Origin of the sequence: Microcoleus sp. B3-D7 (assembly GCF_036705305.1) — a bacterium.
GTDB lineage: Bacteria > Cyanobacteriota > Cyanobacteriia > Cyanobacteriales > Microcoleaceae > Microcoleus.
Genome location: NZ_JAUBUE010000055.1, coordinates 1 through 41,339 on the forward strand (window position 1 = coordinate 1; position 41,339 = coordinate 41,339).

Here is a 41,339-nt window from a genome sequence, read left to right on the forward strand (position 1 = left end):
GTGAAAGTCGCACGCCCAGATCTAACTGAGAGGGGCGGGGAATAATATCCCCCCTCGACTCAACCAGTAAGGGCGATGCAAGTATATTTGCATGGGGAAATTCAGGGAGTGAGGGAATCAGGTGACGTAGCCGATGAGAGGAAACTTGACGTAAAGTAGACAGTATAAAAATGTAAATAAAAGTTAAGTTTCAATCACTACTATGCTCTTATTAAGAGCTAAAGGCTATCCAGTAGATAATTACAAACTAAATCACTTACAACTAAAAAAAATGTAGCTGATTTTGATGGACAAAGCTATAATAACTCCTAGGTAGCTAAAAGGTTATAAATTCCCGCACTTCTTGGTGCTTGACAAAAACCACGGCTACCACTCAAACTTAGCCCTCATAATTTTCTCTAGGATTTCGTTCGACAATCACTTTGTCGGGCGAGCGTTGAGTTTTTTCAACGCTCGACAGCCCATAACTAAATAAAATAATACCCTTTGCCAGGAGTTCACCCGAACTCCTTTTTTTGTGTTTATTTTAATGTCGAATTCAATTGAAAGTTTGTTCACCCAATCAGAAAGGAGTTTTCACATGGCTAAACCCAAACATAAAAGCATGAGGAATCAGCCAGAGATGTATGACGAAATCAAAAAACCCTTCACCTTTAGCCTTACACAAACAGCCGTCAAAGAGCTGGAGCTTCTTGCCAAAATACACGGCATTTCTCGCTCAGAAATTGTTGAGCAATTTGCGAGAGGACAGATCCAGTTGCAAACTCAACCACCTACCCAAACTAATCATTAGTCAGAAACCCAAACTTTTTGACAATCCAGCCCTTTTTTAGCCTCACTGATTGCACTATGAATCTTTGGATTGCCCGAACCCCACTACTGTATTTTGGCTATCGAATACAAAAGCTTAAAAGCGCTCGCTTACAAAGGTTAGCTACTAAACAAGAGCTAACTTTTGCTAGTTTTAACCAGCCAATTGGTTGGAGTGTGGCGTTGACTTTATACCTTGCTAAGCATAGCAAAGCATTAGCTCTTACGCATAACATAAGTTTTTGGGAGGTTATAAATAGCCAAAAACTTATTTATAAGCTAAGCGGGCTTTCAAGAATAAGAACCTTGCTGTATAACGTTTACAGCCGACCGCCACCTATAGTAAAAACTACAGTAAAGTTGTGATTTACTGTAGTTTTTACTATTATTTGAATGAGAGCCAATTTCTGAAAGGCTCTTTTCAAAGCTTCGCAGCCCTTCCACAAGACCTAAACTTGTCCCGTCTTCCTCTACCAGCATTTATAAAAATGAAAAAAAACCTCTCTTTGACCGATATTCTCGGTCTTTATGCTAGTTACATTCAGAGCAAGCACCCGCAAAAGAAAGCGCAAGAAATTATTTCTCAAACTGAAACGGCTATCAACCGTTACACTTTGCCAGGATGGGGCTTGGAGCCTTTCAAAGGCCGCAAGGCCACGCGAGTTGAAATAGACAAAGCCACGGCCTTTAAACAAGGTATAAACGTTGAGCAGTTCTCAACTGCGAGGGAAGCTCAAGAAAAAGCATTTGAATTGCTGCAACCCTCGGATAGTAGTAAGGAGGTTTATAGCTGTCGGCTCAATGAACTTCTTTCTTGGTCTAGCCAGGAGGGGTGGTGGCCGGGCAATACCTTACCTGAGAAACCTGTTGATTGCTGCGGGGGGCGTCGCCGTCGGGGCTATGGAATTATGGCGAAAACGCTACTGACGAGCCGCTCTGCTTTGCCGCCTTATGGTTTGCAGCCAGAGCAAGTGTCAGAGAAGTTAAAAGCTAAAATTGAACATTTCTACAAGTTTCGTACCTCAGCTCACTGGCCGGGTAGGTTAGATGAACCGGTGAAAACAAAAGCCTGTCGCAACCAAATTGGCCTGCTCTTTCACTTGCTCGGCTGGTTCTTTTACTACCGAGGAGTGCCGTTGGAGGAGCTGTCTTTAGATACTTTAATTCCGCCGGTTGAACTCAAGGCCGCTTCTAAGGAAGCGGAGGCTGCAATGGCTGCTAAGGTGGGGAAGTATGTAGATTGTTGGGTCTGCGAATTTTGCAACTTTTTGATCGAGAAAAGAGGTGCTAAAAGCCCCCACACTCGCAAGAATTACCTGTGTGCGCTGCTGGCGGTGGCGAAGTTTCAGTATCACCTTGAAATCACTTCTAGCGATTACAGCGAAGTGCCGGCTGTGAAGGTGTTGCGCGGACGGCTGTCACTGGCAAATAAGGAGTTGAAGAATCACATCCCAGTGGCGGATGTGGATAAGAAGTGGCTGGATTTGCCCTACGTTTGGGAACTAATTGTCGAACCGCTGCGCTTGGAGTGCCAACCGAAGTTGGCGTGTGGCTCCCCGAGGTCTTTGGAGGCGACTGTTTCTAGCTTCCAGCGCTACGTCCTCTGGGGGTTTTTGACCTATAGTCCCCCCCGGCGACAGCAGGAGTTGAGGGAGTTAAAAATGGCTCTTGAGTGTCCGGTGAAGCGGCCTGTGGATGTACCTGCTGACGGTTTGTACCAGCCTCTGCCTACGGGTCGCAACCGCGACCGGAATTGCGGTTATCTGTACAGGACACCGGACGGTCGCTGGCTCAAGGATGTAACGTCAGAGTCTTATAAAACTGGTAAGACTTACGGACACCAAGAATTGGAGATTCCTAACGTACAGTTCCCTGACGGTCGATGTTTCTACGACTACTTGGAAACATGGCTCTATGGCTATTATAAAATGCCGGACGGAAGTTGGCGTTCCTGCGGGGCAACTTTCAATCCAGGCGAGCAGAAGGTTGGGCGTTTGTGGGCGGGTCGCTTGCAGTTTGACGCCGTTGGTGAATTCGTTTTTGTGCGACATAATGGGGAGCCTTTTTGTGAGGATAATATGGCTAGCTTCATCAGCACGGCTGCTCATGGTCTAACGGGCCAGCGACTGACTCCTCACTTGCTGCGGGACATCTTTGCGACTCATTTTTTGGATAACGGAGCGTCTGACTCGGACATTGCTTCTCTGGCTTATGGCATGGGCCACAGCCCGCAGGTTCTTCGGGCGATTTACGACCGCCGCCGCCCTGAGCAAAAGCACAGACCGATTCAGTTAGCGGTTATGGAGTTAGTCCAAAAGTCTTTGCATCCCGATTCAACTTCTGACTAGCGAACTGTATTTCGCTTTCCCCTGCATAAGTGTGCAGGGGTTTTTTTTACTGTTTTTCTGACTTTAATTACAACCTGACTTACGCACGTCAGCTCACACACGTCTGTTGAGTTCTGGCACTTGGAGCATCATATTGCCCATTAAAAAGGTAGTGTGGTTATTCGCTTGGTTGCGGGTGCGATCTGCGCTTGATGCAATGTGTATCCTGTTGTAGTCGCTTCCTGTGTTATCGCTTGGTCGCACTTTGTACCAAGGAGTCCGGAGAGTAACGTTTGGACGGAAGTTATCTTGGCGATCTGCTGCTGCAATTTAAGAGCGATTCAGTTGCTACTACGAAACCCAGTGGGCAGTGTGAGTTTTGCTGTTGGGGGAAAGCACGTACTGTGGCTTCACTATTAACATTAAATAGTTGTCGATGCTGGCAACACTGGGAGCTGCATTGCTTGGATTGCCCAGGAGTAAGTTGCGGTTATTAATGGCGCTCACTGATGGGTTTTCTGATGCTTGGTTTGGCTTGCTGCACCCTTGGTTTCTTAAGAACAATTTGAGGAAGCCGAGACGGCGCTGAGGGCGCAGTTGGATTGCAGTCGCTAATAATCCCTACCAATACTCTTGGCGATCGTCCCCCCTTGCCACAATTTCCTCACTATCAGTCGCTCCCATTCTCATCGCTCATGCCAAGCTTATCAGCAGCCTGACAATCCAATGAATGCAGCACGCGCTCCACAGCGCAGAATTCTGTACTTTGAGCTGTCAGATGTTTGAATGTTTCAACATTCAAACATCTAAATGTTTATAAGCTGTTGTCGGGATTGAACTGTTGGAGGTATTGAGCCACCGACTTTTCCTGAGCAGACCGCAATCTCTGGTTGAAACATTCAAACATCTAAATGTTTAGAGGCTGTCGTCGGGATTGAACTGTTGGAGGTATTGAGCCACCGACTTTTCCACTAGCTCGCTCATTTCCTGACCTGATTGCGCTGCTGCGGATTTAAGTTGGCGGTGCAGAAGTTTTGGCAGGTAAACCGTAGTACGAACAAAGTTGGGGTCTTTGCTTTTGGATAGCGCCACACTGGGTGAAAGGTCAGGTTCACCGGGCTTGAGTTTCTTGGCTTTTAACAAATCATCAAAGCGGCTCATGGAAGTATCTCCTTGCCGACAGCGGCATAACAACCCCAAGCAGCTTTTGCGTAGGCATCTTTGACAGCACTTACGGGAACCCCGGTCAGGGCTGCTTTCTGAAATACTGCCAACCGCCTGACCTCAGCTTTAAATATCGGCAACTGAGCTTTCTCGATCGTTCTGCGAGACTCAATCCCGACTTTGCTAGGAGCGGGCGGGATGAGGGTGAGCAAAATGCGGTAATTCGATTTTAGGGAATGCAGAGCTTCCACCATTTGCAGCATCGCGGTGAGAGCCATCGCATCGGGAGAACTCGGCAAAATCAGCAAGTCACAACCTTCTGCTACAGTTTTGAGTTCGTCGGGGTCGGGTCTAGCCGGCGTGTCTATCACGATGTGCTCGTAATCTCTGGCAAAGCGAACTCCTTGTTTTTCATCTACCACTTTGAAGGGGAGGGAACCCCGCGCAGCCCAATCCAAAGCACTGCGGTTGAGGTCGCCGTCTACCAAAAGTGTAGGTGCTTTGGTTTGCAGGTAAGCTGCCAAGTGCAGTGCTGTAGTTGTCTTTCCGACTCCGCCCTTGAATGAGGCGATTGTCACGATCATAGGTATACCGATACGTTGATTAACTCAACTTTACCTCTTAATCATCTAAATGTCCAAACATTTGAATGCTTGAATGTTTTAAATGATGCCGTATCTTGCCAGTTATAGGGCGGGTTGGCTCGGCTAATTAACGATAATAACGTAGCGCTCGGTTGCAGGTGATTGGAGGAGGTGGATTTTCCCAAAAATCAAGCAGTTGCTGCACTGCGAGAGTCTGCCCCTATCCGCTCTCTCGCAGGTGTGATACTGTCGCGGGTCGCATCACCTGCGGTTGATTTAATCATCTAAACGTCTAGATGTCTGAATGCATAATTCAATATTTATGCAACTGGTACCTGGCGATTGCCTCTCAGTTCCTCAGCGTTCGCCAACTCATTAGTACGCTACATATAGCATAACTGTGTAAGCCCTGTGGCTGTTGAGATTGAAGAAGACGGAGTGCCCTAAGCAACGCTTCGCCCGATGTGCTTAGGGCGCTTCAAATCTGTGCCATACCGCCATCAACAAACAGCTCGATGCCGTTGACAAAACTGCTGTCGTCACAGGGGAGAAAGACAACGGCTTTGGCAATCTCATCGAGCGTTCCTACTCTTCCCAGGGGGATAACGCTGCTTGGCTATCAATGTTACGCACAGCCAGAGTAACTTCAGCCCCAGTCAAAGCCAGTGCGCGTACCGTCTCTATTCCAATGCCTGATTCTGCTCTAGTAACTATCACTCGCTTGCCAGAAAGAGCGATTCCTTCTACTACCTCGGCCGCGGTGGAATGCCGTCCAAAGGGTGTTGCGATTGGTGTCATTTCCACCGCATTATTGCTTCGTTTTCAAAATGTTAGCGATCGCCTTGAACTTCAATAGTTTGTCAATTCTTTTTACTTACAGGAATGCGTTGCCACAGATCGGTAAGCTCAATGGTATCGAAGAATGCCACTACCTTGACAATACGCCCATTTTTCATAGTCATATACCAGGAATAGGTGTTGGTATAGGGTTTGCCGTCTTTGGCTGTAGCTGTTCCATCCCATAAGGCAATTACCGTGTCACCCTCGGCATAAATACCTCGGACACTGGGTATTATTCTGACGCTCAATCGCTCGTTAATGGGTACTATCGCTTCCTCCAAAAACTGCTGGCGGCTGGTGTAGGTTTTGGAAATTGGACTTCTGCCTGTAATCGTCCATTCCACATCATCAGCCAGCAGATCGAAGAAACTACCAGTGTTATTTGCCCATTTGGCAAAGCCTTCGCGTACTATTTCTTTATTCTGACTCTCATTAGATTGCACAATCTGGCGAATCTCTGCTTGCTTTGGCTCGGCTTTAGCACTGGACACAGGTGCTGCGGTGGCTATCATCAAACCAAAGCCAATTAATCCAAAGCTAATTAGTAATTTATGGTGGGGGGTGATGGTGTCTTTTTTCATAAATCCTCTTTCTGGATTAAGTTTGTGTAGAAAACGCTATTTTGTTTTTGTTATTGAATCGAAACGTCAGACAGCCCGAATTATCAGTATTTCTGCAATCAAAAACACAAGAGATATGCCTGCCTTTTCATGGCTGAGTCTTCCACTTCTTATCTGAAATCGGTAGACTCAGCTAGAGTTCGCCATTTCGCCGTTTCTTGCTCAACGTAAGCGTTCTTCTCGGCTATTGTCTGAAGTGTATCTGTGCCTAGAGGTAACCGCAGAGGTGGTTCGTCTGCGTTGACAATCTCCAAGATGGCTGGGGCGAGCTTAGTAGGATCTCCTGGCTGTTGGTAGTTAAGTTCAGTCGCTACGTCACGGATTTTCCCGACCGTCTGGGCATAATCAGGGATTTGCACTGCACTCGGACGTAGCGAACTGTTATCGAGAAAACCAGTGCGGAAGTATCCCGGCTCAACCACCGTCACGTGAATCCCCAACGGGGCTAACTCACCATGCAGAGCTTCGGTAATGCCTTCGACGGCAAACTTGGTTGAGCCATATATGCCCCATCCTGGGGAGGAGCGATAGCCACCGATCGACGACATATTAATGATGTGTCCTGATCGGTGCTGACGCATACTGGGTAGCACAGCACGGGTGACATTCAGCAGCCCAAAGACATTGGTGCGATAAACGCTCTCAACCTCTTCGGCACTGCACTCTTCCACAGATCCTAGCAAACCAAATCCCGCATTATTGACCAACACATCAATTTGTCCAAATTTTTCTAGACTTGTGGCGATCGCTGCTTTTACCTGAGCCTCATCGGTGACATCCATGCTCATTACTAATACGTCTTTATTGGTGCCAAACTGTTGCAAATCAGGCTGATTGCGGGCGGTAGCAATTAATCTGTCACCTGCTGCCAAAACTGCTTTCCCAATCTCGGCACCCAAGCCCCGTGAAGCACCAGTAATGAGCCATGTTCTCTGAGCCATCATCTATCTCCTGAAAATTTTTAGGGTTAGTAGCAAAGCTTCGATCTGCAATATCATCGTATCCAGCAAACTTGAATTTTGTAACTGATTTGCTATTGGTGTTTGTAGGAATTCAATATAGGAAATTGACTTGAACTTGTCGTCCACTCAAGGTTGATATTTTTACTCAATAGTATGATTAATGAATTAGCCAATCTAAAGATGGTAGGGTGATTCCAACTTAAGTTGGAATCTACATTCATCCGAAGGCACAACTTAGTTACAAAACAGGTGCTTCAGGTTTATTTCAAATATTTCTTGAACCATCTCAAGGCAGTTGTACTTGCGATCTTGAAGCCGTCTCCCTGGAAGGCATCAAAGTGCCCGCCTTTCAAGATTGTGAGAGACTTCGGCTCCATCGCCCGCGCATAGACAGCGACGGCTAAGTCGGCAGGGGCAAGAAAGTCTTTCTCGCCAACAATCAGGCATAGCGGGGTGGGAAAGATTGCCTCTATGTGAGGAATCGGTTCGTAATAAAGACAGTGTTCAACCGATTCAAAGGTGAGTCGATTCTCCCATCTTCCTTCGCTAGCACTCTGAGCCGATTCCACCCAATCGAAAGCGTCGGGTGTCGGTAGCAAGCTGGGTTTACCGGGTGGAGCAACTAACGGGAAGTAGCCCACTTCTCCGGTTTGATACCGTTTTACTCGGTCTTGTGAAAGTAGTTTTGTGAGTTCTTCGAGTTCAAGTGGGGAGGTTTGGCGACGGGAGTTAAGAAACCCACTCACTGTAGGCATTTGTGCCACGATCGCTTTCACACGCCGATCGAATGCGGCTAAATGCAGCGCGTGACCCCCGCTATAAGAAAAGCCCCAAACACCTATGCGCTCAGGGTCAACTTCGCTTTGTAGTTGAGTCCAAGTAATGGCATTGCGGTAGTCTTCCTGCTGCTCGGTAGGGATAATTTGCCCACGAGGTTCTCCCTCACTACCACCAAGGTAGCGATAATCGAACAGCGTGACGACGAACCCAGCTTGAACGAATAACTCAGCGAACTGAGGTAGCCCCATCTCTTTGGTCAAACCAATTCCATGAGCCATAACAATTGTGGGATAGCGATCGCCAGGTGCGATTTTATCCGGAGTATAAAAGGTGACAGAACACTTTAGACCTTTACTTTCAAAGCTGGTTTTTCTTTGCATAGTTGCTGTGAGAGTTAGTAAATTTGTTGGAGATTGTTGTTATATTTTGAAGCGAGTTCCTTATATGCTTCGTTATGGGAGCATCCCGGTTTTGTAAAAGTAGTATCAAGAGAGGATAATAGGTAGAGCGTCAACAGAAGCGTGAACTGGATTCGTAGGAGGAGTGGCTATGACCCCTGAACAGAAGGAGCGTTTAAAAGCTTGTGCTGCTGAGATTGCCGAGATTATGTACACAAATACTCCGGTCTCAGAATTATCAAGTCTGGAAACAATCGAAAAGCATATTCGAGAGCAATGGCTAGAATTAGTCGGGCCGGAGGTTGGTTTTTTTTTATCAAACAGGCAACAGGAACAGAATCAGGACGGTCTCGCACAGTAAAAAGTTGCATTGGTAAGCTAATAATTACTGAAAAACAAGCCGAAAAATTGGGAGTCAAAAAATCTACTCGTTTAGCTCCATTATTGGAAAAGTGCTGCCTGCGTCAGGTGGCTAATCTCTCTTATGAGAAAGCTGAGAGTGAAATAGAAGCCCAGACGGGAGTGCATATAGGCCACACTTGTTTACACCGATTAGTGGAAAAGCAAGAATGGGCGCCCATAATAGCTGCTTGGGAGGTAAAGGAAACCAGTGTGGATGGGGGGAAAGTCCGTCTCAGAAAAGAAAAGGGAGAGGGCAGTCACTGGCTTGACTACAAGGCTGTGCGACTGCACGACAGTTATTACGGGGCATTTTTTCTTGACAACCAAGCGTTAGTTAATTATGTGAACAGTCAGCCTTTATCAGAGCTACTAACCTGTTTAGGAGATGGTCATGATGGCATTTGGAATATTATTGTCCAGTTGAATCCTGACGGGACGCGGCGGGAAATTTTAGATTGGTATCACTTAGTTGAAAATCTATGTAAGGTCGGTGGCTCGTTGAAGCGTCTGGCGCAGGGTAAGGAGTTTCTGTGGCAAGGACGAGTCGAGGAAACCATCAATTTATTTAAGTCTTGCCGTCAAAAACAAGCCCAGAACTTTTGTGCTTATTTGGAGAAGCATCGCCGACGGATTGTTAACTACGAGCAATTGTCAACACAAAAGGTTTGCTCCATCGGCTCGGGAGCTGTAGAGTCAGCAGTAAAACAAATTGATAGAAGGTTAAAAATTTCAGGAGCGCAGTGGTTGATGAAAAATGTTAATTAAATGCTTAAGCTCCGGTGTGCCTACCTTAACGGATCAATATCCGTTTGATGCTCAAAAGTGCAAAACCGGGATGCTCCCTTCGTTATTGCCCGATATATCTACTTTTAGGGCGCTTCAAATCCGTGCCATATCGCTCGCCATCGACATAAACTGTTGCCATCCTTACGATCGCGCTCTGCGGCTGTTTGAGCAAATTCCTGGGCAAGTTGATGACCGATATAGAGAACATTGAGCGGTTGTATTTTTTCAAGACATTGCATCATGTTTAGTTCTCCTTCAGCAATTTATTGTTATTGCTGTCTCATGGGTGAGGTAAATTATTTGCAGTAGTAATGGCTGTTATTAACGGATCGAAATTCCAGTGATCGCTATACCGAATCCCATTAATAAACAAAGCTGGGGTAGCCGTTATTCCGCTGCGGACGCCACTTTCGATATCTTGATTGATGCGCTCAAGATGTATATGCTTAAACATATCGTGCAGAAATTGGGAGATATCGAGTCCTAGATCGTTGGCATACTCTACTAAATAACCATCTGCTAACTGTTGTTGATGGAGGAACAAAATATCATGTATTTGCCAAAACTGACCTTGGACAGCAGCAGCTTCAGCAGCTTCAGCAGCACGTAGAGCTTGAGAATGAATTTGGATCTGCGGAAAATGACGAAAAATAAAGCACAAATAATCCTCTCCCAACGCAATACTTAGTTGTTGCCCAATGACTTTCAGTAACCGATAAACATCCGCACTTTCTTGACATTGATAATCTCCATACATCACCAGTATCACGGCGGCTCTTAACATACCCTGGTGATGATCCTGGGGTGAAGGTGGGACAAATAATAAGCGGTGTTTAGGGTCATTGTTCACTGAAACCTCCGAGGGGAAGTATGTTTACCGCAAGTGATACTTACAGTGGGCTAAGCCTACATTAGGCATCTCTAAAAATTAAATATGCGTTATTTGAAACCCTTGTATATACGTTGTATACATCATTGCAATGCCTCCCTACAATCTTTACCATTACTATGCACTACCACCCAATTTCTAGACTGCCGTAAAGATGTCTGTTGGTACACCCATCGAAATTTAGAGTTCTCCCTCAGTGGATGCAGGTGCCAGTTGCGACTTAACCATCAATTAACTTCGCTTCGATTTAGTGAGTAGTAACTAGCTAGCGCTCACTTTCCTTGAGATCTGCATTCTTTACGAAGCTAAAGCCCTTTCAATACGGCGGTCGGGGATAAGCCACATGATTGCAACTAGGACATATAGCAGACAAGCCAGTTCTGGGTTTACAAAGGAAAGCAGAATTGCTAGGGCATAAATCATCACTGATATCTTGCCTTTAAAGTCTCGACCTAGCGCAACTGCAAGAGCGGAATCTTGACCGTGGCAAGCAATGAGGGTGCGGGTAAGAATGTAGTAAGCGATCGCCGAAAACAACAGCACTGTGCCATAAAAGGCAACTGGCAAGGTGGCGAAGAGGTTCTCGCCGGCCCATGCCGTGACGAAGGGAATGAGCGACAACCAGAACAGCAGATGCAGATTTGCCCACAAGACGCTACCACTGACATGCCGAGATGCTTGTAATAAATGGTGGTGATTGGTCCAATAGATGCCGAGATAAATAAAACTCAGCACATAGCTCAAGAACACCAGGATGAGGGGACGCAGGGCAGTTAAGTTGGCTTCATGGGGCGCTCTCAATTCCAATACCATAATGGTGATAATAATAGCGATCACACCATCGCTAAATGTTTCTAACCTCCCTTTACCCATCTGTATACAGGCTCCTTTTTGCTTAGTTCAAAGATTATTTTGCTGCTGACAGCTTACGAGTAGAATCGCTCGTAATCATCAGACCTGTTGCTTTATAAGCTGGAAAAAGCTATGAAACCTAACCGTAGCAAGGCTTTCGGACTTTTTTAAATCGATGGCTGTAATCCTTGCACCGTGGGATTTCCAGCGATTTTTTCCGTTATAAAGCAACATATCTATTAACGATCAAGCTCACCTGCCTGAACCCTCGACGAGCCACGAACTCTGAAAAACCTATCGGCTGGGTCGGAGGCAGCGCTTGGTTCGGATTGCCTTGACTGCTTAAACGCCAACACTACTTCGATATCCTGCCCTGCGAGCACATGCGTTCGCAGGGCAGCAGAGCCGGTCAGTATTTGATAACGGCTCGACCGATGATGTTACCCGTCCGCAGGAGGTCGATGTTTTCGTTGATGTCGTCGAAGCGAATAGTCTTGACGGCATGCCGGATCTTGCCCTGCTGCGCCAGTGAAATCACCTCGCTGAGGTCGTTGTAGTTGCCCCAGAAAGAGCCGTGGTAGGTGTGCTCGCGACCGACAAAAGGAAAGAGCGGCAGGCTGATCTTGTCTCCGACGAGTCCCACGGACGAGTAATGACCGGAAATGGAAAGCAGCTCGAATCCCAACCGGATCATTTCTTCGACCCCAGCGCAATCAATAACTGCATCGACCTCACCTTGACCTGTGGCTTTGCTCAACTCCTTGCGAACGTCATCGAGCGACTTGCCCTTCGTACTGATGGCATGATCGGCCCCGAAGTCCTTGGCTACGGCAAGTTTCTCTTCATTGCGGGCGAAGGCAACCACCGTCGCGCCGCCACCGAGCAACTTTGCGTACTGAACAGCGTAGCAACCGAGTCCGCCGATTCCAAAAACTGCCAGGATACGGTTCGGTCCGAGAGCACCAGCGTCGCGCAATTTCTTGATGCCGCGGTATGGCGTTAGTCCGGCGTCGGTGAGCGGAGCGAGTTCCTCGGCTTTCAGTCCGAAGCGCTTGTCCACCTTGATGATGTACCTGGGGGGGACGGGTACGTATTCTGCATAACCGCCGTACGGACCGAACCCAGGCCAATTTCTATGTGCACAGATTTGGGTATTGCCCTGCTGGCAGTGCCGGCACGTCCCGTCGCCCCAACCGCCCACAATGACCACTTGGTCGCCTTCCTGAAGTCCGGACGACTTGGACACCCTACTTCCAACATTCTGCACCTCACCCGCGATTTCGTGGCCGGGTGTCGTGGGAAAGGTTAGCTCAGCGTACTGCCGAAAGTACCCGTCCACCAGTTGCACGTCGGTTCGGCACATGCCTGCAGCCGTGACTTTGAGTAGCACCTCATCGGCCCCGAAGTCTGGGATCGGGACATCTTCGAGGACAAGGGGTTGCTTGTAACCGTGCATTCGTGCTGCTCGCATGGTGTGTCTCCTTACTTGTTTGTCGGAGGAACGATATATTGGGTGTGTCGCAAAAATCCTTTAATAACAAACCAACTTGATCGTTTGCGTTCTTTTAAGCACTCACTCCAGAGATTGCTTCGATAAATCTGGCTTGAGAGACATTTTTTTCCTTGTTAGATGTCTTGCACTTGCCGTTTTCGCATCATATTCATTGCTTCGATTCCACTCAAGATTCGTTTCGCACTACTGAATGTTTTGAATCTCGTCATTGGCTTCACAATTCGCTTGAACGCTCGATGATCCTGCTCAATCACGTTATTCAAATATTTGCTTTGTTGTAATTCAGTGCACATCCAGTAGCAGCGTTGGAAGATGGAGCTTAAACGGAGAGGGGTTCTCCAACAATCCAAGTGTCATGCTGAGATGAAAGCTCAGTCCAACCAGCAGGCGGCGTTTGACCTATTTGGGGGAAGAATTCCTCAATATCGCCGGGTATAAAGAGGAAAAGCATCCGAGCCTCTCCGGGTCCAAGATTCACCCATCCATGTACGCTGTTACGGGGTACAACAACTGATGTTCCAGGTCCAACCTCAAACTCTTCACCCGCGCAGTGAAAGCGAAATTTGCCTTCAATTACTTCAAATATCTCCTCCCTCTCTTTATGATAGTGAAGTGGCGGGCCTGAGAACGGTGGGGTACGCACTTCGAGGATTGTGAAAGCCCCGCCGACATCTTGGCTATGTACGTGGATAGCCATTTGCTCACCAGGCATTGTATCGAACCAATTGAGGTCTTCGCTCCGGCTGACAATTGCAACTTTGTTTTTACTCAATGCGGTGTTCATCGTTTTACCTCTTATAATTGTGGGATTGAGGATCGAAGCACGTCATTATTTGCAGCGATAATTGCGGCCCTCTACTCGGTTTACGATCCTGGCTTGAAGGAGGGACAAATAATTAACGGTGTTTCTGAGAAAAAGTATGTTTATTGCAAGTGATACCTGGATTCGACTACGCCTACATTCCTCTGTGTGCGATCTGTATTCAGCAAACTTGAATCTTGCAACCCAATTGCTATAGGTGTTTGCATAAATTTAATATAGAAAATCGACTCTGGGCTGTCGTCCACTCACAGTTGGCAATTTTATTGAATCGCATGGACGATCTCATAACCCATCTCACAATGGAAGGCTATCTCCAACTAAAGTTGGAATCGAAAGTTAACCGAAAGCACAGCTTACAAAGTGACAATCCCACGTTTGACCGCAATAATCACGGCTTGAGTGCGATCGCTTACTCCCAATTTACTGAGAATGCGATTGACATGGGATTTGACAGTGCTTTCTCCAATAGTTAGAGCAGTTGCAATATCTGAATTACTCATTCCTTGCCCCATTAAACCCAGTACCTCTAGCTCTCGATCGCTCAGTTCTGGATTACTCATGCGCTGCACTAGCTTTGCCCCTACCTCTGGCGGAATGTACTGCTGACCGCGATTAATCATGCGAATGGCATTGAGAAGTTCCTTGGGTTTTGTATCCTTGAGCAGATAGCCTTTCGCACCTGCCTGCAATCCGCGATAGATATCTTCATCGCCATCATAGGTTGTTAGCACAATAATTCGGGCAGATTTAAATTGGGCACAAATCGCAGTAATAGCTTCCACTCCTCCTATCTGCGGCATTCGCAAATCCATCAAAGTCACATCCGGTTGATGTTCGCCAAAGCAAACGATCGCCTGTTGTCCATCTTCTGCTTGAGCAATTACCGTCATTTCTGGGTCGCGGTTAATGATGGTTGCCAATCCTTGTCTCACAATGGAGTGATCGTCAACAATTAAAACGCGAATTGTACTGGATTGGTTGCTCATAGTTTTCATCCTCGATTGACGATGACAATAATTGCTGTTCCTTGCCCTAGTTGACTTTCTATTCTCAATTGCGCTCCAATTCGCTCTGCTCGTTCGCTCATTCCCAACAATCCAAATCCGCCAACCGAGGGAATACTACCTACGCCAAAGCCTTGTCCATTGTCTTTGATGCACAAACTACATTGTGCATCTTCATAGACTAACTCAAGGCGAATTTCGTCAGCTTTTGCATATTTAATTGCATTTGTCAATGCTTCTTGCCCAATTCGCAGTAAGTTATTCTCCACTTCGGCGGGTAAAGAATAGGCTGTACCCTGAATTTCGTAGATCAAAACAGTATCATCGGTAGCAGATCTCATTTGCGTTACAAGACGATTGAGGGCGCTAGATAAATCGCCTTCCTCTAACAACTGAGGGCGGAGTGCAGTGACTGAGCGACGAGCTTCACTCAGCCCGATTCGTGCCAATTCATCGATTATATCCAGATGTGCCTGTGTTCCTTCTAAATCATCCTCTAGCACTTGGATGGCTGCACCAACTTGAACCAAAATGCCTGTAAATGCTTGAGCTAACGTATCATGAATTTCCCGTGCCATGCGGTTGCGTTCTTCTAAAATTGAAGTTTCTTCGGCACGTTTGCGATCGCTGATGTCTGTGATTAACCCATAGTATCCTTTTACTTGACCATTGTCATCGAAATCAGGGATGAGGGAATTATTGATATATTTTTTGCCAAACACACAGGAAATTTCTGACTCATAGGTTGTAACTTGCCCTGCCAGTGCTTGATTGATGTACGGTTGTACAACTTGATAAGCTGCCTCACCCAAGTTTTCGCAAATATGCTTGCCCAAAATCTCACCTCGGCTACAACCAAACCATTCCTCATAGGTGCGGTTGACAAACCGATAACGCTGGTTGAAATCTATATATGTGATACAAACAGGGATAGCGTCCGTAATCAGTCGTAATTCCTGTTCTCGTAAGCGAAGCTCGTCGTAGACATCGCGCAATTCGGCTTCGCTTTTCTGTAAAGCTGTTGTTCGTTGGGCAACCTGCTGCTCTAAGGTGCAACTGTAATCGGCTAACAGTTTCTCGGCTTGTTTTTGCTCGGTAATATCTTGAAAGGTGGCGATCGCATAAGTCACATTTCCCTGCTCGTCAAAGGCAGGAGTTGCCCATACCTCAAGGGGAATCGTGGCGTTATTGCGGTGAATTTCTATATCATCAACTCTAATACGTTCACCTTTTAGCGCTCGGATAATTGGCATTCTCTCAGCTAAATACTTTTGATCCGTTCCAGCTAGATAAATTTGATACTCTTCTGCAAGTTGATTGGGTGTCACAGAAGGATCAATATCTTTACCCAATAGCTGAGTTGCTCGCTGGTTAAAGTAATAAAGACGACCCGATGTATCTACAACTGCAACACCAACTGGCATTGCTTCCATAAATTGAGTCATTTTACTTTCGCTCTCATGGAGCTTTGAGTAGAGCCTGGCATTTTCGATCGCAATGGCTGCTTGAGTTGACAATAGGTGTAAAACTTGCGTTTGCTCTGGTGTAAATGCCCCAGCCGTTAACTGATTCTCAAGATACAAAACGCCAACTAGCTTACTTTGATTCAGAAGTGGCAAACATAAAATTGATTGAGTTTTATTGTGCTGGATGTATGGATCATTGATAAAATTACCTTCATGAGCTGCATCATTTAAAATGATATATTCTTGAGTACGAATAACATAGTTAATAACTGACTGGGGAAGGCGATTTACAGTTGGAATCGATTGCAGCACTTTCGTAGCATAGACATTTTCACCATCACCGTCATTTAGTTCACCACAAGCTTCAATGACCCATTGTTTTGCGTTTTCCAAAATCAGCAATCCGGTTTTTGCGCCAGCATTTTTGATTAAAATCTTCATCAAGGAATTGAGTAACTGCTCCAGTTCAATTTCACTAGCGATCGCTTGTGATGCTTTGATCACCGCTGCTAAATCGAAAGCGATGCCGGGACTATGAGAGGTGGTTTTAGAATTTGTGCCGTTTGATATGTCACCCATGTCCGACGGCTGAGGTAATAGTTGTGGATAGCGAGTTTCTAAATCTTTGACCTTTGCCATTGCTCCCCACCGTTCATAGCAGTAGTGAGCTTCTTTCATATAGGTTTGGGCAAACTTTTCCCTGCCACGAGATAGATAAAACTTGGCAGCTAATTCATAGGATAAGGCTTCTTCTCGAAGATAGCCATTTTTTTTCGCTTCTTGAATGGCTTGTTCGTAGAACTCTTCGGCTTCAAACAATTGGCCTAAAACTCGTGCAGTCTCGGCTTCTACTAAATGATATTTATGTAAATAATTCATGGGCGCGTAATGTGCCCACTGCTTCATTTTTTCCTGATTTACCGCAATTTTTTGGAGAATTTGTTCTTGTGCTTGCGTACTACTTTCAGGGTATATTGCAAGTCTTGCCAGAGCATCATAGAGGCAGTAGAAAGGACCAAGAGGGGAGCTTGTTATTATGATCAAATAACGTTCTGCTATGGTTGAGGTTTCAACAGCCTGAGCATACTCCGAAAAGAGGTAGTACAGCAAAAGTTTATTGAAATAGACATTAAAAATTGCACTTTCATCATTTGCTGCTTCATGTTTTGGTAATCCATTCTCCTCATTGTAAAATTTGCCCACTAGACGAGTTGGATCACCCGAGTCTCCCATCAAATTTGCGATCGCCTGCTGAAATATCAGATTCCAGGTTAGTGCTGTTTCCTGTTTAAGTTGGTGGATTGCTGCATTGTATATTGTCATCTCGCGATCAACCTCTACGAGTTCATTTCCGACAACATAGGAGTTAAAGCAATAAGTGTGAGCAGCATAGGAGGCAAACTCTAAGTCTCCGGTTTCTAGCCCACTTCGGTAGGCTTCTAAAATAGGCTGTAATGTGTCTTTTACATGCTCTTTCCAATGAATGATGAAGGTATTCACAATGACCAATGTTCTAGCTCTAAGTGAATGAGACTTAGGTGATGACAATAGCCTTAACGCTAACTTTCCAAACTCGTAGCCAGTCTCGATGTCTCCCAGATTTCCACACAGAACTAATCCAAAATTGGCATAAGCAAAGGGAGACACAAAGGCATTTCCATATTCAAATGATAAGCTTACTTGTTTAGATATCAGTAGCGGCATTAAATTAGGAATAGCAATCCAGGCCGCAATAGTAATTCTGGATAGTATTCTCATTGCTGCTAACTTATCCGCCTTGCACATTTCTGGCAGATGAATCCACTCCTCGCAAACACGAAGCGGCTTGTCGTTAAATATCGATTTTTCCCTCAGAAGGCATGAGATTGCGTCTAGTTCAAGCTGAATATCTGACTGACTTGGCTGTTCGGGAAAGCAAATTTCCAGTTGGCGCAACACTTGTAATCCAGTGTTTATTGCTCCTAACGGTTGATTTTGTGCCATGTCAGTTTGAATTTTGACTTCGTATACTTTCACGCTATCAAGAACCGTTTTAGCCTGCTCCAGAACAATCGCTGCCCAGTCCTCCACCTGCTCAAAATTGCCACACAAGTACGCGACTTCTGTTATTTCTGCGTACAATTCTAAGCTCAGGTCATAATCTGTTTGCCAGCTAGATGCTGCCAGCCAAACTCTTGCTGTAGCTAAATATTGTTTTGACACACCATAAGCGATCGCTGCTTTTGCTTTCTGACCTGCGATTAAATTTAATCTGGCAATTTTATCTCGTTCTGCTCGATCGGTGACAAGCTCAATCCCATAATTAAGATGATCGACTATTTCAAATAGCCGCTCTGATATTCGCTCCGGCAAAGTCTTTTCTAGTAAATTGCGACCAATTTGGAGATGAACAACTTCTTTGTGCGACTCATCGATTAAGGCATAAGCTGCTTGCTGGACGCGATCGTGCAAGAATTTGTAATCCTGAACCAAGAGTTGTTCATCTAACTCAGATGTCGGCACAATTAAACCTGACTGAGCCGCTGCTATTAGTTGCGGGAAAATTTCCCTAGATGAGCTTTCACAAATGATAGAGAGGGTGCTTAAATCAAAATCAGCACCAACACAAGCGGCGAATTGTAAAACTTGCTGGGTTGCTGGAGGCAGTTTTTTCAGTTTTCCAAGCATCAACTCCACCACATTACCGGTGATATTCTTGCCTTCAATGTGAGTGATATCCCATTGCCAACTGAGATTTTCAAGGTCGAAGCTTAACAAGTTTTCTGCAGAGAGCATTTTCAGAAACTCATTGACAAAAAAGGGATTTCCGCCTGTTTTCCGCAATACTAATTCTGCCAGTGAGATGATTGTACTGATGTCACTGTGTAATGTGTCTGCAATCAGTTGTGCGATCGCGCTTAGTTCCAACGGTGCTAACCTAATTTGGCTAGTAGTTGCTCCCTCTTTTCTGAGTCCCTCCAGCATTATTGTTAGTGGATGTAAGTAGTCCACCTCATTATCTCGATATGCTCCAATCAGAAACAGATATTGCGTCTGGGCATCCGTCATCATCAACTCGATCAACTTGAGTGTTGCTGAGTCTGCCCATTGAAGATCGTCCAGAAAGATCGTTAAGGGATGTTCTACTGAACCAAATACCCGAATGAACTGCTGAAAGACTCGATGGAAGCGGTTTTGAGTTTCCGTTGTCCCAACTTCCGGTACGGGCGGTTGCTTGCCAATAATCAATTCAACTTCAGGGATCGCATCAATGATGATTTGCCCATTGCTTCCCAACGCCGTTAGAAGCCGATATCGCCACTGTTGCAACTGCTGGTCGGGTTCACCCAGCAGTTGTTGCACCAATTTTTGTAGGGCATGGGCGATCGCACTGTAGGGAATATTGCGCCCAAATTGATCGAATTTACCAGAGATGAAATAGCCGCGCTTTTGGGTGATTGGTTTATAGATTTCCTGCACTAACGCTGACTTGCCAATTCCAGCATAGCCAGACACCAACATCATTTCGACTTTGAATTTTGTTTCTGTATTGTTGAGTAAAGCAGCGACGCGATTGTACTCTGGACATCCTACGCGAACGAAAGCAGCTAATAACAGTGCAACTTCCTGCTCTCGTCCATATAGTTTTTGGGGAATTTGAAACTGATCCGAAACGTCTTCAAGCGCCAGTTGAATGGTATCAATTTGACCTGTTTCTGCGAACTGACGAAGACAGATTTCTAAATCGGCTTTGATTCCCCAAGCACTTTGATAACGCTCTTCAGCATTTTTCGCCATCAGTTTCAAAATAATATCTGAAACGGGTTTGGGAATCGTTACTTTCAGTTCGTGAGGTGGAATAGGCTGTTTGGCAATATGACAATGGACTAGCTCAAGGGTGTCTGTTGTGGAAAACGGCAGATGTCCAGTTAAAAGCTCGTAGAACGTCACACCGAGCGAGTAAAAATCGGTGCGGTAATCGAGGAAACGGTTCATACGCCCGGTTTGCTCAGGAGAGAGGTAGGCGAGGGTTCCTTCTAGAACATGAGGGCTTTTGAACGTTGGATTCGTGCGGTTAAATTGGGTAGCAATTCCGAAGTCAATAATTTTAACGACACCAGTATCTGGATTGAAAACAATGTTTCCAGGGTTGATATCCTTATGAATGACATGGGCGGCATGGATTTTGCCCAGAATATCTGTGAGGTCGATCGCCAGCCCCAGAAACCTGGATAAGGGCATCGGGCAGAAGTTCTCTGGACGCTTGTGCCTCCATTGCTCTAGGGACTCTCCGCCAAAGTCTTCTAAAAAAATAATGAGTGTGCGTTGATAGTCTTGCTGACTGTATGCCTTGACCACTCCTTGCAGGTTGAGGGAGCGGGTAATTTTATATTCCTGTTTGTAGCGGATTAATTCTTGAGGAGATGGATAATCTTGTTTGAGCATTTTTATGACGATCACTCGATCGTCTTGGGCGCTGATGCCCCGATACACTAGAGAATTAGAACTTTCGTAAATTTTGCTGAGAAGAGCAATACCCGGTAGAGCAACCATAGAGCTTCTCTGGATGAGTACGATGGGAGATACCTCAAACTATAAAACCCATTGAAGATTTTTTAGCGAGATCGGTAGAGGAGCAGATCGCCCCGCCAAAGCTTTTTTTAGCCGTGATGCCGGTGCAGCCGAGCGGTATCGACGTACAATCAGCCGCCGATGCGGTGAGACTGATCAAACAAGCGCAATCGGTGAGACAAGGCCCGCCCAAAGCTTTGATGTTTCTCAGCCGCGCGGTGAAGGGAACGAAGCTCAAAACCGAAGCAATGGAGTTGCTGGAGAAACTCGCGCCCACCATCAAAGTGCTCAAATCGGTCGTTCACCAAAAACAAGTGATTGCTGATTCTTCGGGCCAAGTGATACCATTGTCCGAAAATTAATTGGACAATAAATATATTCTAGGAAGGCAAGGAGCATATCCTAACTCAGGGTTTAAAAGTGCTACAGCTCGGTCAGAATATAAGCGTTTCCCCGCCTAGCCTCACCCTGCAACCCTATCAGGGATTGAAACAAAGCTGTGTGAAGTTAATTGTTTTCTTCGAGAAATTAAAAACTCCCTAAACCCTATCAGGGATTAGCACTTGGCATATTTTGATTCCCGTTGATTCCCGCTTTTTCGCGGTTGCCGTGCAACTGCATTGTCAAAATCTAGAATCTGGATCTAAAACCTGAAGTTTTTGACCAAAAAAAGCGGCCGGTGTTCTGTTGGCTGTCGGCAAGTGCGATCGCACTTGGCAACAATTCCCAGAACCAGAATCCCTCAACGGCTTGAAACTTGGGAGATTTTTTTTATTCAAAACATAGAGTCATGCATTATCATGTTTTTAACCTGGAGGCAATCGCTACATTTTGAACGTGGTATGTATCTATATAAAAACTACCCCGGCCAAGAACAATAGTATTAAAATAAAGATTAAAGTATAAAAATTAAAACCTAACGTATAAAATAAAATTGCATAAAGAGTCATTCCCACTAAAACTATTTTAAATATAGTTGAAATTTTCTGTTTTCGTATGCGCTGTTTTTGCCTTTCTATCTGGTACATTTCTTTTTCCTTTTTAATCCGTTTTTTTTCCTCTACTTCTCTGTTTTTACGTTCTCTATCCTGTTGGAGCATTTCTCTCTCTAACTGCCTCGTAAGTGTTTCGCATTCTTGATGAACATACACCAATCTTTTTTCATAATAATTATCAACCTGAATACCTAGCTCAGTGCTGACAGTTTGGTGGCAATAAGGACATTCTTTTAAAAGCTTTTTTAGTCCCCAAACCAGTTGTTCTACAGTTATAAATTTATCTAAATAATCGTCCCAGAAGTTATCTAAATCTGCCAGCTTAAATTCATCTTCAATCTCATACTATATTTGAATCCAGTCAAAAGAATCTATCCCTAAATTTTTGATAAGACCAGAATCTATAGTAATTTTATTGGGTTCGCTTGTTCTACACCGTTCCATAATAATCGGGCGTAGGCGTTCAAATATCTTTTCAATTGATGTATCTGAGTCAACCATCATAAACTTCCTTACCTTGACTTGTCCTGTGTCAGTTTGTCAGCCGCTGCTACACCCTTATGATTTTGTGTGGGCCATGCTAATTTCTCGTTTACTCTGTGGCAACGGTAGACTCGGGAAGGGGCCTGAAGCGTGCAGTGAAGTTTCCATCATTATTGAGGAAATAGGGAGATAACAGCTCCCACTCGGCATACCCCGCTTTACCCGTACCATAAATCATGTGCCAGTACCAATCCGTTAATAACCTAACGGTTACTTTCTCTTTTGAGTTCCATTGAGAGCGATCGGCACTTTTGGGAGCTTTGCCCAGCAAACGGGTGATACGGTATATGTTGCGGAGAGTGTTGATGAAACTGGTAATTCGGTCTATCTCCTCGCTTTCGATACTACTAGGGTTATCGGTAGAATCAGAGAGGAGTCTGGATTGGGCCTTATGGACGAAATAGGAAATTAATAATTCTCGCTTCGCATCTTCCCCCGGACCGTCTAAATTTGTAGCAAAGTACAACTTACTTAACCTGTGTACAGCTAATTTCTCCTCTGGAGTCCACTTAGATGTGTCGTTAGTTGTCGGACACTCGGGTAGCAACTTAATGATGTTATCTAATTTGGGTTCTACGTCAAAGTAATCTTCGTACCTTTCCATAATAGTGTTATACCCACTAAACTTCTAAAATAGCAGTAATTATCTGGTAGTTGTACATTTCTCCGACCTAAGATTACTTAAGTAAGCCACTAAAACCTTTGCCCTGTATGCTTTTGCAATAGGTCTATTGGTAAGATGCACTTACCCTGCTTTTACCCTGAGCCATAAAGCGAACACTAGAACCAAAAAATTTAAGAAAATCTTGGCTCTCAGTTAGACTGGGAAGCTTTTTTTGCCCTGGATTCCATTCACCTGCTTTTGTTTTTGCCAAAATATATCTGTCAAATTCTCCATCTGGTAGGCTGATTACACACAGTGGCTGAAGTACATTCGCTTTTCGTACATCAGTATACGACACATTTAATTCAAAGATAGATTGCTCTATATCCGTTGCAAATTGATCTAAATTCTGTGGAGGAGTAGAAAATTCAATGGCAATAACGTAGTGTGGACGCGGTTCAGTCACCGCCGTGCATAAATACTCCCGATGCACGCAGGGATTCTTTTTTATTGCCTCACTTAGAGCCACTTTAATGTGAGTTTCGCTCATCTTTTCCGCAGCTATGTTAACATCTTTTCCCAGACGGCGTGAATATAAAAATAACAGAGGTTCAGTAGAAATAATTTTAATGATGTCGCCGGGGATATAGGTGGTAAAACCGAGATAATTAGAGATGCAAAATACATACTCTTTACCAGGTTTGACATTAGCTACTGTGTATCGGGTTGGAGTAATTCCATTATCAAACTTCCAATTCATATACTCATCAACATCGAGAAACTCGTAGAAAGCATTGTTCGGCATTAAAACCATAGCCGGATTGTTTATATCGTACTGAAATCCATAATATCCTTCGGAACCAAGATAACTTTGAAAAATTAGACTATTTGGCAAATTTTGAGCTAGCCAACTTCTATACTTATAGGGATCTACACCAGCTAGTTGCAGGCACAATAAATTAGGCCATATCCTAGAGATTTCTAGCTTGCCATCTTCTCGATAGAATTGCTGTAACTCTGCTGCTCGTCCTGGATTATTTTCTGCCAATCCTGAAAATAGTTTGCCACCAAAAGCATTTTCTATTTCGTGTAAAAACATTAATACGTAACTTGTAACTCCCCCTAGGCGCGTGATATTTTTTTGGACGTAATAAACTCCTATTTGCAGCATTCTCTCTTCCCAGTTCTCAATAGATTGAATCTCTATAGGAGGCGCAAAAGGATTTTCTGGTGAACTATGTTTTGCTATCCACCCACTAACAAATGCTAGAGTTTTATTGGTGGCTCCAGTTCCCACAGTGCCACAATCACCACTAGCGTGTATTAATAAGCCTTCACCTTCTAATATTTTTAAAGCTTGAGAACCAAGACGATATATAAAACAATTAAGAGGTGCCTTGCCCGAAGTAAAAAAACTTTTTTCAAATTCTGTATTGTAAGGAAACAGTTTAGGTGAACCAGTTGTGCCTGAAGTTTGAATCCAATGAGTAGGCGGTCCCGGATAAAGTACATTGGTTTCACCTGCAAGAATCCGCTCAACATACGGTTGTAAATCGCTGTAATGCTGAATAGGTGTTTGAGCTTGGAATTGTTCAATAGTTTTAATATTAGCGTAGCCTCTTTCTTTCCCTACCGCAGTATCTTTCAGTTTATTTAAGAGGGTAAAAAGAAAATTTTCTTGAGTTAGAAAAATATTATTATACTCTTTGAACCAAGCTTCCATTTCACTTTTAATTTGTTCGTACATAATAGCACCTGACAATTAAGAAAATTTTCCGATTAGACACACTGGAAACCTATTTTACATCATCAATGTCCCCCCGTGGGAATGGTTGGTTGTTTTTCCTTTATCGCTGGAGTCCGCCTCTTGCCACCACCACGCACTTGGGACAAAACTTCTTTCGGCAATTCAGCCAACTTCTGGCAGGTCTTCTATAGTGATGCGGTTTACGGTTCCTGTAGATTGAGGGCATCAACTTTTTCTTCCCCAGGAGACTTTTTACCTTATTAATTGGGTAGTATCATTGCACACTTCAAGTAAAAATAGGTGTTGCTTAATCAGGGTATGAAACCAATCACTTGAAGCTCTAGAAGCTTTTTGGCTACTGGTTTCTATGACTTGCATATTTAGCTTTTCATACCGTAAATCAGCAACGCCCTAGAAATTGCTGGTGAGTGAGCGTCTGGCGATCGGCGGTTTTGTAATTCCCCCGGTGCTGCTTCGAGATACCAGGGGAGACAAAGTTATAAGCGGCCACTTTCATTACCACGCCGCAGTTCTGGCACGCCAGCTAAATCCCAGAGCCGGCGAAACAATTCCGGCGCGAGTCCTTGAAATTGAAAATCAAGCGACAGCTTTGGCGCAAATTGGAATACTAAAACATAGAGCCGCTTAGACACTACAGCAGCAGTGCCAAGCTCAGCCCACAGGAAGCTTAAAAAAGGGTGGGGTAATTAAAAGGACTAAGCCCATGAACAATAGCAACGACGACCTCGAATCCCTTATCCGCTCTGCCAGCCCGGAGGGCCACAGATCCCAATTGATTCCTGTGACCATTACCCCGCTCGATGGCCTGCATGATACCTCTCTTTTGGAGTGGAGCAGGAACGGGAGATTGATCAGAGCGTGATAGACGATTATGCCCAGACGATGCTATATGGCGAGTGGAAAGCTGGCTCGATACTGATTTTCTCCCTCCGACTACAAGATTATTGATGGCTATTACCGTTTAGCCGCGGTTGCGAGCGTCAGGGGTAGCAGTCGAATTCTATCTAGTCCGGGGAGTGCCTAGCAATCTCTAATCCCAGTTGCCCCATCCGTTTCTGGATGGGCCTTCATTTTTACCCGCTAGCTATCGGAAAATACTCAAGGCCGCTTACACACCACAGCCCCCCCAGGGACAGAACCTATTTTTACCCCCCAACCATCGTAAACTTTTGTTATTGTTGACCGGGATGCGTTTGACCGGAGAGCGTTCAAAGCTCAAGGTGGAGGATTTGAGCGCTTAAACAAGACTTTTGAGGGGCGATTAGAAGAGATTTTGAGCCAAATTGCTAGCACGGTTTGGGAAAAGGCTAGCTAATTGATAGAATAATACTCAAAACGTAGGGAGTTCACGCCATGATAGAGGTGCAAAAGCTATATACAGAAATCGGCTTTCGAGTTTCGGGCGAACTGCTTAAACAACTACATCATTGGGAATATTCAGTCGATGAAATAGTTTTTCAAGAACAGTTAGCAACTGGTTCTTACAAAGGACGCTATTCAGTCGAGGGGTTTCTCCTAGAGATGATGAAACAGGCCGAGCAACAGGAGAAAATCATGCCTTACTACGGCGCTGGGGGAAGTAGTGGAGCCTGTGCCTATAAATTTCGATTAAATGGTTCTAAATGTAATTTGAGAGTTGAACACTCTCTAACAGGTGATGCTTTAGATTTAGAGGCAGATATAAAGGAAGCGAATGCACTACTCGAAATGGTAAGAGAGCCAGAGATTCAGTTTTCTTTTTTGCCATATGTGACTGATAAGGAACTTGACCACCCTTGGACAGGAGAGCGAAATTCCATGCTTGTTTGTAAGATTGCAGGGCAGGAATATGAGACTTTAACACAGTGGAAAAACTGGAGCGATGAGCAAGCTCTTACACCCAGATATATTTATCAATTTGCTCAAGTGAGTCTGGGAGCTACAGGCTTTACCGTCAAAGTTGAAGATACGGAAACAGGTGATGTGATTGAGGCTACTGACTACGATAATTGGTAGATTATAACTCTGTCATCACTCTAGGTAATAGTTCAAAATCTTTAAGGTCTTTTCTTATGGGTGGTCACATATATGATTGTTTTATTTACAATGAAGAAAACTACTTGTTACTTGAGATACAGCATCGCTTAAAGCAGCCCATTGATTGGATTGAAACTACATCAGAAGGGTATATATTTATTGATCAACTAATAATTGAATTTCTAGAGGATGAAGGATTAGAATTAGCCGACGTGATAGAGGGAAAAGGCTTAATTAGACCGGAAGACTATGGAATGCAACCGTGTCCAATGAGTTTGGCGAATCGATATTCTTATTCTACTTATGAAATTACTGATGAAGGATTGTTTTTGAAAGAAATGACCATGGGCGACGTTGCTGATGGTCATAAACCCATACAAGGAGTTATGCCAACATTGCATCTAGGGCTGTCTTTCAATGATAGCTTTATCTATAAAAATTTAAATATTTTTACTCCATTAACTGGAAAAGTTCTTTTATGTAAGGGTCTAAATTATTCATTTATTTCGTGTGGTCTTATACCCGACATTGCTTGCGAAACTCTTTTAAAAATGACTTTTGATAAGGGAAAATTAGTTTTAATTCAAGACCTTTCATTAGGTAATGGGATAGCACGACATATGGAGATTCAAAGGCAACAGAGTGAAGGTTTAAAAGGTTTGATTGAGAGAGTGGAACCAATCGGTTTACTTCCTCCAACAGACAATCTCTGAAGTGGAAATTGACTCTACACCTAACCTTTCACTAAGTAGAGTTATTACTCACGTTCAACCTTAAAAGAGAAAAGAGTGAACGCAACGACTGATATTGTCCAAAAACTCTGGAACCTGTGCCACGTCCTGCGGGATGACGGCATTACTTATATAAAGCCCTATCAGGGATTGAAACCAAGCACACTTGATTCCGTTTGATTCGTTTTGATGCCTGCTTTTTTGACTAAAAAGACCAGCCGGCAATCTGTTAGCGGTCGCCGAAAGCGATTGCCTGCTGCGACAAATAGGGGTTCTGTTTCCATAAAACAGGGTTAAAATACTTATTCTATCGTCCAAAAAATGGGTCGTTTGAAGATGTCTTATGCAGCAACTGGTTGTAAAAGGGAACAGTATCTGCAAAAATTTCGAGTCGAATCGTGTTTCGGTCACCCCTTTGAAATGTGACAAGGTACAAAGTCTCTCCTATCTCCTCACTGAATGGATATTGTGGTCGATCTACAGTTCCTCTTACTTCAGAGCCCATAGTGTTAATCTTTTTGCCGTTGACTCGATTGATTCCTTTAAAAACATAAGCTCCGGGTTCCCAATGAAAAAGCTTAATTGTCCATTCCTTGGAGGCGAATATTCCCGTTGAAAGTGGACAATTGTTGGTTTCTTTATCGCCCATTACCGAGAGTTTGCAAGGTTGAGCTTGTGCTAGATTAACAGGCTGTAACAAAGCGATAATCAATGGAATAAACATAGGGTTTTAGATGAAATTATTAGATAAGTATATACGATAAATATGGATAGTTTAGATCGAGCAGTTTTGGGCTGTCTTTTCCTCAACGCCTTCAACTTAGATCGCATCAGATCGCCCGCTAAGTTATCAGATACAGACCGCTCGAATCGTTTGGTTTGGCGTGTAAATATTTAGAAGTCGTGGCAACCGACGCATGGCCCAAACTTTGGGATACCAAGTGAATGGGTGCTCCCCGGTTGAGAGCGTGGGAAGCGTGACAATGCCGCAACCAGTGAGCGCTAGCCTTCTCAGAAATTCCCGCGCGTTTCGCAGCTTCCTTGACCAAGTGCGTCACCGAACCCCTGTGCAAGCGACCGCCATTAGTCCCTTTCCGGCTCCTGAATATCGGCGAGCGAATTCCCTGCCTCCCCTCTGCTGTTCAAAAGTGTTAGATACAGAGACGAAGGAAGTAGAACCACGCGAGTCTTGTCGCCCTTGCCATAAATCGAGAATTGCCCACTTTCACCGTTAGGTCATCGCACACGATCGCTCAATTAATTGTTGTAACATCCGATCAATCTCGGCGATCGCTCCCAGGTTGAGACAAAAAACATTCTCAAGGGTAGCGCGTAACTCTGCAACCGTTGAAAGGACGCGGTGTTCTGTTCGACCATCCAAATAATGCACCGTAAACTGATTGTTCCACAAGGCATAACGACAATTTGAATCCGGTTTTGCCACCATCAAGTTAGTAACAAAAATTGAGTTGGGATGAGTCGAAACATACCAATTACTCACCTCATAATCGGGTAATTCTTGTTCCTGAAGCTCGAATCTGTAAAGGGGTTTCCACTCCTGCTTAATATATGCTTGCATAATGTAGCTGCGCTCCGCTGCGCTCAATCGAAATGGTTCGTGGGATGTAGGTTGTTCAATATCCGGTTTCAAAGCAAGCGGCGCGGTAAGCGTTAATCCTCCGAATCCCGCATCTGCAATGTATGGCTCTCCATCAATATTGACCCACAGCACCATATGACTGCGAGGTGCGATCGTCCCGGACGGCAAATTCCACAGCACGCGAGCTGCTAGATTCGTTACCTGAAAGCCAAGAGCAAGCAAAACAGCCCGCAACAATGAATTTTGCTCAAAACAATAGCCGCCCCGTCCCTCGTTGATTAGTTTTTGTTGCAAGGATGCTAAATCCAGCTTCACAGGTTGTTTCAGGAGCGAATTGAGGTTTTCAAAGGCGATCGTGTGGGAATGTCGCTGATGAATTGCCTGTAACGTTGTCAGCCTGGGTGAACAGTCACCACTATAGCCAATTCGTTGAAAATAGGCATCCAGGTCTATCTCAGTCAGCGGTTGTTGTAATTGCATATTTTATTATCAGAGTCAATGCTGAGTTTCTTCATGGGGAGTAATTAATCATTATGTATCCAACGTTCCTTCATGTTTAGCATCGGAGAAATCATAGATTTTGATCGCTTCTTCACGTCGAATCATCCGCTTCCCCCGCCGATCAACTAAAACATCCCATCCAGCATCTCGGTAACATCCCCCTGGTCACTCGATCGATTATCGTCATACACCATCAAAGTGTTTAAATTCCTGTGCCTGCTGAGTTTCTAAACTTTCTGCACATCCCCTTCTGTTGCGTCCAGTGCAGCCGTGATAACACTGTGTCTGATGCGGTGAGGGAACATCTGCTACTGGCGTTGCTTAATCAGGGTATGAAAAAAATAACTTGAAAATCCCGAAGTTTTGTGGATACTGGTTTCTCGGACTTGCATATTTAGCCCTTCATACCCTGGCATCAGCAACGCCCTTTACCTTTGGCTTCAAATCAATTCTACAGTTTCACGCTTGCATCGCCCACTGTCTCGGGCTATACCTGTGCTGACATAACGCATCTCAAGAGCTAATCTCAAAGTTAGTTCTTTACCGCAATTGCTCATGGGTAGCCAATCTACAGCCAAAACTATCTTTCTGGTCGCCTCTATGGTGGGCTGGCTTATCGTTGGTGCATCTTTGATGTATCTTTTTCCGGTCGTCGCAGATTGGTTAATATCCTCCGATCGCACTCATCTATGGATGCAGACCCTCAGCCGTAGCGGTTACAATCCTATGCTGGCTTGGGTAGGAGGAGGCATCACTCTGGTTGTTACCGTGTCGGGGTATATCCTCTGGCATCAGAGGTTTGAAGGCAAGATTTAGAGCGATGTTGACACTCCTCGACTATCAGGTACGAGGATTCTTGGTTCACAGGGATTCCAACGAATTTACCCTCACCAAGCATCACAGGCGGTATGCCCTACGGCTGCAAGCCCTCTAATTAAAACTACTTGTGCTGCTGCAACATCTCTGTCTGTTGTATACCCACAGCTAGAACAAGAATGGGTTCGCTCCGACAGTTCTTTCTTGCCTGTCTCCACACCACAATTAGGACAAATTTGACTTGTTTTATGAGCACTTACTTTCTGAAAACACACACCATGCTTAAAACAGGTTTGCTGCAAGATAGTAAAGAATTGCCCCCAACTAGCATCTAAACAGTGCTTACCGAGCATTGCTCTAGACAAACCAATCAAGTTCAAATCTTCAACAAATATCATTCCTGCATCTTCGCAAAGTTGGTGTGCCAGTTTCCAGTGCCAGTATGAGCGACAGTTGGCTATATATTCGTGCAGCTTGGCAACTTTCTTCTGAGCTTTTTTTCGGTTATTCGAGCCTAACTTCTTTCGACTGACGCGCTGTTGCAGCAATTTAAGCTTGCGTTCAGCGTCAACGAAAAACTTTTGGCGCTTTACTAGAAGACCGTTGGAAGTCGCTATGAAATTAGTTAGACCAACGTCAATACCCAAAGCTTCGCCGTGAGGCATAACCGTCGGTACAGAAACGTCCCATTGCAGGGTTAGCATTACATACCAACCGCTAGCTTTCTTGACAATTCGAGCTTGCTTGATTGTTGCACCATCAGGAATGGGACGCGATTGATGGAATTTCACCCAACCAATCTTGGGTAGTTTCACCCTCTCGCCTTGAACTGGATTGACGCCCATTTCGGGAAACACAAAAGAACGCATTCCACCAATTTTTTTAAAGCGCGGAAATCCGTGTTTCTGTTCCCACATACTGACAAATGCTTTCTCAAGCCTTCGCAATGTTTGCTGCAAGACGTGGACTTGAACCGCACCGAGAGCAGGAATGTTTGCCCTGGCTGCGGTTAAGTTTTTGCACTGACTTGCGTAAGTCGGTCGCTTTGTTTCCGCAGGGATGATGAATTCAGAACGGATAGAGCAAGCGTTAACTTGACAGCTACGAGATTGAAACCAATGTTTGCGTTCAGCTAGCGCGTAATTGTAGACGCGACGGCATTGCTCTAGCCAATCTTCAAAGATGGCTGTTTGCACCGCTGTTGGTTTCAGTTTAAATTCGTAGGTTAAGTTAAACATTTGCTCTGTCCTTCCTATCCTAATTATAGAAGTTTGGCTAAACGCAAATGCGATTACTCACAATTCTTAATTAAAGCCGTCCTAGAAGGACGGGGCTTGTATCCCATTTTCTTGGTCACAGATCGATTTTGGAGCGATCGAGTTCTGATTTCAAAGAAGTGTGGGAGGCCTTTGCGGTGAGGCGTAAAAAAAGCCTGCCAAGACGACTATCAGAATTTTAGATATTTATGAGTGCTGGTTTGATCTACAGTGCTTACTTGTTGGAAAACAGCTAAATGCTCTATTTCTAACAGTTTTTGCTGATGTCAAACATTATACTCTGATGTATCTGAAGTGGCAACCGCTAGTAAATTCTCAGTGATTTAGCCTTTAAGTTTCTGCTAGATAGCCCTTAGCTCTTAATAAGGGCATGGTAGTGGTTTGGAAAACTTAACTTTTATTTACAATATGCTTTCTATCCTATCTACTTTACGTCAAGTCTCTTCTCATTTGCAAGAGCGCTTGATTCAACCCCTCGCTGTGAATCCAGCCTACGAAGCCACCGTAAATCATTTTGCCATCGCGATCGGCTAAAAAAATGTGATCGACGCCGAGGGGGTTTTTCCAAGCCCTAACCGCTGTTCCATCCCTAAGTCTGATAATCGGATTGGAGCTGTTAAAATCCCTGTGGTGTGCTGGTGTCATTCCTGGGACAGCTTCTAAAATGGCGCGAGCCTCAAGGGTAACATCTGAAATGTTTGCAGCGCTGGTTGCTGAACAGCCACATCCATCTGTCACAGTTTGCTTGAGCCTTTGTTTGATATCGCCATCAAACAGGGATAATTGCTCAATCTCCTCTAAAAGTTTCCCGTGTGGCTCGGATAAGCGCCTTTGGCAATAAATTGCTGTCAGCAAGTCCTCTAACCCTACTTTTGTCAGAGCCTCTGCAATCAATCCCGTCAAACCTAGTACGGCAATACCTCCTAGCATTCCTGCCGGACCACCTAGAAATGCTAGAGCTGCTGTGATTGCAGCCGCTCCTGTTAAACCTGTCGCAGCCATCGTTACTACCAAGATGATACCTGGTAAACCCAAGGCAGCTACTTTCTTGACGACTTCATCCATTTTACAAACCTTCGCTGTTGCTTTCTTTCTTCTACCAACCAGTTGCCAGCACGAAAAGCCTGCTAGCGCAACAAGTTATTTATGGCGTTGCTGAATACAGGTATGAATGGAAGATTTCCCAATTGCTATAAGCCAAGTCGAGTGAGTTTTGTAACATCAAGGGAAAAGTGGATTCATACTCTAATTCAGCAACGCCGACTTTTGATTTCCCCAGATATCATATTGCGCTTTCTTGTCCCATAGATAATTCTAAAAATTAGGGCGATTATCAGTTTAGCTTGGATATGGTTTTGCTGGAGATATGCAGCCCAAATCTATCTGCTGCTTGTACTTCAATTAAAATCTTTGCGATCGAAGGCTTCGCTCGTCTATGCAAGTAATATTTGCAGGGGAAAGTTCAGACTAAACGCCTTCGGAATTTACGATAGCTCACCAGCACTTGTCTCATCATCACTCAACCGTATTAGACAAACTCTCAAACCACCGAACTAAGGTACGGACATCCTCAAGCGCTCTCCGCTAACCGATCGCCATCGCCCATCCAATCGCCATACTCCCCATGCTCGCCTGTCCCCCACACTATGATGTACTCTAGCCCCGGATCGATCTGCACGCCAAACCCACCGCTAGAGAAGTTAAATACTGCGTAGAGGTCGTCTGGCCCAACAGACCATCGCAAGAAAACGACGCTTGTCGCCAATGCTGGGAATTCGTTGAACACTTGAGCGAAGAAACGTTGACTGAATTCAGGAGTGTTGGCTAAACCAATGTCTTGTGGCAGGCTCCACCACTGGCCCTCTGTCTCACGACCACAGCGAGGATCGTATTCTGGAAACTTGTCCATATCTCGTAACTGTAGGGGAAAAAGAAACCCGGCCTTGCTTAATCAGGGTATGAAAAAAATAAGTCGAAAATCGAGAAACTTTGTAGGTACTGGTTTCTAGGATTTGCATATTTAGTCTTTCATACCATAAATCAGCAACGCGCGGAAAACAAAATTTTGATAGTTGGCGATCGCATACTTTCCCCTAATTCAACTGAGCGCGTAAAGCTTCCCGTCACAGCCCGTAGTATAGATTACCCCCTCCGCGATCGCCAGTTCAGAGTATAATGCCGTTCCTATTGCAAACTTCCATAGTTGTTGTCCTGTCAGAGCATCTACTGCATAAACATTACCGCTAAAGGTTCCTAAGTAAACAATTCCGTCAGCAATAGTCGGAGGTGTTTGTATGTTAGTATCCGTTGTAAACTGCCACTTCTCTTCCCCAGTTGTGCAGGAAAGTGCGTAGAGTGTATGAGTATTTTGGCCGATAGTATAAACTGTGCCATCAAAAATCGCCAGAGCGTGTCTCAACGAGCCTTTTTCTGGACTAAAGTTGCACTTCACCTCTCCAGTACGGATATCTGCTGCATAGAAATTTTTCTGTCCAACCAAGTAAACTGTTCCATCAGAAATAGCTGATAAGCGATCGTCGTACTGTTGAGTTTTGAATTGCCATGCAACTTCTCCTGTAGCGAGAGAAAGCGCATTTACGTAATGATAATTGTGTACTAAAACGATTTCATCATCTATCAAAGGGCAACCGCTAGATAAGGACACTTGGGCCTGCCACTTTAATAGTCCATTCCGACACGACAGGGCAGAGAGTTTGTGAGATCCGTCTTTGTTTCTGCTGTAAACATAGATTGTGCCATTAACAACAGCAGGAAACGAAGCGCTGCTGAGTTTGATAGACCACTGTTCTTGTCCAGTCATCGCAGAAAGTGCATACAAAGAATCACCTCCGATGTAAACCATGCCATCAGCCACAGCGGAACAAGAATAAGTTGTTTTGTCAAACTGCCATACTTGTTTTCCAACTTCAGCATCTATAGCATAAAGATTAGAGTAACTGCAGCCGACATAAACTATTCCATTCGCGACAATCGGGGAGGATGATAAAGGTCTATCCAGCGAGAATTTCCACTTCAATCCAACAACGTGGTGAACACCTCTAGTAATGTAAACACCAGTTTGTTGTGGATTGGCGCGATACATAGCTCCATCTGAGCTAATTGGAGGATCTGCTAAAGGCTCTCCTTGCATTGAAGCATCTGAAAGGATTTGGTTAATTAGTGCTGTTGTAGTATCAATTGCGTATAGATAACCATCTTCACTGCCAAAGTAAACCACTTCAGCAGCAATAGCAGGAGATGAAGACACTCCACCCATTGCTGTGAACTTCCACAGTTGCTGGCCTGTAGTGCTGAATAAGGCATAAAGATTTCCGTCTTCACTGCCGAAATAAACTATTCCCTCAGCGATACTAGGGTAATTGATGTTCCAATCACCACGGTAAAAAGTCCATTGTAATTGTCCTGTTTCTTTGTTGAGAGCCAATAAATGTCCATCTCTAGTGCCAATGTAAACCATGTCATCAGTGACTAACGGACTTGTGCAGATATAACCGCTTGTTTGGAATTCCCATACAATTTGTCGGCTAACACTATGTAAAGCAAAAACTGAACTTTTTGTAGAGGAATAGTAGGACGGACAGCTAACATAAACTATGCCGTTAACAACCACTGGAGCCAAAAAACTGAGATCGTGTTTGTTGAACTTCCACTGTACCGCAGATGAAGCACTATCCAGTGACCAGAAACTACCAAATCCAAAAATGTAGACTGTGCCATCAGCAACAGCAAGAGAACTAACTCCATTGGGTAGCTCAAATTGCCATATTACTTGCTGGGTAGCAATATCCACAGCTTGGAGATAACCCTGTACGTTCATAATAGGTGTGCAAGGGCGATCGGTGTTTGACCCGTATATTTCCGTAAAATTACTGGCTACATAAACAACACCATCTGCTACAACGGGCGATGATTCCACTACACCTGGGGTGGCAAATGTCCATTTAGCTATACCTGTTTTCAGGTCTATGGCATACAACTGATTATCGTTACTGATGTAGGCAACATTATCAACAATGGTCGGTGGCGATGGACGTAAGAAGGCATTTTCAGACCCTTCCCCTTCTTTTGGTATTTGAAAAGTCCACTTCACTTTTCCATTTCGGCTATTAACTGCATAGAAAGTACCCTGGTCATTTATAACGTACACTACTTGATTAATAACGACTGGAGAAACACGTATTCTGCTTTTTGTATTGAACTTCCACTTTAATCCATCGGGGTGATGAACTCCGCTACCATCATATAAACCCATACGCTGTTCCTCTAAAGACGGCCGATGATTTCTTTGGTCTAATTTTTTTATATGAGTAAAAATGACCCTTATTCTAGAAAAAGGAAAAATTATTATAAATGTAAAAAGTTTTAAAACCTGGACAATTAAGCCTGAAATAAATAAAGCAAAACACAAGAAATATTGGCTCATGTAATCACATCACTTCTGTCATAATCAACTGGCACATTGGCAACTGACCCGCAACCCGCAATCACTCAATCCTCAGCAAATTTGTTAGCTTCACACAAACAATCCCTTGGAGAATCATTAAAAATAGCCCCGTTGTTTTAGGTCAAGCTTCATTATGCTTCATCCCGCAAATGGGTAGCTGCCAGTTCCCTCGCTGCGCCTGAGTATCTGCTTGATTTTGAGCGTTTCTCTGGAATTGATAAATTCGCACCTCACCCGACCCAACGACCCTACCTCACAAGAGCGATCGCGCCCCCATCAGGAAATTTCTCGTTCAAACTCTGATTGAAATAATACTGACACCAAAATTCTGCTACTTCCAACAACATGGGTACGGATTCAGCAACGATACCCGAACCCGACTGCAATCCATAGCCTTCTACATATTCTCTAGCTAGTTTGTAAGCCCAATAGGGAAAATCTGTCTCTACAAAACAGCGCAGTGCATACTCTAGCTTGAGTAAATCTCCACTGCGGACAAAACGCACCGTTGTCCATCTAAAATTACGATAGTCATCCCCTTGCACCCCATCAATATCTTTCAATAAGTTTCTGAGAGATTGCCTGCTTTCGTAACTAGGGTTTTCTCGGTAACTGTCCATCAGTGAGATCGCTTCATCCACTAATTGTTTTTGCTGTTCCCATTCTTCCTCCGTAAAATGTTCTGGACAATTCGCCTGATTTATCTGCTGCTGCACCAGTCGAGCAATGTAGAGCGCAAACTTTTCGGCAGCAACTTCATCAGCGCACAGACTTTTGATACTCGTCAGCCTGGTTATCGGTATGGCCAATCGAGCTTTTTCAACTTCTTGGGTGGCTTGAATCCATTTTTGGATTTTCTTAGCAATAGCAAGCTGTTGTTTGTTTGGTTTCATTCTAAATTGCCGACTATTAATATCCCGATTGAAGCAACGCTTCAGAAAGTAAATCTGTTAGTTTGAGGGTAACAGCCCACTGGTTTAAGTAAGCGAGATCGAGTCGTTCCCCTTGCACCTTCAAAACTCCCAAGACATCCCTCCACTGCTTTTGGGAACCGCCAGGAATTAGTTGGTACCAACTGAGTTTTTGCAGGACGATATCTTCGGGCGAGTAGATGTAAATTCCCTCCTCTGTTAAACCGCTAACAGGGAAAAGTTGGCGTCGGCTCATCACGGAAGCCGAAAAAGGGTCATCGCTGCCCATCACAAAAATATCTGCTTTCTCCATCGAAGGCAAATAGATGACATTGAACGATGATTCGCGGGGTGCTGTTCTTGAATTGGCAATCGCTTCAGTCACAGCCGACTCGCTTATGTAAAACTCGCCTGACATGGCATCAATTAGTCTCTGTGCTGTTCGCGATTCCATGTCAATTACTAAGTCCAAATCTTGCGTAGATCTGTTTTCTCCCAACAGCGAACTTGCTACTGAACCTCCCACCACATAGGGAATATTCAGCGGTAGCAAGATGCTGGCTATTTTTTGCGCTAATTCGATCGGCTCTGCAATCACGAGTTCACCCCAATCTTTACTGTCTGATAAAACTTCTATCCACTCAGCGCCCAAGCACCTTTTAATAAATTCTTGCCGAACTTTTGCCTCAGCAGCATTGGGATACTGGTTCTTTATTCCAGATATTGCCAGCCTTCGCACCGCTTGATTGAAAGCGCAAGTCCGCTGTACTTTTTGTTGGGGCGTTAACTGTCGCAATAGCTGAAACATCAGCACGTCAGCTTCAATGCTGGTATCGATAGATTGCGGCTTGTATCTTGACTTGACTGTGACTGTTGGCATTGGCGGCATGATGCAATCTTGCTCCCAGGCAGAGATTTCAAAATTATATTACAGAATCTAAATTTTTCAGACCGCTTTATAACAATGATATTTTTCCTTAATTATAATGAAAGTTTAACCCTAAAAAGACTTGCTATAATGATGTCCAAAGCAAAGGCAATAGTTACCCGAGCTACTAACCAGATGCCAAGGTCTAGACATTGTAAGGTTTAATTGTTCAACGACCAATTCTGACTAAGACTTTTTTCACACAACTGTTCTTGGGAGAGATGAAGATATGGACTTAAATCAAAAGTCGAGAAATCATCGATGGCGAGGGCGACTAATAAAAGCTGGAGGGGGTATTCTACTAATTTTCGGCACAGGTTTAAGCGTTTTTACCTGGAAAGCCTTCTCACCACCTTCTGTTAATCGACTACCACTTCCCAAAACTTTAGTTTCTCTAGAATCACCCGAAGGACAACAGCTATTGAACCAGAGCAAGAGCAAACAGGATTTTCAACCGCTTAGCACCCACATTGAAACTCAAAAGCGTCCCGCCTATTGTGGTGTGGCTAGTAGTGTGATGGTTCTGAACGCACTCGGCAGCAAAAAACAGGGATATCGCACCCTAACCCAAGACACCTTTTTTGACGGTCAAACCCAGAATATCCGTTCTTCTTATGCCGTCACTTTTTCGGGGATGACTCTTGATGAATTAGCTGCCTTACTGAGAAGTCACAACATCAAAGTTGAACTCTACTATGCGTCGGAGACAACACTTAACCAATTTCGGAGCCAAGCTAAAGCCAACCTTGCCAGTTCTGGCGACTATATAATCGTGAATTACCAACGCTCTGTTTTGGGTCAAGGTAAAAGCGGGCATATTTCTCCCCTTGCTGCCTATCACGAACCAAGCGATCGGTTTCTGATTGAAGACGTAGCCAGTTATAAATACCCGCCTGTATGGGCTTCTACTGAAAATCTTTGGAAAGCGATGAATACTCCTGATTCAATTTCCAAAAAGACACGGGGCTATCTCGTTGTGCGCCAGTAAAATAGAGAATTAGGCATTGCATAGCTGGGCTTCAACCCTTACTCAAAAATGACAAAACTGCGGGTGCGACCAAAAGTAATTGGAGTATTATGCTATTTTTGATTTGAACTTTATCAGTTTTGGAAAAGCACTGTGTCTAAACTTTTTGCCGTTGTTGTAGCAACCATTCCAGAGTATTACGACTACAAAAACGCTCACCCCGAACACGACCCCAATCAGCTAGCTTGGTTTCGCGAGCAACAGGACAAAGGAATACTACTGTGAATAAAGCCCGTTTTTTCCCCATGATGGAACAGGGCTTTGGGTGATTCAGGCAGAAAATGTGGAAGAAGCTCAAACAATTGTTAGCAGCAGTCCCCGCGCCCTGGAGGGTATGTTAGCAGAATCTACTAGAGTAGTGGAGTGGCAGGTGCATATTGGGTGCGAGCGTTTTGGGGATAGTAAATAGGTAGGGGCTATATTTGCAATTACTCATTCACCTCCAAAGAAGAACCATTGGGCTTGCGCCGTGATAAATGTATATTCTCTCCCCCTAGGCCGCCGAGCGATCGCGGAATCAGAAAATATAGACACCGCCATTGCGAACTCAGGTTGATACTATATGTTTTGAATCACCACTTATCCATGTCTTACCAAAAATTGCCGTAGTGTGAAATAGGAGTATCATTGCATAAAGTTACAATCCATAGGCAACAGCTATGTCCAAACGGCAAGCTTGAATCGGCAGTGCAAACCACCTCATATTGATCGGGTTTATCAACATCGCCAAACTTCAGCCACATGATGTCCCAGACACTTTCAGTCTTGTAACAATCATTTAACTGAAGAATCACATCTTTGACTCCGCCTTTAAAAAAAGTACCTGATTTTATGTTAACTAGATAAGCTTTGACTGTTGGCTCAACGGTACTAAAGTTGTTGAGAACGCGAACTACTGCTTTTTCGAGCGTTGGATTAAGCCCATTCGCATCACCAGCAATGTATATCTCCAAGCTCTCAAAGTAATCTGGTAACGCTATAACAGCAAGCCAATATCCCTTACTCGGGTCGTAATCAAGACGCTCGCAAAAGCCTTTTATGTTTTCCAGCATGACTTTATAACTTTCCACCGCAAATCTTACCCTAAGCCAAAGTTTAACTATTTAAACACGCTATAGCAGCTCTCAACACTCGAACTGCCATCGCCTGAACCAAACTTGCTGATTCCTAGAGCGCTACGTTAAGAAATACCCCCGACGGATGCAGCAATGCAGCATTTGCGGCAAACTTTCTGGTATCGGGTCGGGTATACACCAAGCATGAAGATAGAACGGCACGGCCAGGCCAAAATCCTTACGCAACAGGAAATCGAACTGCTATTTAACAAAGGTTTGCAGACCTCACGCGATCGCACCTTGTTTGGAGTTTGCCTCTACACCGCTTGTCGGATTGCCGAAGCTTGTTCCCTGGAAGTCATCGATATTTACACTGCCAGAGGTACAGTCCGACCTACAATCAACTTCCGCAAGGGCAACACCAAAGGCCAGCTCCAAACCAGAACGATTCCAGTCATTGAAGATTTGCGGAGTCTCCTGACATCTTGGAAACCCCACGCAGGTCAGACTTATTTATTCCCCGGTCGCCACCATTCCCACCACTGGAAGCATCTGCACACCAACTCAGCGGATCAGATTTTGAGAGAAGCGTTCGAGCGAACTGGCATCGAGGGAGCCTCCACCCACAGTTTTAGGAGAACCGCCCTGACTCAGATGAGCAATGCGGGTATCCCATTGCGAATTATTCAAGAAATCAGCGGTCACAGTAACCTCGAACAGTTGCAGCATTACTTAGAGGTGAAGCCAGATCAAGTCAAAGGAGCGATCGCTTCACTTTCCATGCTTTCCTACACGGGGAAACCTACATTTCCCCCTGTAGAGGATGAATTGCCGGCTGTGCCGTTACCGAGGGAGCAACTGTCACAAGCGCAATCCGACGCAACTGAAGAAATTCCCGACTGGTGATCGGCTGACTGTAAAAAAAGGGATGCTCCAGCAGCATCTGCTGGCTAGGAGGTGCTATACAATCCGTTTAACGGCTCTCATAGTGTTCCAGAGAAGCTCGTGCCAAAGCCTGAGATTGGTTTACGGCATCATCACCAACCGAAAGTTGAGCACTCTCGTTACGCTAGAAAAGTTCTTTAAAGCCCTTAAGCCCATAAAACAAAGGCTCCTAAATCAGAGGAGCTTTAGTTTAAATATGGTTCCAGACATCGAGCTATTTTCGAGATGCAGTGACGGGTCAAATATCTTCGCCACATGGGCGTTTAACAAGCCAAAAGTTGTCAGGGTAAAAAACGCTGAAGACTGCAGAGAATTAAGTCATCATCCTTACCATGTAGAAAGAGAGGTCAAGCCCTCGGTCTATTAGTACGCCTCAGCTTCATCCC

Annotated in this window: 41 protein-coding genes and 1 pseudogene; 12 read left to right on the forward strand and 30 right to left on the reverse strand. The window is 44.6% G+C overall.

Annotation, left to right across the window (positions count from 1 at the left end; translation table 11 throughout):
* Window positions 1-580 precede the first annotated feature (580 nt).
* Both QUB25_RS25785 and QUB25_RS25790 read left to right on the forward strand, forming a co-directional pair.
* Window positions 581-793 (forward strand): ribbon-helix-helix domain-containing protein, encoded by a 213-nt coding sequence (locus tag QUB25_RS25785; RefSeq protein ID WP_333187631.1) that lies wholly within the window; start codon window positions 581-583, stop codon window positions 791-793.
* Window positions 794-1,298: 505 nt separating this feature from the next.
* Complete coding sequence (locus tag QUB25_RS25790; RefSeq protein WP_333187633.1) at window positions 1,299-3,158, forward strand: tyrosine-type recombinase/integrase; 1,860 nt, start codon at window positions 1,299-1,301, stop codon at window positions 3,156-3,158.
* A 93-nt stretch (window positions 3,159-3,251) separates the two neighbouring features.
* Here the strand turns inward: QUB25_RS25790 and QUB25_RS29905 are convergent, their stop codons facing one another.
* The 9 genes from QUB25_RS29905 to QUB25_RS25825 all read right to left on the reverse strand — a co-directional run bounded on the left by QUB25_RS29905 (window position 3,252) and on the right by QUB25_RS25825 (window position 8,467).
* Window positions 3,252-3,467, reverse strand: a complete 216-nt coding sequence (locus tag QUB25_RS29905) for a DNA/RNA non-specific endonuclease (protein WP_445251987.1) — start codon at window positions 3,465-3,467, stop codon at window positions 3,252-3,254.
* Window positions 3,468-3,488: 21 nt separating this feature from the next.
* On the reverse strand, window positions 3,489-3,644 hold the full coding sequence (locus tag QUB25_RS25795) for a hypothetical protein (protein WP_333187635.1): 156 nt from the start codon (window positions 3,642-3,644) through the stop codon (window positions 3,489-3,491).
* A gap of 408 nt (window positions 3,645-4,052) precedes the next feature.
* Window positions 4,053-4,298 (reverse strand): CopG family transcriptional regulator, encoded by a 246-nt coding sequence (locus tag QUB25_RS25800; protein ID WP_333187638.1) that lies wholly within the window; start codon window positions 4,296-4,298, stop codon window positions 4,053-4,055.
* Complete coding sequence (locus QUB25_RS25805; protein WP_333187641.1) at window positions 4,295-4,885, reverse strand: ParA family protein; 591 nt, start codon at window positions 4,883-4,885, stop codon at window positions 4,295-4,297. Before QUB25_RS25805 ends, QUB25_RS25800 begins: the two co-directional genes overlap by 4 nt.
* 478 nt (window positions 4,886-5,363) lie before the next feature.
* A complete protein-coding gene (locus tag QUB25_RS29910) occupies window positions 5,364-5,489 on the reverse strand; it encodes an SDR family oxidoreductase (RefSeq protein ID WP_445251988.1) in 126 nt (41 codons plus the stop codon).
* Window positions 5,471-5,683 carry a hypothetical protein gene (locus QUB25_RS25810; RefSeq protein ID WP_333187644.1) on the reverse strand — a complete coding sequence of 71 codons (213 nt, stop codon included), beginning with the start codon at window positions 5,681-5,683 and terminating at the stop codon, window positions 5,471-5,473. The genes QUB25_RS29910 and QUB25_RS25810 overlap by 19 nt, the downstream gene beginning before the upstream one ends.
* A gap of 62 nt (window positions 5,684-5,745) precedes the next feature.
* On the reverse strand, window positions 5,746-6,306 hold the full coding sequence (locus QUB25_RS25815; protein ID WP_333187646.1) for a nuclear transport factor 2 family protein: 561 nt from the start codon (window positions 6,304-6,306) through the stop codon (window positions 5,746-5,748).
* Window positions 6,307-6,455: 149 nt separating this feature from the next.
* Window positions 6,456-7,289, reverse strand: a complete 834-nt coding sequence (locus tag QUB25_RS25820; protein WP_333187647.1) for an oxidoreductase — start codon at window positions 7,287-7,289, stop codon at window positions 6,456-6,458.
* Window positions 7,290-7,567: 278 nt separating this feature from the next.
* Window positions 7,568-8,467, reverse strand: coding sequence for an alpha/beta fold hydrolase (locus QUB25_RS25825; RefSeq protein WP_333187650.1), 900 nt, complete (start codon window positions 8,465-8,467; stop codon window positions 7,568-7,570).
* Between the two features lie 169 nt (window positions 8,468-8,636).
* Here QUB25_RS25825 and QUB25_RS25830 point away from each other — a divergent pair.
* A protein-coding gene (locus tag QUB25_RS25830) for an ISKra4 family transposase (protein ID WP_333187653.1) occupies window positions 8,637-9,652 on the forward strand; the annotation gives its coding sequence in 2 pieces (ribosomal slippage) (window positions 8,637-8,790 and window positions 8,790-9,652; 1,017 coding nt in all).
* A gap of 104 nt (window positions 9,653-9,756) precedes the next feature.
* Here the strand turns inward: QUB25_RS25830 and QUB25_RS25835 are convergent.
* The 8 genes from QUB25_RS25835 to QUB25_RS25865 all read right to left on the reverse strand — a co-directional run bounded on the left by QUB25_RS25835 (window position 9,757) and on the right by QUB25_RS25865 (window position 20,753).
* On the reverse strand, window positions 9,757-9,915 hold the full coding sequence (locus tag QUB25_RS25835) for a hypothetical protein (protein WP_333187656.1): 159 nt from the start codon (window positions 9,913-9,915) through the stop codon (window positions 9,757-9,759).
* A gap of 38 nt (window positions 9,916-9,953) precedes the next feature.
* Complete coding sequence (locus QUB25_RS25840) at window positions 9,954-10,523, reverse strand: DsbA family protein (protein ID WP_333187659.1); 570 nt, start codon at window positions 10,521-10,523, stop codon at window positions 9,954-9,956.
* 336 nt (window positions 10,524-10,859) lie between these two features.
* The gene (locus QUB25_RS25845) at window positions 10,860-11,435 is read right to left on the reverse strand and encodes a TMEM175 family protein (protein ID WP_333064550.1); all 576 of its coding nucleotides are present in this window, start codon (window positions 11,433-11,435) and stop codon (window positions 10,860-10,862) included.
* Between the two features lie 388 nt (window positions 11,436-11,823).
* Window positions 11,824-12,870 (reverse strand): NAD(P)-dependent alcohol dehydrogenase, encoded by a 1,047-nt coding sequence (locus QUB25_RS25850; RefSeq protein ID WP_333187663.1) that lies wholly within the window; start codon window positions 12,868-12,870, stop codon window positions 11,824-11,826.
* A gap of 170 nt (window positions 12,871-13,040) precedes the next feature.
* Window positions 13,041-13,220: a DDE-type integrase/transposase/recombinase gene (locus QUB25_RS29915; protein ID WP_445251985.1), complete on the reverse strand. Its 180-nt coding sequence runs from the start codon at window positions 13,218-13,220 to the stop codon at window positions 13,041-13,043.
* Between the two features lie 26 nt (window positions 13,221-13,246).
* Entirely contained in the window at window positions 13,247-13,711 is a 465-nt protein-coding gene (locus tag QUB25_RS25855; RefSeq protein WP_333187666.1) for a cupin domain-containing protein, read from the reverse strand.
* A gap of 392 nt (window positions 13,712-14,103) precedes the next feature.
* Entirely contained in the window at window positions 14,104-14,736 is a 633-nt protein-coding gene (locus QUB25_RS25860) for a response regulator transcription factor (protein WP_333064553.1), read from the reverse strand.
* Between the two features lie 5 nt (window positions 14,737-14,741).
* A complete protein-coding gene (locus tag QUB25_RS25865; protein WP_333187670.1) occupies window positions 14,742-20,753 on the reverse strand; it encodes an AAA family ATPase in 6,012 nt (2,003 codons plus the stop codon).
* Between the two features lie 116 nt (window positions 20,754-20,869).
* Between QUB25_RS25865 and QUB25_RS25870 the strand changes: the two genes are divergently transcribed.
* Entirely contained in the window at window positions 20,870-21,133 is a 264-nt protein-coding gene (locus tag QUB25_RS25870; RefSeq protein WP_333187673.1) for a hypothetical protein, read from the forward strand.
* Window positions 21,134-21,619: 486 nt separating this feature from the next.
* On the opposite strand, the gene QUB25_RS25875 is transcribed toward QUB25_RS25870, so the two are convergent.
* The 3 genes from QUB25_RS25875 to QUB25_RS25885 all read right to left on the reverse strand — a co-directional run bounded on the left by QUB25_RS25875 (window position 21,620) and on the right by QUB25_RS25885 (window position 24,660).
* On the reverse strand, window positions 21,620-21,922 hold the full coding sequence (locus QUB25_RS25875; RefSeq protein WP_333187676.1) for a hypothetical protein: 303 nt from the start codon (window positions 21,920-21,922) through the stop codon (window positions 21,620-21,622).
* Window positions 21,923-22,358: 436 nt separating this feature from the next.
* Window positions 22,359-22,913 carry a hypothetical protein gene (locus QUB25_RS25880; RefSeq protein ID WP_333187679.1) on the reverse strand — a complete coding sequence of 185 codons (555 nt, stop codon included), beginning with the start codon at window positions 22,911-22,913 and terminating at the stop codon, window positions 22,359-22,361.
* A gap of 124 nt (window positions 22,914-23,037) precedes the next feature.
* Entirely contained in the window at window positions 23,038-24,660 is a 1,623-nt protein-coding gene (locus QUB25_RS25885; protein WP_333187682.1) for a GH3 family domain-containing protein, read from the reverse strand.
* Between the two features lie 424 nt (window positions 24,661-25,084).
* Here QUB25_RS25885 and QUB25_RS25890 point away from each other — a divergent pair, with 424 nt between their 5' ends.
* The 3 genes from QUB25_RS25890 (at window position 25,085) to QUB25_RS25900 (ending at window position 27,410) form a co-directional block, all read left to right on the forward strand.
* The gene (locus QUB25_RS25890) at window positions 25,085-25,309 is read left to right on the forward strand and encodes a hypothetical protein (RefSeq protein ID WP_333187684.1); all 225 of its coding nucleotides are present in this window, start codon (window positions 25,085-25,087) and stop codon (window positions 25,307-25,309) included.
* A 725-nt stretch (window positions 25,310-26,034) separates the two neighbouring features.
* Window positions 26,035-26,676, forward strand: a complete 642-nt coding sequence (locus QUB25_RS25895) for a hypothetical protein (RefSeq protein WP_333187687.1) — start codon at window positions 26,035-26,037, stop codon at window positions 26,674-26,676.
* A gap of 56 nt (window positions 26,677-26,732) precedes the next feature.
* Window positions 26,733-27,410 (forward strand): hypothetical protein, encoded by a 678-nt coding sequence (locus QUB25_RS25900; RefSeq protein WP_333187689.1) that lies wholly within the window; start codon window positions 26,733-26,735, stop codon window positions 27,408-27,410.
* A 325-nt stretch (window positions 27,411-27,735) separates the two neighbouring features.
* On the opposite strand, the gene QUB25_RS25905 is transcribed toward QUB25_RS25900, so the two are convergent.
* The 3 genes and pseudogenes from QUB25_RS25905 to QUB25_RS25915 all read right to left on the reverse strand — a co-directional run bounded on the left by QUB25_RS25905 (window position 27,736) and on the right by QUB25_RS25915 (window position 29,508).
* Complete coding sequence (locus QUB25_RS25905) at window positions 27,736-28,152, reverse strand: hypothetical protein (protein ID WP_333187691.1); 417 nt, start codon at window positions 28,150-28,152, stop codon at window positions 27,736-27,738.
* 160 nt (window positions 28,153-28,312) lie between these two features.
* A pseudogene (locus QUB25_RS25910) lies at window positions 28,313-28,549 on the reverse strand (tyrosine-type recombinase/integrase); the annotation flags it as partial.
* Between the two features lie 110 nt (window positions 28,550-28,659).
* Window positions 28,660-29,508: an arylamine N-acetyltransferase gene (locus tag QUB25_RS25915; RefSeq protein WP_333187694.1), complete on the reverse strand. Its 849-nt coding sequence runs from the start codon at window positions 29,506-29,508 to the stop codon at window positions 28,660-28,662.
* Window positions 29,509-30,084: 576 nt separating this feature from the next.
* Here QUB25_RS25915 and QUB25_RS25920 point away from each other — a divergent pair.
* Window positions 30,085-30,345 (forward strand): hypothetical protein, encoded by a 261-nt coding sequence (locus QUB25_RS25920; protein WP_333180633.1) that lies wholly within the window; start codon window positions 30,085-30,087, stop codon window positions 30,343-30,345.
* 71 nt (window positions 30,346-30,416) lie between these two features.
* On the opposite strand, the gene QUB25_RS25925 is transcribed toward QUB25_RS25920, so the two are convergent.
* The 6 genes from QUB25_RS25925 to QUB25_RS25950 all read right to left on the reverse strand — a co-directional run bounded on the left by QUB25_RS25925 (window position 30,417) and on the right by QUB25_RS25950 (window position 37,887).
* Window positions 30,417-31,583: an RNA-guided endonuclease InsQ/TnpB family protein gene (locus tag QUB25_RS25925; protein ID WP_445251986.1), complete on the reverse strand. Its 1,167-nt coding sequence runs from the start codon at window positions 31,581-31,583 to the stop codon at window positions 30,417-30,419.
* 468 nt (window positions 31,584-32,051) lie between these two features.
* On the reverse strand, window positions 32,052-32,687 hold the full coding sequence (locus QUB25_RS25930) for a hypothetical protein (RefSeq protein ID WP_333187697.1): 636 nt from the start codon (window positions 32,685-32,687) through the stop codon (window positions 32,052-32,054).
* A 505-nt stretch (window positions 32,688-33,192) separates the two neighbouring features.
* Entirely contained in the window at window positions 33,193-33,531 is a 339-nt protein-coding gene (locus tag QUB25_RS25935) for a hypothetical protein (RefSeq protein ID WP_333187699.1), read from the reverse strand.
* Between the two features lie 189 nt (window positions 33,532-33,720).
* Window positions 33,721-36,066, reverse strand: coding sequence for an outer membrane protein assembly factor BamB family protein (locus tag QUB25_RS25940; protein WP_333187702.1), 2,346 nt, complete (start codon window positions 36,064-36,066; stop codon window positions 33,721-33,723).
* A 269-nt stretch (window positions 36,067-36,335) separates the two neighbouring features.
* Entirely contained in the window at window positions 36,336-36,980 is a 645-nt protein-coding gene (locus tag QUB25_RS25945; RefSeq protein WP_333187705.1) for a hypothetical protein, read from the reverse strand.
* 16 nt (window positions 36,981-36,996) lie between these two features.
* Window positions 36,997-37,887: a hypothetical protein gene (locus QUB25_RS25950; RefSeq protein ID WP_333064976.1), complete on the reverse strand. Its 891-nt coding sequence runs from the start codon at window positions 37,885-37,887 to the stop codon at window positions 36,997-36,999.
* Between the two features lie 268 nt (window positions 37,888-38,155).
* On the opposite strand from QUB25_RS25950, the gene QUB25_RS25955 reads away from it, so the two are divergent.
* The 3 genes from QUB25_RS25955 (at window position 38,156) to QUB25_RS25965 (ending at window position 39,362) form a co-directional block, all read left to right on the forward strand.
* On the forward strand, window positions 38,156-38,914 hold the full coding sequence (locus tag QUB25_RS25955; protein ID WP_333187708.1) for a phytochelatin synthase family protein: 759 nt from the start codon (window positions 38,156-38,158) through the stop codon (window positions 38,912-38,914).
* 132 nt (window positions 38,915-39,046) lie between these two features.
* Window positions 39,047-39,178, forward strand: a complete 132-nt coding sequence (locus QUB25_RS25960) for a hypothetical protein (protein ID WP_333042920.1) — start codon at window positions 39,047-39,049, stop codon at window positions 39,176-39,178.
* A gap of 40 nt (window positions 39,179-39,218) precedes the next feature.
* The gene (locus tag QUB25_RS25965) at window positions 39,219-39,362 is read left to right on the forward strand and encodes a hypothetical protein (protein ID WP_333042918.1); all 144 of its coding nucleotides are present in this window, start codon (window positions 39,219-39,221) and stop codon (window positions 39,360-39,362) included.
* A 181-nt stretch (window positions 39,363-39,543) separates the two neighbouring features.
* On the opposite strand, the gene QUB25_RS25970 is transcribed toward QUB25_RS25965, so the two are convergent.
* Window positions 39,544-40,023, reverse strand: coding sequence for a hypothetical protein (locus QUB25_RS25970; RefSeq protein ID WP_333187712.1), 480 nt, complete (start codon window positions 40,021-40,023; stop codon window positions 39,544-39,546).
* Between the two features lie 189 nt (window positions 40,024-40,212).
* Between QUB25_RS25970 and QUB25_RS25975 the strand changes: the two genes are divergently transcribed.
* Entirely contained in the window at window positions 40,213-40,914 is a 702-nt protein-coding gene (locus tag QUB25_RS25975; RefSeq protein WP_333187715.1) for a tyrosine-type recombinase/integrase, read from the forward strand.
* Window positions 40,915-41,339 lie beyond the last annotated feature (425 nt).

What these genes read in the sequence shown, in the direction of transcription:
- QUB25_RS25785 (WP_333187631.1), top strand. Translation starts at nt 581, where the DNA reads ATGGCTAAACCCAAACATAAAAGCATGAGGAATCAGCCAGAGATGTAT.
- QUB25_RS25790 (WP_333187633.1), top strand. Translation starts at nt 1,299, where the DNA reads ATGAAAAAAAACCTCTCTTTGACCGATATTCTCGGTCTTTATGCTAGT.
- QUB25_RS25800 (WP_333187638.1), bottom strand. Translation starts at nt 4,298, where the DNA reads ATGAGCCGCTTTGATGATTTGTTAAAAGCCAAGAAACTCAAGCCCGGT.
- QUB25_RS25805 (WP_333187641.1), bottom strand. Translation starts at nt 4,885, where the DNA reads ATGATCGTGACAATCGCCTCATTCAAGGGCGGAGTCGGAAAGACAACT.
- QUB25_RS25810 (WP_333187644.1), bottom strand. Translation starts at nt 5,683, where the DNA reads ATGACACCAATCGCAACACCCTTTGGACGGCATTCCACCGCGGCCGAG.
- QUB25_RS25815 (WP_333187646.1), bottom strand. Translation starts at nt 6,306, where the DNA reads ATGAAAAAAGACACCATCACCCCCCACCATAAATTACTAATTAGCTTT.
- QUB25_RS25820 (WP_333187647.1), bottom strand. Translation starts at nt 7,289, where the DNA reads ATGATGGCTCAGAGAACATGGCTCATTACTGGTGCTTCACGGGGCTTG.
- QUB25_RS25825 (WP_333187650.1), bottom strand. Translation starts at nt 8,467, where the DNA reads ATGCAAAGAAAAACCAGCTTTGAAAGTAAAGGTCTAAAGTGTTCTGTC.
- QUB25_RS25835 (WP_333187656.1), bottom strand. Translation starts at nt 9,915, where the DNA reads ATGATGCAATGTCTTGAAAAAATACAACCGCTCAATGTTCTCTATATC.
- QUB25_RS25845 (WP_333064550.1), bottom strand. Translation starts at nt 11,435, where the DNA reads ATGGGTAAAGGGAGGTTAGAAACATTTAGCGATGGTGTGATCGCTATT.
- QUB25_RS25850 (WP_333187663.1), bottom strand. Translation starts at nt 12,870, where the DNA reads ATGCACGGTTACAAGCAACCCCTTGTCCTCGAAGATGTCCCGATCCCA.
- QUB25_RS29915 (WP_445251985.1), bottom strand. Translation starts at nt 13,220, where the DNA reads ATGTGCACTGAATTACAACAAAGCAAATATTTGAATAACGTGATTGAG.
- QUB25_RS25855 (WP_333187666.1), bottom strand. Translation starts at nt 13,711, where the DNA reads ATGAACACCGCATTGAGTAAAAACAAAGTTGCAATTGTCAGCCGGAGC.
- QUB25_RS25860 (WP_333064553.1), bottom strand. Translation starts at nt 14,736, where the DNA reads ATGAGCAACCAATCCAGTACAATTCGCGTTTTAATTGTTGACGATCAC.
- QUB25_RS25865 (WP_333187670.1), bottom strand. Translation starts at nt 20,753, where the DNA reads ATGGTTGCTCTACCGGGTATTGCTCTTCTCAGCAAAATTTACGAAAGT.
- QUB25_RS25870 (WP_333187673.1), top strand. Translation starts at nt 20,870, where the DNA reads ATGCCGGTGCAGCCGAGCGGTATCGACGTACAATCAGCCGCCGATGCG.
- QUB25_RS25880 (WP_333187679.1), bottom strand. Translation starts at nt 22,913, where the DNA reads ATGGAAAGGTACGAAGATTACTTTGACGTAGAACCCAAATTAGATAAC.
- QUB25_RS25885 (WP_333187682.1), bottom strand. Translation starts at nt 24,660, where the DNA reads ATGTACGAACAAATTAAAAGTGAAATGGAAGCTTGGTTCAAAGAGTAT.
- QUB25_RS25895 (WP_333187687.1), top strand. Translation starts at nt 26,035, where the DNA reads ATGATAGAGGTGCAAAAGCTATATACAGAAATCGGCTTTCGAGTTTCG.
- QUB25_RS25900 (WP_333187689.1), top strand. Translation starts at nt 26,733, where the DNA reads ATGGGTGGTCACATATATGATTGTTTTATTTACAATGAAGAAAACTAC.
- QUB25_RS25905 (WP_333187691.1), bottom strand. Translation starts at nt 28,152, where the DNA reads ATGTTTATTCCATTGATTATCGCTTTGTTACAGCCTGTTAATCTAGCA.
- QUB25_RS25915 (WP_333187694.1), bottom strand. Translation starts at nt 29,508, where the DNA reads ATGCAATTACAACAACCGCTGACTGAGATAGACCTGGATGCCTATTTT.
- QUB25_RS25920 (WP_333180633.1), top strand. Translation starts at nt 30,085, where the DNA reads ATGGGTAGCCAATCTACAGCCAAAACTATCTTTCTGGTCGCCTCTATG.
- QUB25_RS25925 (WP_445251986.1), bottom strand. Translation starts at nt 31,583, where the DNA reads ATGTTTAACTTAACCTACGAATTTAAACTGAAACCAACAGCGGTGCAA.
- QUB25_RS25930 (WP_333187697.1), bottom strand. Translation starts at nt 32,687, where the DNA reads ATGGATGAAGTCGTCAAGAAAGTAGCTGCCTTGGGTTTACCAGGTATC.
- QUB25_RS25935 (WP_333187699.1), bottom strand. Translation starts at nt 33,531, where the DNA reads ATGGACAAGTTTCCAGAATACGATCCTCGCTGTGGTCGTGAGACAGAG.
- QUB25_RS25940 (WP_333187702.1), bottom strand. Translation starts at nt 36,066, where the DNA reads ATGAGCCAATATTTCTTGTGTTTTGCTTTATTTATTTCAGGCTTAATT.
- QUB25_RS25945 (WP_333187705.1), bottom strand. Translation starts at nt 36,980, where the DNA reads ATGAAACCAAACAAACAACAGCTTGCTATTGCTAAGAAAATCCAAAAA.
- QUB25_RS25950 (WP_333064976.1), bottom strand. Translation starts at nt 37,887, where the DNA reads ATGCCGCCAATGCCAACAGTCACAGTCAAGTCAAGATACAAGCCGCAA.
- QUB25_RS25955 (WP_333187708.1), top strand. Translation starts at nt 38,156, where the DNA reads ATGGACTTAAATCAAAAGTCGAGAAATCATCGATGGCGAGGGCGACTA.
- QUB25_RS25975 (WP_333187715.1), top strand. Translation starts at nt 40,213, where the DNA reads ATGAAGATAGAACGGCACGGCCAGGCCAAAATCCTTACGCAACAGGAA.